The organism is Streptomyces sp. NPDC015532 (assembly GCF_043078065.1).
Taxonomy (GTDB): Bacteria; Actinomycetota; Actinomycetes; order Streptomycetales; family Streptomycetaceae; genus Streptomyces.
Genome location: NZ_JBIBSY010000001.1, coordinates 393341 through 451011, shown reverse-complemented (window position 1 = coordinate 451011; position 57671 = coordinate 393341). Strand labels below are relative to the sequence as shown.

Sequence of the window (57671 nt, the reverse complement as noted above, 5' to 3'; positions counted from 1 at the left end):
AGTACGGCGGGATCGGAGAGTTCGTCCGGCGCCCGCACCACGGGCACGGGTGTCGTGGGCCGTCGGAAGGGAACCCCCGAGCCCGGCTCCGCGCGCGGTCCGGAGGGAACCTCGGTGGAGGCGTTGGCGGCGGCCGGTGCACCGGGGTCCCGGGCAGCGGCTTCGCTTCCGGGACGGGATCGGCGCCCGGGGGCAGGGCCTGGTCCGTGGGCTGGTCGCAGGTCCGATCCAGGTCGCGGGTCAAGTCCAGATCGCGGGTCGGGGATGGGCCTCGGGTCGGGTCCGGGCCGCGGGGCCGGGGCGGGCCGCAGGTCCGATCCGGGTCGCGAGTCGGGGGTGGGCTGCGGATCGGGCCCCGGTCGCGGGGTGGGGGTGGGGGTGGGGGTGGGGGTGGGGTTCGTGATGGGCGTGGGGGGTTGGCGGCCCAGGTTGCTTGTTTCGTCGTGGCGGTGCTGTGCGGTCCCGTGTCCGGACGGGGCGGCCCCCTCGTGATCGGGCAGCACGGCTGTCGGTGGTCCGGCGGGGCCCGGGGTACGCGTGCCCCGCGGGCCGACGAACTCCGCGAGTGCCGCCTCCAGTTCCTCCAGACCGGGCCGTGCGGTCGGGTCCTTCTCCAGCAGGGCGGCCAGGATCTCCCGCAGCCTCCCTGCCCCGGAGGGGAGTTCGGGCTCCTCGTAGAGAACGGCGTGCAGCGTCGCGAGGGTTGTGGAACGGGAGAACGGGGAGCGGCCGCCGAGGGCCGCACAGAGCGTGGCGCCGAGGGACCACACGTCGGAGGGCGGGCCCTGCGGGCGGCCGGAGATCCGCTCGGGCGCCATGTAGTCGGGGGAACCGACCAGCATGCCGGCCATGGTGAGCGCCTCGGCGTCCTGGAGCGCGGCGATGCCGAAGTCGGTGAGGACGACACGGTTCCGTCCGGTGCCCTCGATCAGTACGTTGCCCGGCTTGATGTCACGGTGCAGCACGCCCTGGGCGTGCACCTGTCGCAGCGCCCCGACCAGTTCGAGGCCGACGCGGGCCGCCTCGCGCGGGTCCAGCGGCCCGTCCTCGGCCACCGTCCGTTCGAGGGAGCGGCCGGCGACGAGCTCCATGACGATCCACAGCCGCTCGCCCGCGTCCACGACGTCGTAGACGCGGACGACGCCCGGGTGGTCGGTCCGGGCCGTCGCCCTCGCTTCGCGCAGGGTGCGTTCCCGGCGGGTCCGGGTGTCCTCGGGATCGAGTCCGTCTATGCGCATTTCCTTGACGGCGACCTGCCGGTCGAGCATTTCGTCGGCGGCTCGCCACACCCGCCCCATTCCCCCCTGCCCAATACTCTCGACCAGCCGATAACGTCCGGTCACCAATAATCCCGGAACACCACCCTGGACGTTCGCCGACAATCCCTGCACCCCCTCAACATCCACCACAATCGCCCGTCACAACGGAACCACAATGGTCACACTTCGGGCCGTACCAGCATAGTGCGGAGAAATATTGTGGTACCTCTTCAAGTGACTGCGAATTCAGGCGCAGCCAAGGGGGCGAACATGAGTTCTCGTCGGACGACCACTATTACGGGATCCCTGCTCACGGCGTGCTTCTCGGCCGTGATGATTCTTTCCCACTCCGCCGTGGCGGACGATCGGGGACCGGGGAGCGGCAAGGGGGGAAAGGCGGTGGACGAAGCTCCTGCGGGCGTGAAGGTGACGACGCTGCTGTCGGAGAGGATCTCGGTCGACAACAGCACGCAAAAGACGGCCGTGACCGCCACGGTGAAGAACGAGGGAACCAAGAAGAGCGGCGATATCAGGCTGCTCGTCGTCGGATTCGACGGCCTGAAGGTCAAGGACGTCAAAGGCTGCACCGCCATGGCCGAAAAGAATCTCCCCAAGGGATCGAACAGCGGTTTCCTCTGTTCCACGGGAAATCTCGCGGCGGGTGAATCGAAAACGTACGACGTCGAGGCGACGTTCGATCTGAGCAGGACCGGCAAAATCTGCCTCCCGGTGCAGACGAGCGACGGGAAGAAGACGTACTGGCAGCAGGGCCCGGTCCCGTTCGGTACGACGAATCCGTCCCCGAACGCCCCGGCGACCCCGCTGCTGCTGGGCACCGACAACAAGCCGGTGGCACCGGGCGGCGACCGGCTGCCGCGGACCGGTCCCGGAACCGGGGTCCTGCCGCTCGGCATGGCGGGCGCGGCGCTGATGTCGGCCGGAGCGGCGGGGCTGTGGTGGGCCGGCCGCAGGCCGCGGCGGGAATCCTGACCTTCGGGCGCGGCGCCGCCGGGAGACGCGCGAAGGCCCGCCGGGTGCGGTCGGAGACCGGCCCGGCGGGCCTCGTGCGCGCGCCCGCCACGTCTGGGACGCGAGCGTCGGACGGGCGGTGACGTCATCCGGCGGGCGGGTGACGTCGTGGCCGGTGAGGTCGTCGCCTCACCGGCGTGGGCGTCACTTCTTGTCGAGGAACTTCCACGCGGTGGGCAGGATGCCCATCGCCAGGGCGGCCTTGAGGGCGTCGCCGATCAGGAACGGGGTGAGGCCCGCCGCGACGGCCGCGCTCGCCGACATGCCGGTGGCCAGGGCCAGGTAGGGAACGCCGATCGCGTAGATGATCGCCTCGCCGAGCAGCATCGTGCCCGCCATGCGCAGCACGGAGCGGTCGGCGCCGCGGCGCGCCAGGGCACCCACGACGGTCGACGCGAGCAGCATGCCGAGGATGTAGCCGAAGGACGGTGCCGAGGCGCCGGAGCCGCCCTGCGCGAACCACGGGACGCCGGCCATGCCCACGAGCGCGTACACCGCGAGGGACAGGAAGCCGCGGCGGGCGCCGAGCGCCGTGCCGACGAGCAGCGCGGCGAAGGTCTGGCCGGTCACCGGCACCGGGGAACCCGGGACGGGCAGCGAGATCTGGGCGGCGAGTCCGGTGAGGGCGGCGCCGCCGAGCACGAGGGCGGCGTCACGGACGCGGGAGGCCGGAAGAAGGTCGGCGAGGACCTCGCCGGGTCGGGAGGGCGTGGCGACAGCGGTGCTCATGAGGACTCCGGCGAACAGGGGTTACCCCCTCGGCCCATGGAGAGCCCGGGGGGAGGACAGGTCGGAACACGGCGACGCTATCCCAGGGGCCCACGGGTGATCACCGTCAGCGATCGACAAAGCGCGGATCCGGCGCTTGGTGGGCTCCTTACAAAGAGCACCTCGCACACCTGCCCGAAGGTGATGCTGGTCACTGAGGTGAAGTCGTCCGCGCTACGGGACGGTTCGGGGCCGGGACTGTGGAGACTCACCAAAGGCCGCGGCGTGCGTCGCGTCGTCGGACAGACGGGGTGTCCGGTCCTTGGGCGTCCCTGGCAGGTCCCCCGGCCAACCCCTACCCTTCACCCCATGGTTCCCCAGGCCCTGAACTTCGCGTCGCGTCGCTATGTCGACCTGCGACGCCAGGGCACTGCCACCTGTCGCCGCCCTTCCTGAGGCGGGACGGAGCGGATCCGGCCCCGCCGGGACGAGACCACAGCGGACCACACCAGGCGCACGCCGCACCCGTTGCGGCATGGCGTACGTGACGGCGCTCGGCCGGACCAGCTCCCGAGGAAGAACTCCCATGGCCAGTACGGTGGCACCCCCTTCCCTGCCCTCTCCCTCCCCCGTCCTCGACCGGCGCCGGGCGAGCGCCAGCGTGATCCTGCGGTCGGTGCTGGAGCACGGGCCGGTCGCCCGCAGCACCATCTCCCGGCTGACCGGGCTCTCCCCGGCGTCGGTGACGGACTACTGCGCCCGGTTCACCGAGCGGGGCCTGATCCGGGAGGCCACCGCGCCCCGGCGGTCGGGCGGGGTCGGGCGGCCGCATCTCCCGGTCGACCTGGACCACTCCCGTTTCGTGGTGGGCGGGGTGCACGTGGCCGTGCCGTACACGACCGTCGCGCTGCTCGACCTGCGCGGACAGGTCCTCGCCGAGAAGCGGCTGCGGCACGACCGCACCGAGCCGGGCCTCGTTCTCGCGAACGCCGCCGGCGCGATCACCGCTCTGCTCGCCGGCGTCCCGGGCCGGACCGCCCTCGGCATCGGTGTGGCGGCCGGCGGCTGGGTGGACCCGGACTCGGGCACGATCGTGGAGCACCCGCTGCTCGGCTGGCGCGACGTGGCCGTCCGGGAGGCCATCGAGGCGCGCACGGGGCTGCCGGTCCATGTGGACGGCCACGCGCGGGCGCTCGTCAACGGGGAGCGGCTGTTCGGGCGGGCCAGGGGCAGCCGGAGCGTGCTGCATCTCTTCGTCGGCAACGTGGTGGACGCCGCCTTCGCCACCCACGACCAGGTGCACTACGGACCTCGTTCGCAGGCCGGCGCGATCGCGCATCTGCCCCTGACGGGCGGGTCGGAGCGGTGCGACTGCGGCCGGACGGGGTGCCTCCAGGCCGAGCTGAGCGAACGGACGCTGTGCCGGCGGGCCCGGGAGCGCGGTGTCACGGACGGCTCGAATCCGATGCATGTGGTCGCCGCGGCGGCTTCCGGCGACCCGGTGGCCGTGGACCTGCTGACGGAGCGGTCCCGGATGGTCGGGCGGGCGGCGGGGCTGCTGCTCGACGTGCTGAACCCGGAGACGGTCGTCGTCACCGAGATAGGGGCCGTACACCGGGAGGACTGCCTCGGCGCGCTGCGCGAGGCGGTGGGACCGGAGCGGGCGTCCGCGGTCGTCCCCACCAGCTTTCCCGATTCGGTGCTCGCCGTGGCGGGCGGGTCGGTGGTTCTCGACGTCCTGTACCGCGATCCGCTGGGCCCTCCGGGCCGCTCACCGGGCACTAATTAATTCAGAAAGTCGGAATGTTGACAGGGCTCGTTCCCGGACAGGAGCATCATGGGCATGAGCAGCGCGCGGGTGCAGGTTCCGCTCACCAAGTGCCGTGTGGTCGACCTGATGCGGGTCGCACGCACACGTTGTTGCTGACCCCTTGTCGCTGACCGGTCGCCGCTGACGCGTTGTCACCGGCACCGTGTCACCGATCCTCCGAGACGCCGATCCGCTGACGCGCTGATCCGTCGACCGGCCGGTCCCTTCTCCGGCCGACTCCTTCCGCGACTTCTCCGCCGAAGCGCCCGGGTCCGCCCCGCGGCCTTCCCCCGGGGTCTCCCGGCCGTCGTCACGCGTTCACGCGTCACACCGCCCCGCCAGGGGCCGGCCGTCCGGTTCCCTCCCTCGCGCGGGCCGTCCGGCTGTCGTCGTCCCGGTCACCCGTCTCCTCAGCCACGCCACCGGCGTGTGTCCTTTCGGCGCGCCTGCGTCCCTTCCGGCTTCGCCCTGCCCGGAACTTCGCGCGCTCTCCCGTCACTTGGAATCTCCGGAGTTCTTCCATGCCACCACTGTCCGCACGGTCAACGCGCCCCTCCTCGCCCCTGTCCGCGTCCGGTGTCGACCGGCGCGTGTTCCTGTCCTCCCTCATCGGCGTCGCGGCCGCGGCCGGGCTGAGCGGATGCGCCGGTGCCAGCGCGGCCGGCAGCCGGTCCCAGGGCGACCTGTCGGCGCCCCTGTCCGACAAGGTGCCGCGGGGCACCAAGCTCTCGATCGCCTCGTACCAGGGCGTCCAGGAACTCCAGTTGAAGCTGGCGGGGCTGGGCGGGCTGCCGTTCGCCGTCTCCGACTGGGTGAACATCGGCGCCGGACCCGATGTCATCAACGCCTTCCGCTCCAAGTCCCTCGACGTGGGCAACAACGCGGGCATCCCGCCGATCCAGGCGCACTTCCAGGGGTTCGACGCGAAGATCGTCGCGATCAACATCACCCGCAAGCCCAACTACCTGTTCGCCACCAAGCCCGGCAGCGACATCCGGGACGTGCGCGGGTTCAAGGGGAGGAAGCTCGCCTTCTCCCAGGGCCAGGCGCAGGGTGTCGTGCTGCTGCGCGCCCTGAAGCAGGCCGGCCTCGCCTACGACGACGTGAACCTCGTGCCGCTGACCAGCAACCAGTTCCTCACCGCGCTCCAGGCGGGCCAGGTGGACATCGCCCCGCTCGCCAACAGCCAGGCACCGGCCTATCTCAAGCAGTACGGGTCCAAGGGCGCCCACACCATCGACACCGACGTGGTGGACCTGCTCAACCTGCTCTGGGCGCCGTCGTCGGTGCTGGCCGACCACGCGAAGGCGGCCGCGGTCGCCGCGTACATCCCGCGCTGGGCGAAGGGCCAGGTGTGGGCGTACGAGCACCCCGACGCCTGGAACAAGGAGTTCTACGTCAAGACGCAGAACCTGACGCTCGCGCAGGCCCAGTCGATCACCGAACTCGCCAACAAGCCCTTGTTCCCGCCGAGTTGGGACGAGGCCGTCAAGTGGGAGCAGGAGACCGCCGATCTGCTGGCGGAGGGCGGCTTCGTGAAGGGGTTCAAGGTCGACTCGCTCTTCGACCGGCGCTTCGAGGGCATCGCGGCCAAGGCCGTGACCGCCGAATACCGGAGGTGACGGTCATGACGACCAGGACCACGACCACGACCACGGACCGCAGCTCGGCCGGGGCCCCGCCTTCCTCACCGCCGGCCGGAACCGCCCTTCCCTCACCGTCGGCCGCGGTCACGGACGACACCGTGACCGACGCCGCAACCGGCACCGGCACCGAATCGCCGCCGGCCGCCGCTCCGGCCGTACCGGACAAGACGGAACCGGCCGAGACGGCGCCGGCCGGAACGGACAGGGCCGGAACGGCGCCGGCCGGGACGGAAGCGGCCGGGACGGGCACGCTTGAGGCGGACGCCGTCGACGAGGCCACGAGCGGCGGGCGCCGGTTCCGGCGGGCTCCGCGTGCCCGGCGCCGCGGACTCGCGCCCGGCAAGCGGCTGCCCGCCTCCCGGCTCATCGGCCCGGCACTGTTCCTCGCCCTGTGGGCCGTGGCGTCCGCCGCCGGCCAACTGGATCCCGGCGCGATCCCCGCGCCCTGGACGGTGCTGAAGACCACCGGTCATCTGTGGACCGACGGCACGCTGCCCACCGACGTGCTGACGTCTCTGGAGCGCGCGGGCTACGGGTTCGCGTTCGGCCTGACCGCCGGCGTCCTGCTCGCCCTCGCGTCCGGGCTCAGCCGGGTCGGCGAGGCGCTGATCGACGGGACCGTGCAGCTCAACCGGGCGATCCCCACCCTCGGTCTGATCCCGCTGTTCATCCTCTGGCTGGGCATCGGCGAGACCTTCAAGATCGCGATCATCGCCATCGTCGTCTATATCCCGATCTATCTGAACCTGCATTCCGCCCTGTCGGGCATCGATCACCGGTTCGTGGAACTCGCGGAGGTCCAGGGGCTGTCGAGGCTCCGCTTCGTCCGGGAGATCGTGATCCCCGGCGCGCTGCCCGGCTTCTTCGTGGGGCTGCGGCTCGGGGTGACCGGCTCCTGGCTCTCCCTGGTCGTCCTGGAGCAGATCAACGCCACCAGCGGCCTCGGCTACATGATGTTCCAGGCCCAGAACTACGGCCGGACCGACATCATCCTCGTCGGCCTGCTGATCTACGGCATCTTCGGGCTCGTCTCCGACAGCGCGGTTCGTCTCATCGAACGAAAGGTGCTGTCGTGGCGACGCACACTCAGCAGCTGACTCGCTCCCACACGGTCCGACTGCGCGGGCTCACCAGGTCGTTCGAGGGCCGCACGGTGCTCGACGGAGTCGACCTCGACCTCCCGGCGGGCCAGTTCACCGCCCTGCTGGGCCACAGCGGCTCCGGCAAGAGCACGCTGCTGCGCGCCATCGCCGGCCTCGACCACGGCGTGGCCGGGAGCGGGGAGCTCACCGCCCCGGAGCGGGTGTCCGTCGTCTTCCAGGACTCCCGGCTGCTGCCCTGGCGCCGCGTCCTCGACAACGTCCTGCTGGGCACGGACGGCCGGGAGGCCGCGGAGAAGGGGCGCTCCGCCCTCGCCGAGGTGGGACTCGCGGGGCGCGAGCGGGCCTGGCCCAACGAGCTGTCCGGCGGCGAGGCCCAGCGCGCCGCCCTGGCCCGCTCGCTCGTCCGGGAACCCGAACTGCTGCTGGCCGACGAGCCGTTCGGGGCGCTGGACGCGCTCACCCGGATCCGTATGCATGTGCTGCTGCGCGAACTGTGGGAGCGCCACCGTCCCTCCGTGCTGCTCGTCACGCACGACGTGGACGAGGCGATCGTGCTGGCCGACCGGGTGCTCGTGCTCGACCACGGCCGCATCGGCGTCGACCTGACCATCGACCGCCCCCACCCGCGCTCGTACCGCGACCCGCTGCTCGGCGCCTACCGCGAGCGGCTGCTGAACGCCCTCGGGGTCACCGAGGACGTGACCGGAGCGCCGGCGAAGGGCGCGGCCGGGCAGGACGTGTCCGCGCACCAGAAGGAGAAGCACCTGTGACCAGCCCGCGCCGGCTCCATCTCAACGCCTTCCTGATGAACACCGGCCACCACGAGGCCTCCTGGCGGCTCCCCGAGAGCGACCCGTACGCCCACGTCGAGACGGCCCACTACGTGCGTCTCGCGCGGATCGCCGAACGCGGCACCTTCGACTCCCTCTTCCTCGCCGACGGCCCGGTCCTGTTCAACAGCGTGGGCCAGCGCCCCTCCGGCTCGCTCGAACCCATCACCCTGCTCACCGCGCTGGCCACCGCGACCGAGCACATCGGTCTGATCGCCACCGCCTCCACGTCCTACAACTCCCCCTACAACCTGGCCCGCAGACTCGCCTCCCTCGATCACATCAGCGGCGGCCGGGCGGGCTGGAACATCGTGACCACGGCGGGCGCGGAGGCCGCCCGCAACTTCGGTCTCGACGAGGAGCCCGCGCACGCCACCCGCTACCAGCGGGCCGCCGAGTTCCTGGACGTGGCGCTCAAACTCTGGGACAGCTGGGAGGACGACCTCGTCGTCGCCGACAAGGCGGCGGGAGTCTGGGGCGACCCCGGCAAGATCCATCCCGCGCGTCACCAGGGGACGTACTTCCAGGTGGAGGGCGCCCTCAACGTGCCCCGCACACCGCAGGGTCACCCGCTTCTCGTGCAGGCGGGCTCCTCGGAGGACGGCAAACGGTTCGCGGCCCGGTACGCGGAAGCGGTGTTCACCGCCCAGCAGACCCTCGCGGACGCCCAGGACTTCTACGCGGACCTCAAGTCCCGTACCGAGCGGGCCGGCCGGAACCCGGACCACCTCAAGGTCCTGCCCGGCATCGTCCCGGTCATCGGCTCGACCGAGGCGGAGGCGCGCGCCCACGAACGGGTCCTGGAGGACCACATCGTGTACGAGCACGGGGTGAACCGGCTGGAGCATCTGCTCCACCTGGAGCCGGGGACGCTGCGCCTCGACGCGCGGCTGCCCGCCGACCTGCCGCCGGAGAGCGCGATCGAGGGGGCCAAGAGCCGCTACACCCTCGTCGTGGAACTCGCCCGGCGCGAGCGGCTCACCGTCCGCGAGCTGATCGGCCGGCTCGGCGGCGGGCGGGGCCATCTGACCTTCGCCGGCACACCCGAACAGGTCGCCGACGCGATCGAGGAGTGGTTCCGCGGCGGCGCCGCCGACGGATTCAACATCATGCCCGCCGTGCTGCCGTCCGGCCTCGACCTCTTCGTGGACCACGTGGTGCCGATCCTGCGCGACCGGGGTCTGCTCCGCCGGGAGTACGGCCCCCGGCAGACCCTGCGGGAGCGCTACGGCCTCCCGCGCCCCGCCAACCGGTACGCGACGGCGCCCACGCCCCCCGCACCCGCCCCGGCGATCGCCTCCGCCCTCGCCTGACCCCGCTCACGCCTGCCCGAACCGCCGAACCGCCGAACCGAGAGGACCCGTACCCATGTCCGACATCGAGATCCAGAAGGTCACCGCGCACATCGGTGCCCGTGTTCTGGGCGTCGACATCTCCAAGCCCCTGGACGACATCACCGCCGCCGCCCTGCGCGCCGCCCTCAACGAGCACAAGGCGCTGGTCTTCGACGACGTCGACCTGGACGACGAGGGCCAGCAGGCCTTCGCCCGCCACTTCGGCGACCTCACCACCGCGCACCCCACCGTGCCCGCCGTGGACGGCGCCCCGAACGTGCTGCCCGTCGACAGTGAGCGGGGCCGCGCCAATCACTGGCACACCGACGTGACCTTCGTGCTGAACCCGCCGCAGGCCAGCACCCTGCGCAGCATCACCGTCCCGCCGTACGGCGGTGAGACGCTCATCGCCAACTCCGCGGCCGCGTACCGCGATCTGCCCGAGCCGCTGCGCGCGTTCGCCGACACCCTGTGGGCCGAGCACACCAACGACTACGACTACGCGGTGCCGGACGAGAGCATCGACGAGGAACAGGCCGCGCAGCGCGCCCAGTTCACGTCCATCAAGTTCCGCACCGTGCACCCGGTCGTCCGGGTGCACCCGCTGACCGGTGAACGCGGGCTGTTCATCGGCGGGTTCGCGCAGCGGATCGCCGGACTGTCGGTGGGTGAGTCCCGCAAGATCCTCGACCTGCTCCAGGCGTACGTCACCCGGCCCGAGAACATCCTGCGCTGGCGCTGGTCCCCGAACCAGCTCGTCCTGTTCGACAACCGGATCACCCAGCACTACGCGATCGACAACTACGACGGACTGCCGCGCCGTCTGCACCGGGTGACGGTCGCCGGTGACGTGCCGGTCGGCATCGAGGGCAAGGAGAGCCACTCGATCGCGGGCGACGCCTCGCACTACACGTCGGTGTCCGCGTGACACCGACCCGGCTCATGTGACGGGCGACGACGGCCCCCGCGCGGATCCCTCGCGCGGGGGCCGTCCCGTCAGATCACGCACGGCACGTTGAGCGAGAGCAGCGCGGCCGCCCCGTCCTCCAACCGGAGTTCGGTGACCGCCCCGTTGCGCAGGCCCGGCAGGACACGGCGGTACTCGCCCAGCGGGACGGACAGCGCGGCGCACAGCACGAGGCGCAGCAGGGTGTTGTGGGCGACGACCAGCACGCGTTCGCCGGGGTGGATCCCGGCGATGCGGCGCAGAGCGCGGGTTCCCCTGGCCGCCGCCGCGCGCGGGTCCTCCGCCTCGGGGAACGGGTAGGACACCGGATCGGCGCGGTACGCCTTGGCCCGGACCGGGTTCTCCAGCTCGAACTCGGCGAGCGTGCGGCCCTCCAGCACCCCGAAGTCGCATTCGCGCAGGCCGGGTTCACGCCGGGCGGCCAGCCCGAGGGTGTGGCACGCGGGCTCGGCGGTGGCGACGGCACGGGACATGGTCGAGGTCCAGATCGCGTCGACGGGGTGCGCGGCGGCCCAGCGGCCGAGGGCCTCGGCCTGGGCGCGGCCCTCCTCGGTGAGGTCGACGTCGCTCACTCCGGCGTAGCGGTTCTCCGCGTGCCAGACGGTCTGCCCGTGCCGGGCCAGGAGGAGGGTCGTACTGCGGCTCGTAGTGCTCATGAGCCCGCAGTATCCAGGTCGGGCCGGGCCCCGTGGGTGTGCCACGGGAAGTCCCGGCACCCGGCCGGACACGACGTGTCCGGTCACCGGGCCCGGTCCGCGCCGGACCCCGGACCCCGGGCCTGGGGTGACCCGGGCCCGGCCGGACCCGGGCCCGGTGACCGCGGCGCCTACAGGTTGCTGAAGTCCGGTCCCGCCGTACGGGTGCGCTTGATCTCGTAGAAGCCCGGCACGGAGGCGACCATGAGCGTGCCGTCCCAGAGCTTGGCGGCGTCCTCGCCCTTGGGGGTCGGGGTGACGACCGGGCCGAAGAAGGCGAGCTGCTCGCCGTCGGAGCCGGGGACGGCGATGACCGGGGTACCCACGTCCTGGCCGACCTTGTCGATGCCCTCCTTGTGGGAGGCGCGCAGCTCGGCGTCGAACGTGAAGTCCTCCTGGTCGGCGTAGTCGATCAGGTCGGCGGGCAGCCCCACCTCTTCCAGGGCGCCGGCTATGGCCTCCTTCGTCGGGCCCGTGCCGTCGTTGTGGAAGCGGGTGCCGAGCGCGGTGTACAGCGGGCCGAGGACGTCGTCGCCGTGCTTCTGCCAGGCGGCGGTGACCACCCGGACGGGCTGCCACGCCGTGGTCGCGAGCATCTCGCGGTACTGGTCGGGAAGCTCGTCGAGCTTGGGCTCGTTCAGGACGGCAAGGCTCATGATGTGCCAGCGGACCTCGATGTCGCGGACCTTCTCCACTTCCAGCACCCAGCGGGAGGTCATCCAGGCCCAGGGGCACAGCGGGTCGAACCAGAAGTCGACGGGGGTCTTGCCGGAACTGGTCTGAGCGGTCTGCTCGGGCATGGCTCTCCTCGGAACGTGGTGTTTCCCGTGGCAACACCGGCACGCGCCCATGCCATTCCCGTGTGTCCGTGCGATGCGGACGGGTCCGAGGGATTCCCCTGTGTCTGCGCCGTCACAGCGCCCGCCGTAAGGAGCACATGGCAGGATCGGCCCTGTTCGCACATGTCTATGACGCCATGAGGGAGTGCAGCCGTGCCCGGTGAGAATCTGTCCCGCGACGAGGCCCAGGAGCGGGCGGCACTGCTGTCCGTCGACGGCTACGACGTCTTCCTCGACCTGCGCTCGGCCCTCGGGGAGCCGGAGCCCGGCACGGCGGCCGGCGAGCCCCGCACCTTCCGCTCGGTCACCACGCTCCGCTTCCGCTGCGCCGAGCCGGGCGCGGCGAGCTTCGCGGACCTGATCGCGCCGAGTGTGACGGCCGTCTCGCTCAACGGCCGCGACCTCGACCCGGGAGAGGTCTTCGACGGCGTGCGGATCCGGCTGGAGGACCTCGCCGCGGAGAACGAACTCGTGGTGGACGCCCAGTGCGCCTACTCCCGCACCGGCGAGGGCATGCACCGCTTCGTCGACCCCGAGGACGGCGAGGTGTACCTGTACACGCAGTACGAGCCCGCCGACTCGCGGCGCGTCTTCGCCAACTTCGAGCAGCCCGACCTCAAGGCGCCGTTCCGCTTCGAGGTGCGGGCCCCCGAGGGCTGGACGGTCTGGAGCAACGGTGTCGGCGAACTCTCGGACGGTGTGTGGCGGTTCGCCGAGACGAAGCCGATCTCCACGTACATCACGGCGGTCGTGGCGGGCCCGTACCACTATGTGACGGACTCCTACTCCCGCGTCTTCGACGACGGTACGACGCTGGAGATCCCCCTCGGCGCGATGTGCCGCAAGGGTCTGGCCCCCCACTTCGACGCCGACGACGTGTTCCTGGTGACCAAGCAGGGGCTGGACTTCTTCCACGACCACTTCGACTACCCGTACCCGTTCGGGAAGTACGACCAGGCGTTCGTGCCCGAGTACAACCTCGGCGCGATGGAGAACCCGGGTCTCGTCACCTTCCGCGAGGAGTACATCTTCCGCGGCAAGGTGACGCAGACGTCGTACGAGGCGCGGGCGAACGTCATCCTGCACGAGATGGCGCACATGTGGTTCGGCGACCTCGTCACCATGGTCTGGTGGGACGACCTGTGGCTGAAGGAGTCCTTCGCCGACTTCATGGGCACGTTCGCCAACGTGGGCGCGACCCGTTTCACCGACGCCTGGATCACGTTCGCCAATCGCCGCAAGGCCTGGGCGTACCGCGCTGACCAGCTGCCGTCCACCCACCCGATCACGGCCGACATCCGTGACCTCCAGGACGCCAAGCTGAACTTCGACGGCATCACCTACGCCAAGGGCGCCTCCGTCCTGAAGCAGCTGGTGGCGTACGCCGGACAGGACGCCTTCCTGGAGGGCGCCCGCCGCTACTTCAAGCGGAACGCGTACGGGAACACCCGCCTCGGCGATCTGCTGTCGGCCCTGGAGGAGACGAGCGGACGGGACATGGCCGCCTGGTCCCGGTCCTGGCTCCAGACCGCGGGCGTCAACTCCCTCACCCCGCAGGTGATCCTGAGCCCGGAGGGACGCGTCGCCGAGCTGGCGGTGCTCCAGGAGGCGCCCGAGTCCCACCCCGAACTGCGCCCGCACCGCGTGGCCGTGGGCCTGTACCGCCGCGAGGACGGCGACGGCCCGCTCGTGCGGTACGCGCGCGCCGAGGTGGACGTCGACGGGCCGCGCACGGTCGTCACGGAGCTGGCGGGCGCGGAGGCCCCGGCGCTCGTCCTCGTCAACGACGACGACCTCACGTACTGCAAGATCCGCTTCGACGAGGGTTCGCTGGCCACGCTGCGGGACGCGCTCGGCGAGATCACGGACCCGCTCGCCCGGGCGCTGTGCTGGTCCGCGCTGTGGAACCTCACGCGCGACGCGATCCTGCCCGCCCGGGACTTCATCTCCCTCGTGCTGCGGTTCGCGGGCCGCGAGTCCGACATCGGCGTCCTGCAGATGCTGCACGCCTGGGCGAACTCCGCGCTCGTCAACTACGCGGCGCCCGACTGGCGCGAGCGGGGCGAGGCGCTGCTCGCCGAGGGAGCGCTGACGGAGCTGCGGCTGGCCGAGCCGGGCGGCCAGCACCAGCTCGCCTGGGCCCGCTTCTTCGCCGCCGTCGCGGCGAGCGAGGCCGATCTCCAGCTCCTCCAGGGTCTGCTGGAAGGGACGGCGAAGATCGACGGCCTCGACGTCGACCAGGAGCTGCGCTGGGCGTTCCTGGAGCCGCTGGCCGCGCGGGGCGTGGCCGACGAGTCGGTCCTCGCCGCCGAACTCGCGCGTGACGACACGGCGTCCGGCAAGCGGCACCAGGTCCGCTGTCTGGCCGCCCGTCCCTCCGCGGCGGTCAAGGCCCAGGCCTGGGCGGCCGTCGTGGAGTCCGACGCGCTTTCCAACGCCCTCGTCGAGGCGACCATCTCCGGCTTCGGCCAGCCGTCCCGGCGGGACCTGCTCGCGCCGTACACCGCCAAGTACTTCGCCGCCGTCGACCGCGTCTGGGCGGAGCGCTCCATCCAGATCGGCATGGACGTGGTCAGGGGCCTGTTCCCCGCGCTCCAGGACTCCCCGGAGACCCTGGCGGCGACGGACGACTGGCTCGCGGCGCACGAGGACGCGCCGCCGGCGCTGCGCCGGCTGGTGCTGGAGTCGCGGGACGATCTGGCGCGGGCGCTGCGGGCGCAGGCCCGTGACATCGCCGCCGCGGGCTGATCACCCGCACCACGCGGACCCCACCGCGCGGGGCACCGGCGCCACGGCGTCCGGTGCCCCGCGCGATGGCACGTCCGATGCCGTGCGCGATGGCACGTCCGGTGCCCCGTGCGATGGCACGTCCGGTGCCGTGCGCGGTGGACTGATCCGGCGCCCCGCCCGGTGGGCTGATCCGGCGCCCTGCCCGGTGGCCGATCCCGCGCCCCGCCCATTGGGCCGATCCGGCGCCCTGCCCAGTGGGCTGATCCGGTGCCCCGCCCGGTGGGCCGATCCGGTGCCCCGCCCGGTGGGCTGATCCGATGCTTCGCGTGGTGGGCTGATCCGATGCGCACACTGGTGACGAAATGCATGTATGGAGACCCGTAACCCCTACTGATCCGCGTCCGGACCAGCGCTTTTCGGCAGTCGAACGCCCGTGCCGGAAGGCGCGTTTGTCCCGATTCGCCGACGAGCGGGTAACAGCGGTTAGAAGACGGCTTCCCGGCGGGAAACCCCGGACCATGAGCCACCGCACCCCCAACTCCCCCCGCGCCCTGAGCCACCCCTCCCCCGTACGGCACCGGGTCCTGACCACCGCCCAGTTACGCGACCGCCAGGTGACGGCCGCGGACGCCAACGAGCGGTGCCGGCCCGGCGGTCCCTGGCAGCGGATCCTTCCCGGCGTCTTCCTTCTGCGTCCCGGCCCTCCCACGCCCGAGGAGCGGCTGCACGCGGCGCTGCTCTACACCGCGCGTCCCCCCGCCGCCCGCACGGCGTCCCGCGTCCCCGCGCAGCCGGGCTCCGAGGACCCGCGCGCCCAGGGCCCCTCCCCGGACGCGCTGATCACCGGTCTGGCGGCGCTGGCCCTGCACGGCTTCTCCTGCGTCCCGCCGCTGCCCTCCCTCGGCACGATCGACGTGCTCGTCCCCCGGCTGCGCCGGGTGCGCTCGACCGGCTGCGTCAGCATCGTGCGCACGACCGTGCTGCCGCACCCCACGTTCGTGGCCGGGGTCCCGGTCGCCGCCGTCCCCCGCGCGCTGGCCGACGCGGTCGCGGAGCTGACGGACGCGGAAGCCGTGCGCGAACTGCTGGCGGAGGCGGTGCGCCGCGGCTACTGCGAACCGCGCTCGGTCGTGGAGGAGCTGACGGCGGCCCGGCTGCTCGACCGCCCGCACGTGGTGGACGCCGTGGACGCGCTGGTGGCGGAGGGCAGGGCGGTCGCGGAGAACCGTCTGTACCGGATGGTCTTCGAGCACGGACTGCCCGACCCGGTCTGGAACGTCGACCTGCGGCTGCCCGGAGGCCCCCGCCTCGGCGGTCTCGACGCGTACTGGCCCGGACAGGCGGTGGGGGTCGAGCTGGTCACCCGGACCCCGCTCCAGGACGCGGACGCCCAGGCGTCCGAGCAGGCCCGCAGGCGCGAGCACCTGGAGCGGCTGGGCATCACCGTCGTCCACGTCACCCCGCGGAAACTCAGGGACGCGATGGAGGAGCAGGCCACGGTCGTGCGAACCGCGCTCATGGCCGCGACCGACCGCGATCCGGCCGCGTATGTCGTGGTGCTGCCCCGGTCGTGACGGACAGGGCCGTGCCCGGAGGGGAGGGAGGGGGCCCGCATGCGGCTCGCGCGGACCCCCTTCCGCGTCCCGGTGGCGTTGTCAGTGCCCCGATCTACTGTGGGGCGGGCAGGAGTTCCCCGGCCGGAAGCGCCTGCCCTGACGAGCCGGACCAACGACAGGAGAGTGTGATGACGACCCTGCCCGACCGCCCGAACACAGCGCTGCTGGTGATCGACATGCAGCACGGAGCCGTGGAGGGCGCGCACGATCTCGCGGCGGTGATCGCGAACATCGGCACGCTCGTCGCCAGGGCCCGCGCCGAGGCGGTGCCGGTGATCTGGGTGCAGCACTCCGACGATCAGATGAAGTACGGCAGCGCGTCCTGGCAGTACGTGCCGGAGCTGGTCCGCGAGGACACGGAGCCCGTCGTCCACAAGAACTACGGCGACTCCTTCGAGGCCACCGTCCTGGAGGACCTGCTCGCCGAACGGGCCGTCGGCCATGTTCTGGTCACCGGCGCCCAGACCGACGCCTGTGTCCGCTCCACGCTCCACGGCGCCTTCACCCGTGGGTACGACGTCACGCTGGTCGGCGACGCCCACACCACGGAGGACCTCACCGCGTACGGCGCCCCCGCCCCGGCGGAGGTCGTCGCCCACACCAACCTGTACTGGAGGGAGCAGCGGGCGCCCGGCCGGCGCGGGGACACCGTCGAGACGGCGAAGGTGAGTTTCGCGGCCCGGGCCGCCGGCTAGCGCCTGTCGGACAGGCCCGGGGACGGGCTCCCGAACAGGTCCTGGGACGGGCCGGTCGCGGGCGGCCGCGTCCCGCAGAACTCCGCCTCGACGACGGCTTGGGCGTCGCCCGCCCAGTCGCCGTTGAAGTTGAAGGCGAGGGAATGGCGGCCGTCCGCGGTGGTGAGGGCCACGCTGGACGAGCCGTGGATGCCGCCGTCGTGGCCCCAGACCCGGACGCCGCAGCTCAGCTTCCCCTCCAGGAGGCCGAGGCCGTAGCGCATGCCCGGGACGCCGTCGACGGCGACCGTCGTCCGCATCTCCGTGAGCTGCCTGCGCGGCAGGAGCCTGCCGCGCAGGAGTGCGGTGTAGAAGCGGTTCAGGTCGGAACTGTCGGAGATCATCTCCCCCGCGGAGGAGGCCCAGGAGGGGTTCAGGGCGGTGACGTCGTAGGTCGGTCCCGTCGTGGTCGCGGCCAGTTTGGAGTACGCCCTGCCGCTGGGCGAGGGGAGCGTGACCCGGGTGCCCGGCAGCGAAGTGGCGTGGAGGCCGAGGGGCTTGATGATCCGGTCGCCGATCTGCGAGGCGTAGGAACGGCCGGTGACCTTCTCGATCACCAGGCCGGCCAGGACGTAGTTGGTGTTGGAGTAGTTCCAGGACGTGCCCGGCGCGAAGTCCGGCTTGTGGGACAGGGCGACGGCGACGAGCTGTCCGGGGGGCAGCGTGTCGTAGCGGTGCCGCAGGAATCCGTCCTTGCTGAGATACGTGGCCCCGAAGCCTTCGTCGGCCGTGTAGTTGAAGATCCCGCTGGTGTGGTTGAGGAGTTGGCGGACGGTGATCGCGGTGCCGTCGTTGCCGTTGCCGCGCACCAGGCCGGGCAGCCAGGTGTCCACCGTGTCGTCCAGGGACAGCCGTCCCTCGGCCTCGAGCTGGAGCAGAACGGTGGAGATGAACGTCTTGGTGATGCTGCCCACGCGGTAGCGGTCGGCCGTGGACCGCGGTGCGCCGTTCCTCAGGTCTCCGACGCCCGCGGTGGCCGACCAGGTTCCGTGCCGGTCCACGGACGTCGCCGTCACCCCCGGCACGCCGTCGCGCACGGCCGTTTCCAGGGCCTGCCGTGTCGGCGCGTGGCCGTCCCCGGCGGGCGCCGCCGCCGCGATACCCGCCTGCGTCACCGCGATCCCCGCGGCGATCGCCCCCACCAGTGCCGTACGAACCCTCATGTCTTCCCCGTCTCGCTGTGGGACTCGGTCGGGGGGAGGGACCCGAGGGCACACCGGCGGGTTGCCCGGACAGGGCGGGTTGCTCCGTTTTCAGCCCTTCTTGAGGATCAGCTCGGTGTTGCGGTCGCGTGAGGTGCCCGACAGGTCGGTGCGGGCGCCGGGGGCGTTGAAGGAGAGTTCGCGGTACAGCGCCGCGAGGCCCGTCTGGGTGAGGTCGGAGAAGTCCGTGGCGTGCGGGGCCGCGGACTCGATGAGGGTGGTGAACAGCGAGAGCGTGCCGTCCTTGTTGTCCACCAGTTCGATGACGCGGGCGAGTTGGGGGAAGTCGACGTGGGAGGCGGTGCAGATCTCCCAGAAGGAGCGGTTGCCCGGGGCGGAGTGCGCGATGATCTCGTTCTTGTGGGTGTGGCCGTTCACCCAGGCCAGCGTGTTGCCGAAGCGGGCGAGCAGGGCGACGACCTCGCTGCCGCCGTGCCGCGCCTCGGCGGGGTGGGCCGGGTCGGCGTGGGTGTTGCGCATGGTCTTGCTGGTGTGGTGGCTGAAGACGACGACGTACGAGTCCTGGTTCTCGCGCAGCGTCTTCTCCAGCCAGCGCAGCTGAGCCGTGCCGATGGAGCCCTCGTAGTGACCGCCGGGGTCGGTGGTGTCCAGGCTGACGCCGATCACGTCCTCGGCGATCCGGAACGTGTAGTACTGGGTGCCCGCGGAGAGGTTCGCGGAGGAGTAGCCGTGGCCGATCGGGCCCGGTCCGGTGTACGCCGGGTCGAGGTGCGCCCTGACGTACTCGGCGGGGGTGAACGGGGCACGCTTCTCGTCGGGCGTGACCGAGCGCATCTCGCGAGCGTGCGCCCTGAGCAGGTCGTGGAACGCGGCGCCCTTGGGGCTGCTGCCGTTCTTGATGGTCTTGGCGAGCGTGGTGGCCTCCGCCGGGCCCAGCGACATCAGCTTCTTGCCGCCGACGGCGAACTCGGTGAGGTAGGAGTCGCCGCGTGATCCGTAGCAGCCGAGCGGGAGCGCGTCGTGGTTGCCGACGGTGGAGTACCAGGGCAGCTTCAGGCCGGGGCTGCGCAGTTCGCGGACGGCCGCCTCCAGGAAGCCCTGGATGCGCGGGAAGCCGAGCTGCTTGTCGGCGTCGCGCAGGGCGGCGTCGGGCTGCCAGTAGGTCTTCAGGTTGCTGGCCTGGACGCCCTCGTAGTGCCGCGGGTCACCGCTGTTGGGGGTGATGCGGCCGCCGCTCATGACCTTCAGGAACCACTCCAGCTCCGTCTTGGAGTTGTTGTCGGTGTTGTCCCCGGTGGTCATGACGAAGTGCAGCGGGGTTCCGGTGGCGGGGGCTCCGTGCAGCGAGTTGACCCGCTCGACCAGGGAGACCGCGCCCGCGACGGTCAGCGTCTCCTGCGGGCGCCAGGCGCTCTTGTTCTGGGATCGCAGGTATTCAAGGCGCAGCGGGTGCTGGGCGTCGATCAGGTGCAGGTCGGTGAGCTGCACGAACGCGGCGAGCGCGGTGCGCCGGTCGGCCCGGCCCGTCTTGGCCGCGGCCAGTTCGTCGCGCACGACCCTCTTCCAGCCGGCGCCGTCACCGAGCCGGCGGTATCCGGTGGAGCCGGAACGGGGGGCGGCCACGCCGCTCAGGGTCGTGCCGCGGGTGTAGGGGACGAGCGCGGCCGGTCCCTTCGGGCCGGTTGTGGCCAGTCGGCCCTCGGCGTGGGCGACGGAGTCGGCGACGGGCGCCTGGGCGGCGGTCGCCGCGTGCGCCGGGGTCTGTGGGCGCAGGGCCAGACCGATCCCCGCGGAGAGGGACACCGCTCCGGTGGCGGCCAGCAGGGTGCGGCGGTTGAGGGCGGGTACGGTGGCGACAGAGCGTATGCGCGGCATGGCGCGGTCTCCCCGAGTGCGAACGCGTCGGCAGTGGCCGCGGGGCGCTCGACTGGCGAACTCCCCGCTCGTACTGGATCGTTGGCACTGGGGATGACCTGCGCGTTAACTGGACGGCAACGGGCGACACCGATCACCGTACGTCGATCTCCGCGCACCCTGGGCGTCCATGGAGTCCTGTCCGAACAGCCGGTGGAGGGTCACTCCGTGTTCATCTCGCGGGGTAGGGGAGGTGGATCCGGGGCGCATCCGACTCGTTCGCGGCGACGCCCGCCCGTTCACGGATTCGCCGGCGAGTACGCGGGCGGGGACCAGCGCAGCGGGCTGGCGGCGGACGTCTCGACGGCTTCGGCGAGGGTGAAGCGGACGGTCCGTTCGCCGTCGGGGGTGAACTCCGTGCGGGCCGTACCGGTGAGCTGGAGCACCGTTCCCGAGGTCCAGTCCAGGAAGAGCAGGCCGGCGCGCGGATCGGCCGCGAGGTTGCCGAGGGTCAGGAACATGGAGTTGCCGGGGTAGTCGGGCCAGCTCAGTTCGCCGGGTGACTCGACGCGCACGAAACCGGGGTTGCCGCCGCGGTGGCTCGCGTCGGCGCCGTGTTCGTGGACCGTGGCGAGGAAGAAGGTGTCGGCGGCCCCGACGAACTCCCGCTGGGAGGGGCTGAGTTCGCCGCCCCGCCGGGGAACGCCCGCCGTGCGTCCGGTCACCGTCCCGTACGTCTGCCTCTTCTGGAGGTACTTGGGGCAGTTGGCGAAGACCTGGTCGGCCTCGACGGCGAAGCCGCGCGGGGCCGTCCGGACCCGGCCGTTGAGGCGCATACGGCGACGGGTACGCGGGTCGAGTGCGATGGTGCCGACGGCGGTTCCCGGGGTGGCGAGCGCGGCGGTGAGCGGATCGCCCGCCGCAAGGCCGCCCGCGACCGCGATCCGATGAGGCCCGGTGGCCCGCACGAATCCCGGCTCCCCGGTGAGCAGCGAGGCCCACACCCCGGCGCCGCGGTCCCGTTCCGTCCCGCCCTCGGGGGCCGCCGCGCCGACGACCAGCATGGGCTGGAGTTCGAGGAACGCGGCGACCACCGGGCGGATGCCCTGGCCGACGGACCGGCCCACATGATCGGCAAGGTCCCGGACGCCGACCCGGTCCTGGATCGCCCGCGAGCCGGAGTGATACGTCATGACGCCTCCAGGTGTCAGAAGAAACCGCAGGTAGGCGGGGACGCGTTCGGTGCCGGCGCCTCGCAGTGGGAGGCGGGCGAGCGGTCGAGGTCCTTGACCTTCAGGCCGACGTGGCCGGTGCGCGGCGTCATGACAGTCCCTTTCTGCCGGGGGCCGCCCCAGCGAGAGGCTAACCCTTGTCATCAAGATTAAGGGTTAGATGCGAGAGCGTCAACCAGTGACTTAGTCTTGAGGGGTTAGCCGCGAAGGGAGACCTCATGTCCGCCGGCCCCGACCCCCGCCCCCTCACCGGCGAGCCCGTCTCGCTCGACCTGCTCAACACCCGCTGGATCCACGAAGGCGCGGTGCGGGACCTGCTGGCCGACACCGGGGGCCTCGCGGTGTGGCTGGCGGGCAACGGACTCGACTTCCCGGCCGACGACACCGTCCTGCGGCACACCCTCGAAGCCCGCGACGCCCTGCGCGCCGCGGTCGACACCCCTCACGGGCAGGGCGACAGGCAGGGCTCCCGCTTCCCGGCGCGGGCCGCCGCCCGCGTCGACGCCGTCCTCGCGCACGGACGCGTCCGGCTGACGCTGACCGATCAGGGGCCCGGCGGGACACCGGAGTTCGACGACCCCGCCTGGGGCCCCGCCTGGCTCGCCGCGCGCGACTACCTGGAACTGCTTCAGGCCGCTCCGGACCGCATCCGCCGCTGCGCCCACGAGGCATGCGTCCTGCACTTCTTCGACACCTCGCGGAACGGCACCCGCCGCTGGTGCTCGATGGCGGCCTGCGGTAACCGCGCGAAGGCGTCCCGCCACTACGCGCGCACAAAAGAGAGCTGAATCGACAAAGCGAGACATCCACTCTGACCGGGATATCCGCCTATAGCTCACGATCTCCGACGTGACGCATGGCGGAAGTACGCCATGGCTGTATCCCGCCACGGTCAACTCTCCCCAAACAACTGCCCCTTGAGTAAAGCTGAGCGGTCATCCGGGTTCACATTCCGGACTGATGCGACCGGTGCCGCAAGAACAGCCGGAACCGGCCGTTCCACGCTCGTTCCTTTACCTCCAAGGGATGCAGATGACCTCCGACCCTCAGCGCGCCCCCATATCCGGCGCGAGACGCGTGGCCCGCCTGGCCATGGCAGCGGGCCTGGTGGCCGCGCTCTCCGCGGCCGGGCCGATACCCATGGCCTTCTCCGCGGACGCGGGCGCGCCCACGGCCGACCCCGGCACCAAGTCCGCCGCCGCCAAACTCGGTTCGACCGACGCCGACCTCCTCACCGAGGCCAAGGCCAACGGCGACAAGAACGTCACGATGATGATCGCCACGGCTCCCGGCCAGACCGAGCAGGTCGCCAAGGAGCTGGACGCGGTCAAGGGCGGCTCGGTGGGCCGCAGCTACGACAAGCTCGGCTACGTCCGCGCCACCGTCCCGACGAGCAGGGCGGACGCGGCCATCGCCGCCGCCGCGAAGCTTTCCTCGGTGCACGGGATCGACCTGCGCCAGGAGATCGCGCTGGACGACCCGACCCCGAGCGCCGACACGGCCAAGCACGGCGGCAACAACTCGACGGCCGCCACCTACTCCGGTCCCGGCAAGAAGACCCCCGCCGAGAACCCGTACAACCCGTCCTTCGAGACGGGCGCCGTGGACTTCGTGAAGGACCACCCGAAGGCGGACGGCCGGGGCATCACCATCGGCATCCTGGACTCCGGCGTCGACCTGGGCCACCCCGCCCTGCAGAAGACCACCACCGGCGAGCGCAAGATCGTCGACTGGGTCACCTCGACCGACCCGATCCTCGACAGCGACGGCACCTGGCGTCGGATGACCAACCCGGTCAGCGGTCCGTCGTTCACCTACGGCGGCGTCAGCTGGAAGGCACCCGCGGGCGACTACCAGGTCAACCTGTTCCGTGAGTCCGCGACGGCCGGAGGGGACGCCGCGGGCGACGCCAACCGGGACGGCGACACCACCGACGCCTGGGGCATCCTCTACGATCCGGCCGCCGGTACCGTCCGCGTCGACCTGAACAACAACTTCGACTTCACCGACGACACGCCGATGAAGCCGTACAAGGACGGCTTCCAGGTCGGCTACTTCGGTACCGACAACCCGGCGACGGACGTCGTCGAGCGGCAGCCGTTCGTCGTGCAGATCCGCAAGGACGTGCCCACCGACCCGTACGGCGGCGACTGGGTCGGCAAGAAGGCCGACTTCGTCAACATCGGCGTCATCGAGTCCGAGCACGGCACCCACGTCGCCGGCATCACCTCGGCGAACGGGCTCTTCGGCGGGAAGATGAACGGCGCCGCGCCCGGCGCGAAGATCGTCTCCTCCCGTGCCTGCACCTGGACCGGCGGCTGCACCAACGTGGCGCTCACCGAGGGCATGATCGACCTCGTCGCCAACCGCGGCGTCGACATCGTCAACATGTCCATCGGCGGTCTGCCCGCGCTCAACGACGGCAACAACGCGCGCTCCGAGCTCTACACGCGTCTCATCGACACCTACGGCGTCCAGCTCGTGATCTCCGCGGGTAACTCCGGCCCCGGCGCGAACACCATCGGCGACCCCGGCCTGGCCGACAAGGTCATCTCGGTCGGCGCGACCATCTCCAAGGAGACCTGGGCCGCCAACTACGGCTCCCAAGTGGAGAAGAAGTACGCGATGCTGCCCTTCTCCTCGCGCGGCCCGCGTGAGGACGGCGGCTTCACGCCGACGCTGAGCGCGCCCGGCGCCTCCATCAACTCCACCCAGACCTGGCTGCCGGGCGCCCCGGTCGCCGAGGCGGGCTACACCCTGCCGGCCGGCTACTCGATGCTCCAGGGCACCTCGATGGCGTCCCCGCAGGCCGCGGGCGCCTCGGCGCTGCTGCTGAGCGCGGCGAAGCAGAAGGGCATCAGCCTCACCCCGGCCACCCTGCGCACCGCGCTGACCTCGACCGCCGACCACATCAAGGGTGTTCAGGCGTACGAGGAGGGCGCGGGCCTCATCGACATCGGTGACGCCTGGGACGCGATCAAGGACGGCGCCACCGCCCACACGTACACGGTGAAGGCGCCGGTCGACACCGCGATCGACTACGCGCTGAAGACACCGGGCTTCGGCACCGGCCTGTACGACCGTGAGGGCGGCCTCAAGGCGGGTCAGCGCAAGACGTACGACATCACCATCACGCGTACGTCGGGCTCGGACCGGCCGGTGCGGCACGAGCTGTCCTTCGAGAACAACGCCGGTGGCACCTTCCGGATCCTCGGCAAGGACGACGTGAACCTCCCGCTGAACCAGCCGGTGACCGTCAAGGTCCAGGCGGCGCCGCAGTCGGCCGGGCTCAAGAGCGCGATCCTGGAGGTCGACGACCCGCGCACCGAGGGGGTCGACCAGCAGATCCTGTCGACCGTCGTCGTCTCCGCACCGCTGAAGTACACCTACAGCGCGTCGAGTTCGGTGCAGCGCAACAGCACCACCTCGTACTTCGTGACGGTCCCCGAGGGCGCCACGTCCCTGGAGGTCGCGATCGGCGGGCTGAAGGACAAGAGCCAGACCCGGTTCATCGCGATCCACCCGTACGGCGTTCCGGTCGACAACACCAGCACCCCGTACTGCTACAACAACTACCTCGACGGCAACGGCTGCAAGCCCGACGTGCGTTCGTACGCGGACCCGCAGTCCGGCGTCTGGGAGATCGAGGTCGAGGCGCGCCGCACCTCGCCGCTGCTCGACAACCCGTACAAGCTGGATGTCGCCGTGCTCGGCGCGGCCTTCGACCCGGCCGTCGTGACCGTCCCCGAGGCCAAGGTCGGCACCCCGGCCACCGCCTCCTGGAAGGTGACGAACAACCTCGCCGCGATCGACGGCAGGCTGAAGGGCGGTCCGCTCGGCTCCTCCAAGAACGCGCGGCCGACCATCACCGAGGGCGCCGCGCAGACCACCACGGTCGAGGTGCCCGCGGGCGCCGCGTCGCTCGACGTGGCCATCGGGAACGTGTCCGACAACGCCGCCGACCTCGACCTGACGGTGTACAACGCCGCCGGGGCCGTCGTCGGGCAGTCGGCGGACGGTGACTCGGAGGAGGCCGTCTCCATCGCCTCCCCCGCCGCCGGTACGTACACCATCGAGGTCGCGGGCTACGCGGTCCCGTCGGGCTCGACGGCCTACGACTACCAGGACGTGTTCTTCTCGTCCGCGCTCGGCACGGTCACGGTCGACGACTCCACCCCGGTCAAGCTCGCCACCGGCGCCTCGGCCACGGTGTCCGGCTCGGTCACCGCCGCCGCGGCGGCGCCCGAGGGACGCGAGTTCTTCGGTCAGGTCCAGCTCGTGAACGCGCGCGGCACGGTCGCGGGCCTGGGCAGTGTGAAGATCGAGAAGGTCACGCCGTAGCGGTGTGACGCCCGGCCGCGCGAGCGGCCCGGGAACCCGAGGGGCGGGCGTCCGGAAACGGACGCCCGCCCTTTCGCGTGCCCGCCGCCCCCGGACCGTCCCGCCCCCGTGCCCGGACCGCCCTTCGCGTGCCTCCCGCCGGGCCCGCCGGCCGTTCCCGGGCCACCCGGCCCGGACCGCGGGTCACCGCTCGTCGGTGCCGCACCTCATCGCCCGGGACTCGGGCAGCGCCTTGACGATCCAGGACCGGTCGTGGGCGATCTGCTGCTCCCCCGTGGTCCAGATGTCGGGCGTCGAGGCGTGCCGCTGGATGCCGATCAGGACCTCGTCGCCCCGGTGCAGCCGCGGGTCGACGGCCCGGTCCATCAGGAAGGTGACCTTCTTCGCGCCCGCGGCCGGCTTGTAGTAGTGGTAGACGTCCAGGGTGATCCGGTCCTGTTCGGCACCGGGGACCCCCACCACATCGGTGACCGTGCCCTCCACGATGAGCCGGGAGCAGGCGATGTAGCCGGGGGCGCTGAGCGAGCCCGCGTCGCCGCTGTCCGCCTTGGCGTCGGAGTCGGCCGAATTCGCGGTCACTCCGTCCGGCCCTCCGCCCGTGGCCAGCCAGCCCAGCCCGACCACCATCGTGGCCACCGCGGCCGCCGCGAGCGTGCCGACGGCGGCGGCACGCGAGAGCCGGGAGCGCTTCTTCGGAGCGCCGCCGGGCCGCCCGCCCCCGGACGCCCTCGGCCCCTCGGCCCCTCGGTACGTCCCGGGCCTCCCGGACCTCCCCGCTCTCCCGGACGCCCCGGCCGGCCCGGACGACCGCCCGGCGTCCGCCAGCGCGTCACCGATGATCACCAGCTGCTCCCGGAGCACGTCCACGTCCGCGGCGGCCGACCGGTGCTCGGCCATGAACACGACGTCGTCGCGCGCACCCTCGGGCAGTTCGGCGTCCGTGATCGCGGCCAGCAGCGCGTCCACACCTTCGTATTCGGCCACGTCACACCACCTCGTCCTCGTGCAGGCGGGCGCGCAGCGCGCGGACCGCCGTGTGCAGCCTGCTCTTGACCGTGCCCTCGGGTATGCCGAGCTCGTCGGCGATGTCCCGCACCGGCAGGTCTGCGTAGAACCGCAGGACGAGAACCTGGCGCTGGGGATCGGGCAGCTCGTCCAGTCCCTGGGCGACGGCCAGCGAGAGCACACTGGACTCCTCGTCCGAGGGCTGCGCCGGCTGGCGCAGCGAGGCGAGCCGCTCACCCAGCCGCTCCTGCCGCCGCTTGGCCCGGTGCCAGTCCATCGCCAGGTTCGAGGCGACGACCGCCGCCCAGGCGGACACGTCCCGCGGCGCCTCGTCCCCCTTGGCGGCCCGCTCCAGCAACCGCAGCCGGACCTGCTGTACCCCGTCCGGCAGGTCCGCCTGCGGTACGCCGCCGAGCGCGAGCACCGCCCTCACCCGGCGTTCCTGCGTCGCGTCCAGGGGGTCGTCCACCCCCGGTGCCCGCCGTGTCCTTCTGCGCAGCACAGCCACCCCTCCCCTCCCCGCGTCCCCTCTACGACGCCGGTGCGGACCAAAACGTTCGGCCCGGTTCGAGTCGTACGTCACACCGGGCCCCTGCCGTGACCCCGCCCGAACCGTACGGCTTGCGGTCACCTCGTGTCGCCGGGCGATTTCTTCGTACCCGGACGCCCGGCCGCCGCAGGATCGGGCACCTCGGCGCGTGTCCCGGCGTCCCACGTCGTGAGCGGCTCGGCGAAAGGATTGGACACGCGGGGCCGGGTCAGACGCATGATGGAAGCGCTGGACCACGTAGAACGCACGTCAAGGGAGTCGCCGTGAGGGTCGGAATCGTCGGAGCCACCGGTATGGTCGGCACAGCCATGCGCAAGATCCTCGTCGAGCGGGACTTCCCGGTCGAGGAACTGCGCCTGTTCGCCTCGGCCCGTTCGGCCGGGACGGTCGTCGACGGGGTCACGGTGGAGGACGCTTCCACGGCGGACTACTCGGGCCTGGACATCGTGCTGTTCTCGGCGGGCGGGGGCACCTCCAAGGCCCTGGCCGAGAAGGTCGCCTCCCAGGGCGCAGTCGTGATCGACAACTCCTCCGCCTGGCGCAAGGACCCCGAGGTACCCCTCGTCGTCTCCGAGGTGAATCCGCACGCGATCGCCGACCGCCCCAAGGGCATCATCGCCAACCCGAACTGCACGACGATGGCCGCGATGCCGGTCCTGAAGCCGCTGCACGAGGAGGCGGGCCTTCAGGCGCTGGTCGTCGCCACCTACCAGGCGGTGTCCGGCTCGGGCGTCGCCGGTGTGGCGGAGCTGCACGGCCAGGCCCTCAAGGTCGTCGGCGAGGCCGACCGGCTGACCCACGACGGCGAGGCGGTCGACTTCCCCGAGCCGCAGGTCTACAAGCGCCCCATCGCCTTCAACGTGCTCCCCCTCGCGGGTTCGGTCGTCGACGACGGTCTGAACGAGACCGACGAGGAGCAGAAGCTGCGCAACGAGTCCCGCAGGATCCTGGAGATCCCCGCCCTCAAGGTCTCCGGCACCTGCGTCCGGGTCCCGGTGTTCTCCGGCCACTCCCTCCAGGTGAACGCCCGCTTCGCCCGCCCGCTCTCCGCCGAGCGCGCCACCGAGCTGCTCGCGGGCGCCCCGGGTGTCGTCCTCTCGGACATCCCGACCCCGCTCCAGGCGGCCGGCAAGGACGCCTCGTACGTCGGGCGCATCCGGCCGGACGAGACCGTCGAGCACGGCCTCGCGCTGTTCGTCTCCAGCGACAACCTCCGCAAGGGTGCCGCGCTGAACGCGGTCCAGATCGCGGAGCTGGTGGCGGCCGAGCTCAAGGGCTGACACCGATTCCCCCGCACGCCCGAGGGGGCGGGCACCGACCGACCGGTGCCCGCCCCCTCGGGTTCTCGTGCGACGCGTCGCGTCCGCCGGTCAGGCGGTCGTCGCCCGCGCGTCCGCCGCCTGCGCCTTCAGGGCCCGCTCGACGCCCGAGCGGGACTCCGAGACGAGGCGCCGCAGGGACGCGTTGGGCTCGGCCGAGGCCAGCCAGGCGTCCGTCCTGGCGAGGGTGTCCTCGGAGACGTGGATGCCCGGGTAGAGGCCGGTGGCGATCTGCTGCGCGATCTCGTGCGAGCGGGCGTCCCAGATCTCCTTGACCACGGAGAAGTACTTGTCCGTGTACGGGGCCAGCAGCTCGCGCTGGTCGGCCTGCACGAAGCCGCCGATGACCGCTTCCTGCACGGCGTTCGGGAGCTTGTCGGACTCGACGACCGAGGCCCACGCCTCCGCCTTCGCCTCCTCGGTGGGCCGGGCCGCGCGGGCGGTGGCCGCGTGCCGCTCGCCGGCGGCCGTCCTGTCGCGCTCGTACTCGGCGGCGATCTCCGCCTCGTCGAAGCGTCCGACGGCGGCGAGCCGCTGCACGAACGCCCAGCGCAGCTCGGTGTCGACGGCGAGGCCCTCGATGGTCTCGCGGCCTTCGAGCAGCGCCTCCAGGAGGTCCAGCTGCTCCGGCGTGCGCGCGGTCGCCGCGAAGGCGCGCGCCCAGGCGAGCTGGTGGTCGCCGCCCGCCTCGGCCGCGTGCAGGTGGGCGAGCGTCGCGTCCGTCCAGCGGGTCAGCAGCGCCTCGCGGGCGGTCGGGTCGGCGTACAGCTCGATCGCGAGCTTGACCTGCCGTTGCAGCGACTGCACGACACCGATGTCGGACTCCTTGCCGATGCCGGAGAGCACCAGGGCCAGGTAGTCGCGGGCGGCGAGTTCGGCGTCGCGGGTCATGTCCCAGGCCGAGGCCCAGCACAGGGCGCGCGGCAGGGAGGACGCGAAGTCGCCGAGGTGCTCGGTGACGAAGGCCAGCGAGTCCTCGTCGAGGCGGACCTTGGCGTAGGACAGGTCGTCGTCGTTGAGCAGGATCACGGCGGGGCGGCGCTTGCCGACGAGCTGCGGTACGGCGGTCAGCTCACCGTCCACGTCCAGCTCGACGCGCTCGTCGCGCACCAGCTTGCCGCTGTCGCCGTCGAGCTCGTACAGGCCGACCGCGATGCGGTGCGGGCGCAGCGTCGGCGCGCCCTGGGCGCCGGCGGGCAGTGCGGGGGCCTCCTGGCGGACGGCGAAGGAGGTGATGACCCCGTCGGCGTCGGTCTCGATCTCGGGCCGCAGGACGTTGATCCCGGCGGTCTGGAGCCACTTCTGCGACCAGGTGCCGAGGTCGCGTCCGGAGGTCTCCTCCAGGGCGCCGAGCAGGTCGGACAGGCGCGTGTTCCCGAAGGCGTGGGCCTTGAAGTAGGCCTGGACGCCGCGGAAGAACTCGTCCATGCCGACGTAGGCGACGAGCTGCTTGAGGACGGAGGCGCCCTTGGCGTACGTGATGCCGTCGAAGTTGACGAGCACGTCGTCGAGGTCGCGGATCTCGGCCATGATCGGGTGGGTGGAGGGCAGCTGGTCCTGCCGGTAGGCCCACGTCTTCATGGAGTTGGCGAACGTGGTCCAGGAGTGCGGCCACCGGCTGTCGGGGTGGTAGGCCTGGCAGGCGATGGAGGTGTAGGTGGCGAACGACTCGTTCAGCCACAGGTCGTTCCACCACTCCATGGTCACGAGGTCGCCGAACCACATGTGGGCCAGCTCGTGCAGGATCGTCTCGGCGCGCAGCTCGTAGGCGGCGTCGGTGACCTTGGAGCGGAAGACGTACTGGTCGCGGATGGTGACCGCGCCGGCGTTCTCCATCGCGCCCGCGTTGAACTCGGGCACGAAGAGCTGGTCGTACTTCGTGAACGGGTAGGCGTAGTCGAACTTCTCCTGGAACCAGTCGAAGCCCTGCCGGGTGACCTCGAAGATCGCGTCCGAGTCGAGGAACTCGGCGAGCGAGGGGCGACAGTAGATGCCGAGCGGGACGGTCTGCCCGTCCTTCTCGTACACGCTGTGCACGGAGTGGTACGGGCCGACGATCAGCGCGGTGATGTACGTCGAGATCCGCGGCGTCGGCTCGAAGACCCAGACGTCGTCCTTGGGCTCCGGGGTCGGCGAGTTGGAGATGACCGTCCAGCCGGTGGGCGCCTTCACGGTGAACTGGAAGGTGGCCTTGAGGTCGGGCTGCTCGAAGGACGCGAAGACGCGGCGCGCGTCCGGCACCTCGAACTGGGTGTACAGGTAGGCCTGCTGGTCGACGGGGTCGACGAACCGGTGCAGGCCCTCACCGGTGTTGGTGTACGCGCAGTCGGCGACGACACGCAGGACGTTGCGCCCCTGAAGGAGCCCGGTCAGCGCGATCCGCGAGTCCTTGAAGACCTCGGCGGCGTCGAGCGGGTCGCCGTTGAGGGTGACTTCGTGGACGGCCGGGGCCACCAGGTCGATGAAGGACTCCGCGCCGGTCTCGGCGGAGTCGAAGCGCACCGTGGTCACGGACCGGTAGGTGCCGCCCTCCTGCGCGCCGGAGAGGTCGAGATCGACCTCGTACGAGTCAACGGTGAGCAGCTTCGCGCGCTGCTGCGCCTCTTCGCGGGTCAGGTTTGTGCCAGGCACGCGGTCATCTCCTCGTTATGTGTGGGTTGCGCCATCCTTCCACGGGACCCGCACACAGCGCGATGTCCGTTTACCGCCGGTGCCGGGCCGTCGCGGGTCCGAGCCTGGAGACATGACGACATACACCGCACAGCCCATCGGCGCGGCCGTTCTGGAGGAGCTCCGCGCCACCGACGACGCGGGCCGCCGGCCGGTCCCGCTGACCGACGAGGAGGGCGGATCCCCTCTGCGCTGCTGTCTGCGCCGCAGTGAGCCCGGCGAGCGCGTCTGCCTGGTCTCCTACGCCCCGTTGCGCCGCTGGGCGGCACGGACGGGGGTCGAGCCGGGCGCCTACGACGAGACGGGCCCGGTCTTCCTCCACGCGGACGCGTGCGCGGGCCCGGCCACGGACGCCCTCCCGTTCACGAACTCCCACCGGTCGGTCCGCCGCTACTCGGCCCAGGGGCACATCCTGGGCGGGCGGCTGGTCGAGGCACCGTCCGCGTTCGACGAGAACTTCACGAAGGCGTTCGCCGAGGCGTTCACGGACCCGGAGGTGGCACTGGTCCATGTACGGGCGGTGGAGTACGGCTGCTTCCTGTACGAGGTGCGGCGGGGCTGAGGCCCCGTGAAAGCGCCGAGGGAGTCCGCGCACCCGGGGGCGCGCGAACTCCCTCGGCGGAGAGCGGGTGTGGAGCGAGCGGGACTCAGCCCTGCTTCGGCTGCTTGTGGGACTTGTCCAGGATCATCACGAGCGCGGTGATGCCCGCGAACAGCGCGAGCGGCAGCACGACGTAGAGGCCGAGCGTCTCGATCACGCTCAGGCCGGAGCCGGGGTCGTCGCCGTCGTCACGGGTGACCGCGAGCGCGGGGGACGACATGAGCAGCATCATCAGCGTCGTACCGGCCGCCAGGGCACCGGCGCGCAGAGCGTTCTTCTTGTCCACGGTGCCAACGTAGCGAACAGCCGACCGGACCGCGCGCCCGGGGTGCCGTACGGAGGTCACGGGACACGGCGCGGCGGGTCCGGGGGGCTCCCGGACGCGGCCGCCGGGCCGCTCTCCGCCCGCACCACGTCGATCAGGGCGTGCAGCCGGGGTGAGGCGGCCAGTTCCTCCAGGGTCACCGGGCGGCCCTCGGCGTCGGCGACGGGCAGGCGCCAGTTGGGGTATTCGTCCCAGGTGCCCGGAAGGTTCTGCGGGCGGCGGTCGCCGACGGCGTCCGGGAGCCAGACGCCGATCAGACGGGCCGGGGTGCGCAGCAGGAAGCGGTGCACGGCCTGGATCTCGGCCTCCTCCACCGAGGCGGGGGCCCCGCCGCTCGGGCCGCGCAGCAGCCCGAGCCGGGAGAGCAGCGCCAGCCACTCCCGGACGTCCGCGGAGGCGGCGGCCCGTTCCGCGTCGAGGGTGCCGGTCAACAGGCCGAGCCGGTCGCGGAGTTCGACGTGCTCGCCGGTGAACCGGGCCGCGGTGGGCGGCAGGTCGTGGGTGGTGGCGGTGGCCAGGCAGTCGGCACGCCAGCCGTCGGGCGGCAGGGGCAGTCCGTCCCCGTCCCAGTCGCGTTCGAACCACAGCACCGAGGTGCCGAGCACTCCGCGTTCCTGGAGCGTCTCGCGCACCCCGGGTTCGACCGTGCCGAGGTCCTCGCCGATGACGAGCGCTCCGGCCCGCGAGGCCTCCAGGACGAGGATCGCGAGCATCGCCTCGGCGTCGTAGCGGACGTACGAGCCCTCGGTGGGCGGCTGTCCCTCGGGGATCCACCAGAGCCGGAACAGGCCCATGACGTGGTCGATGCGCAGGGCGCCGGCATGGCGCAGGAGCGCGCGCAGCAGGCGGCGGTAGGGGGCGTATCCGGAGGCGGCGAGCCGGTCGGGCCGCCAGGGCGGCAGGCCCCAGTCCTGGCCGCGCGCGTTGAAGGCGTCCGGGGGCGCGCCGACGGTCATGCCCGCCGCGAAGAACTCCTGCTGGGCCCAGGCGTCGGCCCCGTCGGGGTGGACGCCGACGGCGAGGTCGTGCACGAGTCCGACGGTCATGCCCGCGTCGCGCGCGGAACGCTGGGCGCGCGCGAGCTGGGCCTCGGTGAGCCAGACGAGCCGGCTGTGGAAGTCGACCCGGTCCATCAGTTCGGCCCGGGCCCGGGCGGTCGCGGGCGAGCGGGGGTCGCGCAGGGCCACGGGCCAGTTCCGCCACGCGGAGCCGTGGACCTCGGCGAGCGCGCACCAGGTGGCGTGGTCCTCCAGCGCCTGGCCCTCCTCGGCGAGGAAGTCGGCGTACGCGGCCTGCCGTCCGGGCCCGAGCGGCACGGTGCGCACCACGGTGAGCGCCTCGCGCTTCAGGTCCCATACGGCGTCGCGGTCGATGAGCGCGCCCTTGCGCAGCACGGAGTCGCGCAGCCGTCCGGCGCGCTCCAGCAGCGTGCGCAGCCGGTCCTGGTCCTCGGCGTAGGGGTACTCGGGGAGGTCCTCGACGCGCAGGTGCACCGGGTCGGGGAAGCGGCGGGAGGAGGGCCGGTACGGGGAGGGGTCGGTGGGGTCGCCGGGTACGGCCGCGTGCAGCGGGTTGACCTGGACGAATCCGGCGCCAAGCGCCCGCCCCGCCCAGGCGGTCAGCTCGGCGAGGTCGCCGAGGTCGCCCATGCCCCAGGAGCGGCGGGAGAGCAGGGAGTAGAGCTGGACGAGCAGGCCGTGGGCGCGGCCGGGCGGCGCGGGCAGCCGGGTGGGGGCGACGACGAGGTGGGCGTCGGCGGTGCGGCCGTCGGGGGCGGTGGCGTGCAGGCCGTGTACGCCGGGCGGAAGGTTCTCGGCGGAGGTCCGGGACTCGCCCTGTTCGGTGGTGACGCTCAGGCGGGTGCCGTCCGGCAGCGCGGCCACCTCGGCGGGGACGAGTCCGCCCCAGCACACCAGGGTCGGCGGCAGCAGCCGCCGCGCGGCCTCGGCGTGGTGCAGCGCGAGGGCGGCCCGGACGGCGTCCGGGGTGCTCGCGTCGACGCCGAGCGCCGCCAGGATCGCCACGAGCGCGGTGTCCGGGGCCGCGACCGCGCGGCCGGGGGACGGGCTGTATTCGGGGGCGACACCGTGCAGGTCGGCGAGTTCGGCCAGGGGCGTCCGCGGCGGCGGCTCCGATGCCGTCCGTGGCGGGTCGGCGGGCCCGGTGGGTGCCATCAGACCCCCGACGCGGCGCCGGTCGAGACGGGCTCGCTCGTCAGATGCGCGGCGTCCGCGAGCGGCGGCTCGCTGGTCAGCGGCTCGGCGTCGGGCAGCGGGGGTTCGCTGGTCAGCGGCGCCGCTGAGCAGGCGCCTTCCGAGCTGAGCAGACACAGGTGGGCGCCCTCGGGCTCGGCGGCCGCCCGGCCGGCGCGCGGGCCGGGGAGGGACGGCTCCGCCGCGCGTTCGGACAGGGCCGTGAGGAGCAGGTGTGCCGATGCGGCCACGGGGGCCTCCTTGTTCGAGGTCGGATACGGCGGCCGGGGGCATTCCGGCGGTTCGTGCCGGTAACGGACGCCCCGGGCGGTCACCGCAGCCCTACCCCGTGGGCGCGACGGCAGACGCACACGGGCGGACAACGTGCGTCTGGTCACACTCCGTCGCCGCCCCGCGGGCCTGGGTCACGCCTCCAGGCTGGGGTAATCCCGGCACTTCGGCCACTCTCGTTGACACCCTCACCACCCGAATGGTGGGCTCGACGGCACACCGAAGCCGCAGCCGAGATGGCGGCCACGAGGGGGAACCGTGCGACTCGGGCGTGGAAAAGGAGTGACCGCACTCGCGTTCGCCGTGGTCGCGAGCACGTTCGGTACGGTCCCCGCGGCCGTCGCGGCGACCCACGGTCCGGCGGCCTCCGCGGACGGCCGCGAGAGCGCCGGGAGCCAGGTGCCCGCCGTCTGGCCCCGCCCGCAGTCGCTGCGCGCCAACGGCCCAGCGGTCACGGTCACGGACGAGGTCGTCCTGGTCACCCCGGCGCCGGGCACGTCCGCCGCGCGCCCGGTCTCCCCGGCCGGCCCGTACGCCCCGGGGACGCCCCTGACTCCGTACGCCCCCGGCGTGAGCGTCGACGCGTACACCCCGGACAGCGATCTCGACCCGTACGCCCTCGAAGCGCTGCGCGCGCTGCTGCGCCGGGCCGGCGCCCGCACGATCACGACGGCGCGCGACGGGGACGCGCTCCCGGCACACGCGCTGGTGGTGCGCCTGGGCACGGAACCGGCGGGCACCGGCCGGGCGGGCGCGGGCTCCCTCACCGGCGCGCGTGTCGCGTCGGGCTCCCTGGAGCGCGCGCTCACGGCGCTCGGAGCCGCGCCCCGCGCCGATCTCCCCTCCGGCGGCTACCGGCTGGCCGTCGGCCGTGCCGGGGGCCGGGACACGGTCGCCCTCGCGGGAGTCGGCGAGGACGGCCTGTTCCACGCGGTGCAGACACTGGGCCGGCTTCTCGGCGCCGGCCGCCGCATCGCCGGTGTCGTCGTCCGGGACTGGCCCGGCACCGCCGTGCGGGGCGTCACCGAGGGCTTCTACGGCAGCCCCTGGACCCCTGAACAGCGTCTCGCGCAGCTCGACTTCATGGGCAGGACCAAGCAGAACCGCTATGTGTACGCGCCCGGCGACGACCTCTTCCGGCAGGCGCGCTGGCGTGAGCCGTACCCGGCCGGGGAGCGTGCCCGCTTCCGGGACCTGGCGGAGCGGGCGCGCCGCAATCACGTCACGCTGACCTGGGCGGTGGCCCCGGGGCAGGCGATGTGCTTCTCCTCGGACGCCGACGTGAAGGCCCTGACCCGCAAGCTGGACGCCATGTGGGCGCTCGGGTTCCGGGCCTTCCAGCTCCAGTTCCAGGACGTCAGTTACACCGAGTGGCACTGCGGGGCGGACGCGGACGCGTTCGGCTCCGGCCCCGGGGCGGCGGCGAAGGCACAGGCCCGGGTGGCGAACGCCGTGGCCCGGCAACTCCGCGCCCGCCACCCGGACGTGGCCGCGCTGTCCCTGATGCCCACGGAGTTCTACGAGGACGGCTCGACCGAGTACCGCCAAAAGCTCGCGAGCGCCCTGGACGGACACGTCGAGGTCGCGTGGACGGGCATCGGTGTCGTGCCGAGGACCATCACCGGCGGCGAACTGGCGCGCACCCGCTCGGTGTTCGGCAGTCACCCGCTCGTCACCATGGACAACTACCCCGTCAACGACTACGCGCAGGACCGGATGTTCCTCGGCCCCTACCAGGGGCGCGACCCGGCGGTGGCCACGGGTTCGGCGGCGCTGCTCGCGAACGCGATGCCCCAGGCGGAGGCCTCCCGCATCCCGCTGTTCACGACGGCCGACTACGCGTGGAACCCGCGGGACTACCGGCCCCAGGAGTCCTGGGAGGCCGCGATCGAGGATCTCGCGGGCGCGGACGCCCGGGGCGCGGACGCGCTGCGCGCGCTGGCCGGGAACGAGGCGTCCTCCGTCCTCGGCGGCCAGGAGTCCGCCTATCTGCGCCCGCTCATGGAGGCGTTCTGGCAGGCGCGGACAACCACGGACCGGGCCGCGGGCGAGCGGGCGGCCGAGCCGCTGCGCGCGGCGTTCGCGGTGATGCGCGAGACGCCCGAGCGGCTGGCGGGTCGCCCCGTCGCCACCGAGGCGCAGCCGTGGACCGAGCAGTTGGCGCGCTACGGCGAGGCCGGTGAGACGGCCGTCGCGCTGCTGGAAGCCCAGTCGGACGACGACGCGACGGCGGCGTGGACGGCGTACCGCGCGCTGAACCGGCTGCGCGCCGAGCTCGCGGCGAGCGAGGTGACGGTCGGCACGGGTGTGCTCGACCCGTTCCTGACGCGGGCCCGCACGGCGTACGAGAAGTGGGCGGGCATCGACGACGAGTCCTCCGCCGGCCACGACGCCCCCAAGGGCCACGGAGCCGCGGGGGACGGCGGCGACGGCGGCACGGGGAGCGGTGAGCCGGGAACGGCGGCCTCGGGCGGAGGCGACGGCGGCGCCGCGGACGGCGACGGGACCGCGCCGGGCGACGGCACGACGGGGGACGGCACCGGGCAGGACGGCCGCGTCGTCCCGCTCCCGCGCACCCGCACCCTCACCGACGTGAGCGTGCTCACCGACCCCGGCGTGACGGGCTTCGTCGAGGCGTACGTACCGGGCGAGGGCTGGCGGTATCTGGGCGCCCTCGCCGCCGGGGGCGCGACGGAACTCGGAGCGGCGGAGATCGGTGCGGCGGGCGTGCGCGTGGACGCGCTGCGGGTCGTCGGCCCCGGGCGTTCGCAGGTCCGCCACCTCGTGCCCTGGTTCGCCGACACGCCCGCCGCGGCCCTGGACCTGGCCCGCTCCACGGCGGACGTGGAGATCGGCGGCACCGAGCGGATCACCGCCCGGCTGACGTCCCTCCGCCCCACCGGCGTCAGCGGTGAGCTGACCGCGCGGGCCCCCGAGGGCATCAAGGCCAAGGTCTCCCGGCCCTCGCCGACCCTGGCGCGCGGCGCCGTCGTCGACAGCCTCGTGGAGGTCACCGTCCCGGCGGGAACGCCGTCGGGCACCTACGAGGTGACGGTCGCCTTCGGCTCGCAGACCCGCACGCTGACCGTCCGCGCCTTCCCGCGCACGGCGGGCCCCGACCTCGCCCGCACCGCGGCGGCCTCCTCGTCCGCCGACGAGACTCCCGACTTCCCGGCCTCGGCGGCCAACGACGGCGACCCGGCGACCCGTTGGTCCTCCCCCGTGGACGACGGCGCCTGGTGGCAGGTGCGGTTCGCCGAACCGGCGCGCCTCGGCCGGCTCGTGCTGACCTGGCAGGACGCGCACCCGTCCGCGTACCGCGTCCAGGTCTCCGCCGACGGCCGCGTGTGGCGCACCGCGACGACCGTGAACGACAGCCGCGGCGGCCGGGAGTCCCTCCGCTTCGACGAGAGCGACGTCCGCTACCTGCGCGTCCAGGGGATGCGGCGGGCCACCGCGTACGGGTACTCGCTGTGGTCGGCGGAGGCGTACGCGGTCGCGGCCGGCGGACAGGAATCCGGCACACCGTGAACCGGCGGGACCGAAGCGGTCGATAGACGGGGTGTGAGACTGTTCCGCCCCCGAGGGGGCCACCGGGAGGACGACACGGACGCGGCGCTGCTGCGGGCCGTCTCGGACGGGGACTCCGCGGCGATGGCCGCACTGTACGACCGGCATGCCGGCTGGCTGCACGCACGGCTGACCAGACGCTGCGCCGACCCCGAGATCGTGCGCGAGGTTCTGCAGGACACCTTCGTGACGGTGTGGAGGTCGGCCGGCGGCCACCGGGGCGCGGAGGCGGGCGGCTGGCTGTGGACGATCGCCGCACGGCGTCTGGTGGACGCACGGCGGGTCCAGGAGCGGGCGGCACGCGTGGAGTACGCGGCGCCGGCGCCCGCGCCGTCCGCGGAGGACCGCGTCCTGGCGCGGCTCGAGTACGGCGATCTGGGCACGGCGCTGGACCGCATCTCCCCCGAACTGCGCGAGGTGCTGAGGGCCACGGTCGTCGACGGGCTGACCACGCGCGAGGCCGCCCGTCTGCTCGGCATCCCGGAGGGCACGGTCAAGACCCGCGCCCTGCGCGCCCGCGCCGAACTCCGCAAGGCCCTCGCCCAGCTGAACCCGCCGCAGAGCGCCTGCGCGCGTCCGACCCTGGCTCCGTCCCCGCTGGGAGGCCCGGCATGACCGGTTGGCACGCCCCCGACGACCTCGTCACCCGCTACGCGGACGGTTCCCTCCCGGAGACGGACGCCTGGTCGCTGGAGAAGCATCTGGAACTCTGCGGGCCGTGCGCCGCGCGCGTCTCGCACAGGGTGCGCGCGGGCGCGGCGGGGCCGGTGCTGGCGGAGGTCCGCGACGCGGTCCTGACGGCGGTGCGCGAACAGGCTCCGGCCGCCTCCGCCGCCCGGGTCCGCGGCGGTCCGGCGGCCGAACCCGTACCGGACCGCGCTCCGGCGGCGCCGCCGAGGGCCGCGCGAGCCGTCGGGGGGCGGTTCGCGCGGATCCTGTGGGCCGCCGGACCGGCCGTCCGCGGAACCTGGGCCGGGGCCGTGGTGCTCGTCGCCCTGGCCGCGGTCGCCCTCGCCCACGCGGGCGGATGGGCGGGGGTACGGCCCCTGCTGCTGGCCCTCGCTCCCGTCGTCCCGGTCGCCGGGGTCGCCCTCTCCTACGGGCGGCACGCCGATCCGCTCCACGAGATCGCCGCGGCGGCCCCCTCCGGCGGGCTGCGCCTTCTGCTGACGCGGACGGCCGCCGTCCTGGCGGTCAGTACGCCCCTGCTGACGGTGGCGGGGCTGCTCCTGCCGTCCTCCGGCCCCCGGCTGCCGGCGGGGCCCGCGACGGCCGGCTGGCTGCTGCCGGGGCTTGCCCTGACCCTGGCGTCCCTCGTTCTCTCGGGGTACCTGGGCTGCCGTACCGCCACGGCGGTGGTCGGCGGAGGATGGCTGCTCGCCGTCTCGGGCCCTCTCCTCGCGGCCACCGGAACCAGCCTGACGGCCGGTCTCAGCGAACAGCTCTCCCTCTACTTCACCGGCGCCGCCTCCCAGGGCGGCTGGGCGGCGGCGGCCGTGCTGTGCGCCCTGCTCCTCGCCGCGCGCCGCTCCGCGTACGACCGTCTGGAGACGATGTGAACATCCCCACGACCGGTGTGCCGCCCCTCGGCGCCACCGACCGCCCCGCGACCACCCCGGCCGAGCGCGCCGAGGACGGTCCGCGGGAGGCCGCCGTACGCGTCCTCGGACTGACCGTGCGGCACCGCGGGACCACCGCCCTGGACTCCGTCGACCTGGACTTCGGGCTCGGGGTCCACGGTCTGCTCGGGCCCAACGGCGCGGGCAAGACATCACTCGTCCGCGTCCTCGCGACGGTCGCGGCGCCCGCGGCGGGCCGGGTCGAGCTCCTCGGGAGCGACCTTCGCGGCCACCGGGAGCGCGGCGCGGTCCGCCGCGAACTGGGCTATCTCCCCCAGGACTTCGGGTACTACCCGGGCTTCACGGTGCGGGAGTTCGTCGCCTACGTTGCGTGGCTGAAGGAGCTGCCGCGGGCCGGGACCGACGCCGCGGTCGAACGGGCCGTCGCCCGGGTCGGCCTGGCCGACCGCATCGACGCCAGGATCAAGACCCTGTCCGGCGGCATGGTCCGCCGCGTCGGCATCGCGCAGGCCATCGTGAACGACCCCCGCCTGCTGCTGCTCGACGAGCCCACCGCGGGCCTCGACCCGGAACAGCGCGTCGAGTTCCGCGCGCTGCTGCGCGAACTGGGCCGCACCGCCACCGTGATCGTCTCCACCCACCTGGTCGAGGACGTGGCCGCGGCCTGTACGGAGGTGACGCTGCTCGAAGCCGGCCGGGTCGCCTACCGCGGCACGCCCGCCTCGCTCGCCGCGCTCGGCGCGGACGGCCCCGAGTCCGACGGCAACGCCATCGAACGCGGTTACACGACGGCCCTGCGCGGCCACCGCGCGGCGACGGGGGCCGGGCGATGAGCACCAGCCTCCAGCCGGGCGGAGACCGCCCGGCGCACACCGCCGCCCAGGTCGACGCGGCCTCGCCCACGAACCCCACCGGCGCCGCCCCGCACACCAACCCGGCCGACACCGATCCGGACACGAACCCGACCGGCGCGTCCCCGGACACGAACCCGCGCGGCGCCACCGCGCCCGAGCCCGGCCGGGACGGCGGGCGGATCTCGCGGCCGGGCGGCCGGCCCGCCCGGAAACCCCGTTCCGCGCCGCACCCCCTGCGGGCCGAGTGGCTGCGCGGCTTCGCCCCCTGGGCGGCCACCGGGCTGCTCCTCGCCCTCGCGTGGTTCGCGGTCGCCAAGGCGGATCAGTGGCAGGGCAGCTGGGGTGCGACGACGGAACTGCTGAGCACCGCCGCCGCCCTGATCGGCGTCCCGTTCGCGCTCGCCGCGGGCTCCTGGCAGGGCGGCAGGGAGCGCAGACGCAAGACGGCGGAGCTGCGCTCCTCCACCGCGCGCACGCCGCTCGTCCAGCTCCTGGCGGCCGCCCTGCCGCTCGCCTGCTGGCTGGCCGCTGGCCAGCTCCTGGCGGTCGCGGGCACACTGGCCGCCTGCGCGCCGTACGCGTCGGCCGGCAAACCCCCGTTCACCGTGTACGCGGGGAACGTCCTCACCATCGCCGCCTGCGCGGTCCTCGGTCACGCGGCCGGGCGGGCCGTCCCCTTCCGGCTGACCGCCCCGCTGCTCGCGATCGGCGGATACGTCGTCGTCGGCGCCCTCGGTACCCAGCGGTCCGACATCCGCTACCTCGCGCTCTGCATGGTCCACGTCGTCGGTGACAACGACCTCGCCGTCTGGTGGTACCCGCTGGTGTCGGCCCTGTGGGCGGCGGGGCTCGCCGCCGCCGCGGCCCTGGCCCTCACCGCGCACCGCCGTGCCACCGCGCTGCTGCCGCTCGCGGCCGCTCTCGGCGCCGCCGTCCTGCTCGTCCGGACGGGCGACGGTCTGCTGCGCGACAACCCGCTCTCCCACCGCCAGGTGTGCGACACCTCGACCACCCCGGACATCTGCGTCAACGGCACCTATCCGGGCATGCTGCCGGAGGTGACCCGGGCTCTGTCCGGCCTCACCGGCCGGCTGGAGGGAGTGCCGAACCTGCCGGTCCGCTACGAGGACCTGTGGCGGGACCCCCACCAGGGCGAGGCACAGCTGCCGAACCTCCATCCCATCGGCTGGAACGCCGTCCGCGGCAAGGTGAGGGATTCGGAGCGGTACGCGTGGGAGGCGGCCCACATGCTGGTCCGCCTGGACTGTGCCGAGGAGCCGTCCGCGCAGCGGATCAGGGTCACCGACGAGGCCGTACTGCGCTGGCTGGCCCCGGACCCCCGGTCCGAGGGGATGCGCGAGGACCAGGTGACGAGGGCCCGGCAGGAGGGGGACACGAAGGAGCTCGCGAGCCTCAGGGCGGAGGACACGGCGTACGCGCGCCTCACCGCGATGAGCGCCGGCGAACGCCGCGACTGGCTCGGCCGCTACTTCGCGACGGCCGCCGGCTGCGGCCCGGAGCCGAGCGAGGTCCCGTCCCTGTGAACGCCTCCCGGATCACCCGCGCGGAGCGGTCCGCGGCCGGACACCGGTTCCGCTCCCTCGCCCTGTACTCCCGCTCGCGCGGCCTCCCGACGACCCTCGCGGCCCTGGCCTGTGCCGCGCTGCTCACCGTGTGGATGGCGAGCCGTCCGGACGCCTACCTCGACCCGTACCGCAGGGTGCCGCTGGTCGCGCTCGCCCCGCTGCTGGCCGCGGCGGCGACCGGCGCGAGCCTCCACTCGTACACCCGCGAGCTGGACGACACGGCCGTACGCCGCTGGTGGCCCCGGCGCCTGGCCCACCTGCTGTTCCTCAGCGTCCTCTCGGCGGCGCTGCTGGCGCTCGCCGTGCCCGGACACGCTCAGGAGTTCGGCGCGGCGGCGATGGTCCGCAACACGCTGGGTGCCATCGGCATCACGGCGGGCGGCGCGGTGCTGGTCGGCGCCCGGCTGAGCTGGATGCCGACGACGCTGTACTTCAGCGCCGTGTACCTCTCGGCCTCCTCGCCCCGTGTGAACAAGGCAACAGTCGTGGGCTGGCTCATGCAGCCGGGTCCGCAGCACGGCGCCTGGGCCACCGGTGCCGCACTCTTCGTCATGGGGACGGCACTCTGCGCAGCCCGCGGGGCCCGTCCCGAAGGACCCCGCCTCTGAGACGGGGTCGCACGGGCCGGGCCCCATGGGCCAACGCGAAAGCCCGGATCGTCAGGCTGAGATGCCGTCGATCCGGGCCATGGCGTCGTCCGCGCCGTACGGTTGGAGGTAGGGCATCCAGCGTGGGTCCCTGTGCCCGGTTCCGATGATGCGCCAGGCGAGCCCCGTCGGCGGGGCCGGTTTGTGGCGCAGGCGCCATCCGATCTCGACCAGATGGCGGTCGGCCTTGGTGTGGTTGCAGCGGCGGCAGGACGCCACCACGTTGTCCCAGGCGTGCTGACCCCCGCGTGAGCGCGGGATGACGTGGTCGACGCTGGTTGCGACGCCACCGCAGTACATGCACCGGCCGCCGTCGCGGGCGAACAGGGCTCGCCTGGTCAGCGGGACAGGCCCTCGGTAAGGGACCCGTACGAACCTCTTCAGCCGGACCACGCTGGGTGCGGGGACAGTAACGGTCGCGCTGTGCATGAAGGCGCCGGACTCCTCGAGAGAAATGGCTTTGTTCTCGAGGACGAGGACGAGCGCGCGGTGGAGCGGTACGACGCCGAGCGGCTCGTACGACGCGTTGAGGACCAGGACGTGCGGCACGGATGCCTCCTTGTACGCCGGCGGCGCGTGGCTCGCGCCGGGACGATCTGCAGTCAGTCTCCCCTCATGCCTGGTGATGGCGCCACCATGTCCCGGTAACGGGCTGGGAGTGTTTTCGACCACACCCCCTACATCCCCAGGTGAGCACGGTCTCTCCCCTGAACATGGCAACGATCCACACACGATGCCCCGTTAGTGTGGTGGTTCTGCCCGGACGGCACCCCTTCTGTCCCCGCCGCGGGCAGACCGCTACGCCTGGAGGTACCTGCTGTGTCCCTGCCCGTCCTATCGGCCCTGGCCGCCGGTCCGGCCCCGTCGCCGTCCCCCTCGACGTCGACCGGTTCGGTGACCCCCACGCTTCAGGACGCCCAGGAGAGTGCGACCCACGCGGCGAGCTGGGTCGAGGAGAACTGGTCGACCTGGCTGGCCATAGGCCTGCGCGTCCTGCTGGTGCTGGTGATCGCGGCCATACTGAGAGTGTTCGTGCGCCGGGCGATCACCAAGCTCATCGACCGGATGAGCCGCACCGCCCAGGCCGTCGACGGCACGGCGCTCGGCGGTCTCCTGGTGAACGTGGAACGCCGCCGTCAGCGCTCCCAGGCCATCGGCTCGGTCCTGCGCTCGGTGGCGTCCTTCCTGATCATGGGCACGGCCGCGCTGATGATCCTCGGCACGTTCGAGATCAATCTGGCCCCGCTGCTCGCGTCGGCGGGTGTGGCCGGTGTCGCGATCGGTTTCGGCGCCCGCAACCTGGTCACCGACTTCCTCTCCGGCGTCTTCATGATCCTTGAGGACCAGTACGGCGTCGGCGACGTGATCGACGCGGGCGTCGCCGCCGGCGAGGTCATCGAGGTGGGCCTGCGCGTGACCAAGCTGCGCGGCGACAACGGCGAGATCTGGTACATCCGCAACGGCGAGGTCAAGCGCATCGGGAACCTCTCCCAGGGCTGGGCGACGGCGGGTGTGGACGTCACGGTCCGCGCCTCGGAGGACCTGGACCACGTCCGGTCGGTCATCGGCGAGGTCGCCGAGACCATCAGCAAGGAAGAGCCCTGGAACGAGCGGCTGTGGGGCCCGATCGAGATCCTGGGCCTGGACAGCGTCCTCCTGGATTCCATGGTGGTCCGGGTCTCGGCCAAGACCATGCCCGGCAAGGCCCTCTCCGTGGAACGCGAACTCCGCTGGCGCATCAAGCGCGCCTTCGAGGCCGCGCAGATCCGCATCGTGGGCGGCCCCACCGCGCCCGTGGAGGAGGACGCCCTCGACCCGACGGCCGCGGTGGCGGCCCCGTCGGTCTTCGCCAACGCGGAGTCCGCCCAGTCGGTGGCGACCGCGCCCATCCCGGCCCCGGCTCCGTCGAGCGTGCCGAAGTAGGCAGGCGGCGGCACCCGGAAGGGGGCGGTACCCGGACATCCGGGTACCGCCCCCTTCCGCGTACGCACCTGACCACCGGGAACGTACGCACCCTGTACACCGCCACGTCCGCACCCCGCTGACACACCGACAGGGGATTCCCGCCCTCGGCACTCCGCCGCGCACACCGGGGCGCGACTGATCCACTTCACACGCCCCCCGCATTTCGGCCACATCGTTCAACCGTCTACTGTCGCCCCAACAGCGGGCCCTTGTTCTGGAGCTCAACGCCCAGGGGCCCGCCTCGAATGTGGGGAATCCATGCGCAAGTACGCCATAGGCGCCGCCCTTTCCGGTGCCCTGGCCGTGTCCGCCCTGGCCGTGCCGACCGCGTCGGCCGCCACACCGGACCTCTCCTTCTCCGGCGCGGTGATCAACAACGGCAAGGCGATCACCGTCGGCACCACCGCCATCGTGAACGTCCCCGTCACCTACACCCTGGTCCGCCCCGCCGGCCTCGTCATCGACGGCGAGAACAGCACCGCGGGCATCCTCCTGTACCGCGGATCGTCGCTCGCGAGGCAGGAGAACGAGCTGGGCCCGGACGAGGCCCCGACCTGCACCACGACGGCCACGACCGCCACGACGGTCACGCAGTCCTGCAAGGAGGTCATCGCCGTCGACCCCCAGGAGTACCTCTACGAGGCGGCGGACGCCGGCACCTGGAAGGTGGCCGGCTTCTACGGCAACCTCACCGAGGACAACGACGACTCCGACAACCACATCGGCATGCAGTTCGGCTACGACATGTGGGGCGTCCCCGGCACGGCGCAGGTCAAGCGGGCCGCCAGACTCACCGTCAACGCCACCCCCGAGCCCGCGAAGAAGGGCGCCACGCTCACCGTCAAGGGCGCGCTGACCCGCGCCGACTGGGCGACCGGCAAGTACGCCGGTTACAAGGGACAGCCGGCCGCCCTCCAGTTCAAGGCCAAGGGCGCCACCGCCTACAAGACCGTCAAGACGGTGACCTCCGGCACCGCCGGCGCCCTGAGCACCACGGTCAAGGCCTCGGCCGACGGCACCTACCGCTACACGTTCGCGGGCACGGCCACCACCGGCACCGCCACGGCCGCGGGCGACTACGTCGACGTGAAGTAGCCAAGGCCAGGGCCGCCTCCGGCCCGCACGGAGCCGCCCCCGCAGCAGACGAACCCGTCCGCCGCGAAGGCGGCTCCGCGCGTTTCGGCGACGACTCCGCCACCGGGACGGCGGTTGCTCTTGACGCCCGCGCCTCCTCCGGCCTACTTTCCTCGCACCGGCAATAGGAAACTTTCCTAACAATGATCTTGCGGTGGACTTCCCGCAGGCACCCCTGGGAAGCTGGTCGGTCAGGAAGGGCAGGTGGCGACAGACATGGCAGGATCCGCCGGCACGCCGGGCACCCCGCGCGTCCTGCGCGCGATGAACGACCGCGCCGCCCTCGATCTGCTGCTCACGCACGGACCGCTCTCGCGGACCCGGATCGGGAAGCTCACCGGGCTGTCCAAGCCCACCGCCTCGCAGCTCCTCGCCCGCCTGGAAGCGGCCGGGCTCGTCCTGGCCACGGGCACCAGCGAGGGCCGGCCGGGCCCCAGCGCCCAGCTCTACGAGGTCAATCCGGGCGCCGCCCACGCGGCGGGGCTCGACGTCACCCCCGAGCGCGTCCTCGCCGCCGTCGCCGACGTCACCGGCCGCACGGTCGGCGCGTACGAACTGCCCACCCCTGGCCGCCACCCGTCCCAGCCCGTCGTACGCCAGGTCACCGACGCCCTCGACGGCGCGGTGAAGGCCGCCGGGCTCGCCCGGGACGACGTCCGCCGCCTGGTCATCGGCACCCCCGGCGCCTTCGACCCCAACACCGGCCGGCTGCGCTACGCCTCGCACCTGCCCGGCTGGCACTCCCCCAGCCTCCTCGACGAGCTGGCCGCGGCCCTGCCGATGCCCGTCGAGTACGAGAACGACGTCAACCTCGTCGCGATCGCCGAGCAGCGGCTCGGCGCCGCCCGGGGACACGAGGACTTCGTCCTGCTGTGGAACGAGGGCGGTCTCGGCGCGGCCCTCGTCCTCGGCGGCCGGCTGCACCGCGGCTGGACCGGCGGCGCGGGCGAGGTCGGCTTCCTGCCGGTGCCCGGCGCGCCCCTGGTGCGCCAGGTGACCCGGGCCAACAGCGGCGGCTACCAGGAGCTGGCCGGCTCCCAGGCCATCCCCAAGCTGGCCCGCGAACTCGGCATCCAGGACCTGCCCACGGGCCCGTACACGGAGGTCGCGGCCACCGTCGTCGAACGGGCCGCCGCCGTCGACACGGGCCCCTACCGGCGCCTCCTGGAGATGTACGCGACCGGACTCGCCACCGGTCTGGCCTCCCTCGTGTCCGTACTCGACCCCGAACTCGTCGTCCTCAGCGGCGCCTCGCTCACCGCGGGCGGCGAACCGCTGCGCGCCCTGGTCCAGGCCGAACTGGAGGAGCTGGCCGCGTCCCGGCCGCGCCTCGTCGTCGGCGACGTACACGAACACCCCGTGCTGCGGGGCGCGTTGGAGAGCGCCCTGGCAGCCACCCGCGACGAGGTCTTCGACACCTCCCGCTGAGTCCGCACCACCCCGCACCACCCACCGTCCCGAACCCGCACCCCTCCTGTCCCGCCCCGTCCTTCGCAGGGAGATCTCGCCATGCCCGGAATATCCCGAAAGGCGGCTGTCGCGCTCGCCGCCTCCGCCTCGATAGCCCTCCTCGCCACCGCCTGTACCGGCCAGTCCGACGACGAGGGCTTCGGCGACGACGCGTCCAAGGAACAGACGATCAACTTCTGGCACGGCTGGAGCGCGCCGAACGAGGTCAAGGCCGTGAAGTCGCTGGTCGCGGGCTTCGAGAAGGCGCACCCCAACATCCACGTCAACGTCGTCGGCAACATGACCGACGACAAGATCAACCAGGCGCTGCGCGCGGGCGGCGACAAGGCCCCCGACGTGGTCTCCTCCTTCACCACCAACAACGTGGGCAAGTTCTGCTCGTCGGGCGCCTTCGTCGACCTGAACCCCCTCTTCAAGCAGGCGCGGATCGACCCCGAGACGACCTTCCCGAAGGCGATGAACGAGTACACCCAGTTCGACGGCAACCGCTGCACGGTGCCGCTCCTCGGTGACGCGTACGGGCTCTACTACAACAAGACCGCCTTCGAGAAGGCCGGGATCACCTCTCCCCCGAAGACCTGGTCGGAGTTCGAGAAGGACGCCGAGAAGCTCACGATCACCAAGGGCGACTCCTACTCCCAGCTCGGCTTCATGCCGAACTACCACGGCTGGGAGTCCACCACCGAGCACTACTTCGGGCAGTTCTCGCCGACGTACTTCGACAGCAGCGGCAAGTCGAACATCGCCAAGGACCCCGCTTTCACGGCCGGGTTCACCCTCCAGAAGAAGCTGGTCGACGCACTCGGCGGCTTCAGGAAGCTGGAGACCTACCGCTCCAAGCTCGGTGACGAGTGGGGCCCCAAGCACCCGTTCCACACCGGTCAGGTGGCCATGCAGCTCGACGGCGAGTGGCGGCTCGGCATGGCCGAGGAGGCCAAGCCCGGCTTCGAGATCGGCGTCGCCCCGCTGCCCGTCCCGGACGACCGGGCGGACCAGTACGGCAAGGGCTACATCACCGGCACCATCGCGGGCATCGCGTCCACCAGCAGGAAGCAGGGCGCGGCCTGGGAACTCATCAAGTACATGGCCACGGACACGGACGCGGTGGTCGGCTTCGCCAACGCCATCCACAACGTGCCCTCCACGCTCGCGGCCCTCAAGTCGCCGAAGCTGACGTACGACCCGCGGTTCAAGACGTTCCTGGACATCGCCTCGAACCCGGACTCGACGACGACCCCGCCGTCCGTCAACGGCGGTACCTACCTCGTGACGCTCCAGCAGTTCGGATACGACTACGAGAGCGGCAGGGCCAAGGATCTGAAGGCGGGCCTGGAATCCACCGCCCGGCAGATCGACACCGACATCGCGCAGGCGAAGTAGCCGCACGATGAGCACCGTCGCGCCGGCCTCGAAGCGCCGCAGCCCCGCCCTCGCGGCGAAGCGCAGAAGACAAGCACTGCGGACCCTCGCCTTCATGTCGCCCTGGCTGATCGGCTTCGCGGTCTTCTTCGCCTACCCGCTGATCTCGACCGTCTACTTCTCCTTCATGCACTACGACGGCTTCAGACCGCCGACGTGGAGCGGGACGAAGAACTGGCGTTACGTCTTCGAGAACTACCCGTTGTTCTGGCCCGCGTTGCGCAACACCCTGTGGCTGGTCCTCGTCATGGTCACCCTGCGGGTGGCGTTCGGGCTCGGCGTCGGACTGCTGATCACGAAGATCAGGACGGGCACGGGTGTCTTCCGCACGCTCTTCTACCTGCCCTACCTCGCCCCGCCGGTGGCCGCCACCATGGCCTTCGCCTTCCTCCTCAACCCCGGTACGGGACCGGTCAACTCGATCCTGGAGAAGGCCGGCGTCACGGCGCCCGGCTGGTTCAACGACCCCGCCTGGTCCAAGCCCGCCCTGACCCTGCTGGCCCTGTGGGGCATCGGCGACCTGATGGTCATCTTCATGGCCGCCCTGCTGGACGTACCGAAGGAGCAGTACGAGGCCGCCGAACTGGACGGCGCCTCGGCCTGGCAGCGCTTCCGATACGTCACCCTGCCGAACATCTCGCCCATCGTGATGTTCGCCGTGGTCACCGGGGTCATCCAGACCATGCAGTACTACACACAGCCGCTGATCGCCGGGAAGGTCGCCTCGGGCGTCATCCAGGGCGCCGGCACGCAGTTCGAGCCCGGCTACCCCGACAAGTCGACGCTCACCCTGCCCCAGCTCGTCTACAACCTCGGCTTCCAGCGCTTCGACTACGGCTCCGCCTGTGTGGTCGCGCTCGTGCTGTTCGCCCTGTCCATGGTGTTCACCGCGTTCCTGATGCGGCGCCGGGGCGGTCTCATCCAGGCAGGTGACTGACCGATGACCCAAGTTCTCGACAAGCCGGTGGAGTTGACGGCCCCCGTCTCCCCCGCCGAGCGAACCGCCCGGCGCAGGGCCCTCCTGGAGTGGGTCGCGGTCCACTCCCTCGGCGTCGCGGCCGCCCTCTTCTTCGTCCTGCCCTTCGTGTTCGTGTTCCTGACCTCGCTCATGAGCGACACCCAGGCACTCAGCCGCGACCTGATCCCGCACACCTGGGAATGGGGCAACTACCGGAAGGTCTTCGACACCCCGGGCTTCCTCACCTGGTGGAAGAACACCCTGCTCTACGCCGGCTTCGGCACGGTGCTCACCGTCGTCTCGTCGATCCCGGTCGCCTACGCCCTCGCCAAGTTCCGCTTCCGCGGCCGGAATCTGTCGCTGATGCTGGTCATCTCGATGATGATGCTGCCGCCGCAGGTCGTGATCATCCCCATGTACCTGTTCTGGGCCAAGCAGCTCGACCTGTCCGGCACCCTGTGGCCGCTGATCATCCCGATGGCGTTCGGGGACGCGTTCTCCATCTTCCTGCTGCGCCAGTTCCTGATGACCATCCCGAACGAGTACCTGGACGCCGCCAAGGTCGACGGCTGCGGGGATCTGCGGACCCTGCTCAAGGTCGTCCTGCCGATGGCGAAGCCGGGCATCGCGGCCGTCGCGCTCTTCCAGTTCTTCTACGCCTGGAACGACTACTTCGGCCCCCAGATCTACGCGTCCGAGAACCCGGGCGCCTGGACACTGAGCTACGGCCTGGAGTCGTTCAAGGGCGCGCACCACACCGACTGGAATCTCACCATGGCCGCGACCGTCCTGGTCATGGCCCCCGTGATCCTCGTGTTCTTCTTCGCGCAGAAGGCGTTCGTCGAAGGCGTCACGCTCACCGGAGTGAAGGGTTAACCATGAAACTCACCGTGGTCGGCGGAGGGTCGACCTACACCCCCGAACTCATCGACGGATTCGCCCGGCTCAGGGACACCCTGCCCGTGGAGGAACTGGTCCTCGTCGACCCGGCCGCCGAACGCCTGGAGCTGGTCGGCGGCCTGGCCCGCCGGATCTTCGCCAGACAGGGTCACCCGGGCCGGATCGTCACCACCTCCGACCTGGACGCGGGGGTCGAGGGCGCCGACGCCGTGCTCCTCCAACTGCGCGTCGGCGGCCAGGCGGCCCGCGAACAGGACGAGACCTGGCCGCTGGAGTGCGGCTGCGTCGGGCAGGAGACGACCGGCGCGGGCGGCCTGGCCAAGGCGCTGCGCACGGTCCCGGTGGTGCTGGACATCGCCGAGCGGGTCCGCCGCGCCAACCCGGACGCGTGGATCATCGACTTCACCAACCCGGTGGGCATCGTGACGCGCGCCCTGCTCCAGGCGGGCCACAAGGCGGTCGGCCTGTGCAACGTGGCGATCGGCTTCCAGCGGAAGTTCGCCGGACTGCTGGGCGTCTCCCCCACCGATGTGCATCTCGACCATGTGGGCCTCAACCACCTCACCTGGGAGACCGGTGTCCGCCTGGGCGGCCCCACGGGCGAGAACGTCCTGCCCCGGCTGCTCGCCGAGCACGGCGACACCGTCGCCGCGGACCTGCGTCTGCCCCTCTCCCTGGTGGAGCGCCTCGGCGTGGTCCCCTCGTACTACCTGCGCTACTTCTACGCGCACGACGAGGTCGTCCGGGAACTGCGCACCAAGCCCTCCCGCGCCGCCGAAGTCGCGGAGATGGAGCGGCAACTGCTCACCATGTACGGCGACCCGGCGCTCGACGAGAAGCCGGAGCTGCTGGCCAAGCGGGGCGGCGCGTACTACTCCGAGGCGGCCGTCGACCTCGCCGCCGCGCTGCTCGCCGGGGGCGGCAGCCCCTACCAGGTGGTGAACACGTACAACCGGGGAACGCTGCCGTTCCTGCCCGACGACGCGGTGATCGAGGTGCAGGCCGCCGTCGGCGCGAAGGGACCCGCCCCGCTGCCGGTGCCGGCCGTGGACCCGCTCTACGCCGGTCTCATGGCGAACGTGACCGCGTACGAGGATCTCGCCCTGGACGCCGCCCTGCGCGGCGGGCGCGAGCGGGTCTTCCGGGCGCTGCTCGCCCACCCCCTCGTCGGCCAGTACGACCGTGCCGACGCCCTGACCGACCAGCTGATCGCGCACAACCGGGAGCACCTCGCGTGGGCATGACGTCGACGGAAACCGGTGCCGGGACGGCCGCCGGGTCCGGACCCGCGGGCCTCGTGCTGGCCATCGACGCGGGGAACAGCAAGACCGACGTCGCCGTGGTGGCCGCGGACGGCACGGTGACAGGCACCGCGCGCGGGGGCGGGTTCCGGCCCCCGGCGGTCGGCGTCGAGACGGCGGTGGACGCGGTCGCCGACGCCGTGCGGCGGGCGTTCGCCGAGGCGCGCGTCACCTCGGTCCGCCATGTCTCCGCCTGCCTCGCCAACGCCGATCTGCCGGTGGAGGAGGCGCAGTTGGCGGCCGCGCTGCACGCGCGCGGGTGGGGTACCGGGGTGGAGGTGCGCAACGACACCTTCGCGGTCCTGCGGGCCGGGATCGCCGAACCGCGCGGTGTCGCCGTGGTCTGCGGGGCCGGCATCAACTGTGTCGGCATGCGGCCCGACGGCCGCACCGCCCGCTTCCCCGCCATCGGCCGCATCTCCGGTGACTGGGGCGGCGGCTGGGGCCTGGCGGAGGAAGCCCTGTGGCACGCGGCGCGGGCCGAGGACGGCCGCGGCGGGGAGACGGCCCTGGCCCGCACCCTGCCCGCGCACTTCGGCCTGGACTCCATGTACGCGCTCATCGAGGCGCTGCACCTGGAGCACATCCCGAACGCGCGGCGCCACGAGCTGACCCCGGTCCTGTTCGCCACGGCGGCGGACGGCGACCCGGTGGCCCGCGGACTCGTCGACCGTCTCGCGGACGAGGTCGCCGCGATGGCGACGGTCGCCCTGACCCGCCTCGGACTGCTCGACGAGGAGACCCCGGTCCTCCTCGGCGGCAGCGTCCTCGCCGCCCGCCATCCCCTGCTCGACGACCGGGTCCACGAGGTCCTGGCCGTCCGCGCGCCCAAGGCGGTCCCCCGGGTGGTCACATCCCCGCCGGTCCTGGGCGCGGCGCTCCTGGGCCTGGACCACGTACGGGCCGCGGGCGAGATCCACGCGCGCGTGCGGGCGCACTACGAACGGACCTGAGGAGGTCCGCGGGGCCGACCGTGCCCAGGACCCCGGACCGTCCATGACCTGGCGCGAAGGGGCGGGAACCAAACGGATCCGGAACACGTGTTCATGGGAAGGGGGGTGGCACGGGGGAAGCGTGCTGCGCCGTGATCCGAACAAGATCCAGGCAAGGCCTGTGCGGATGCCGGTACGGGCGGCGATACTTGCCGCCGTGCACGTACGCCGACCGGCCGCGCCCACCGAGACCGCGGTGAGCGTGACCGGGCGGATGACCATGGGGGAGGTCGACAGTGACACACCCGCCGAAGGGCAGCGCGGCGCCACCGGGGCAGGGCACGCCCACGATGCCGGCCGTGCCCGCCCAGTCCGGATCCCTCCCGCCCCCGGGCGGATCCCCCGTGCCCCAGGGCGGGTTCGGCGCCCCGCGAAGCGCTCCCCCGGCTCCCGGCGCGGCACCGCGGCGCACGGCGTGGGCCGAGGGTGTGGACCGGCTGCGCGCCGCGGCGACGACGGAGCCGGGGCTGCTGAGGATCATCGGCGCCGTCCTCGCCCTGCTGGTCGTCGCGTTCGGCGCGGTCACCGCCTGGCAGATGACGGAGCGTTCGGCCGCCGCGGACAACGTGCTGCACAGCAGCCAGCCGCTGAGCGCGAGCGCCGCCGACATCTACCGCTCGCTCGCCGACGCCAACACCACGGCCTCCAGCGGCTTCCTGGCGGGCGGTCAGGAGACCCAGGAGACCCGCGTCCGGTACGAGCGGGACATCAGGACGGCGGCCGCGAAGCTGATCACCGCGGCCAACAGCTCCGAGCCGGGCTCGCCTTCGGCGAAGACCATCTCCCAGCTCAACGAACTGCTGCCCGAGTACAAGGGCCTGATCGAGCGGGCCCGCGCCAACAACCGGCAGGGCTACCCGCTGGGCGGCGCGTATCTGCGGTACGCGAACGAGAAGATGCAGCGCGAGATGCTCCCGAAGGCCGAGCGGCTCTACAACCGGGAGAACCAGCGGCTGAGCGCCGACTACGCCGACGCCAAGCCCTACCCGTGGGCCGCGATCGCCCTCGGACTCGTCGCGCTCGGCGCCCTCGCCTGGGCCCAGCGGCGCAACTACCGCCGCACGAACCGGGTGCTGAACCAGGGCATGGCCGCCGCCACCGCGGCGTCCCTGGGCGTGCTGCTGTGGCTCACCGTCGGGCACACGGTCGCCCGGTCCGGGCTGAACGAGTCCTACGACCACGGGGTCCGTTCCCTGAACGTGCTGCACAGCGCCCAGATCGCGTCCCTGAAGGCCCGCGGCAACGAGAACCTCACCCTGGTCAGCAGGGGCGCCGAGACCAAGACCCTGCCCGACAAGTCGAGCGTCGACCTGTACGACTACGACTTCGACCGGGACATGAAGGCGCTCACGCAGGGCCTCGCCGAGGCGGCGGACCTCGCGGACGACCGGTCGGGAGAGAAGCCCGTACAGGTCGCGACCGCCAGCATGAAGGTCTGGGTGCAGCGTCACGCGGAAGCCCGTGAGGCCGACAACAACGGCGAGTACCAGCTCGCGCTGGACCGGGTCATCGGTTCCGCCGACAAGAAGCCCACGGGTGAGTGCTTCGACGCCGTCGACGAAAACCTGAAGGACGCGCTGACGCACGAGCAGAGCGAGTTCCAGCAGGCGGCGAACAACGGCCTCGGCGCCATGACCGGCCTCCCGGTCGGCGCCGCCGTCCTCGCCGTGCTGGCCGGCGCGGGCGCCGTGCTCGGCATCGGCCGCAGGCTTTCGGAGTACCGGTGAGAGGGGGAGCGGCGATGATCGCACGACGTCTGAGGGCGAGCCTGAAGGGCTGGGGCGGCGTGGGCGCGATGGCGCTCGCCTGTGCGACGGCCCTGATCCTCGCGCTGCTGCTGCCCGACTCCACGCTCGGGGACGGCGGCACGGGTGTCGGCGGACAGGGCGTGGCCCGTGGCACGCAGGCCAAGGCCCCCGAATGCATCGACTCGCAGAACCCGCAGAACCTGAGCCCGGCCCCGTCGAGCGCGGACGGGCCGACGATCGACGCCATCAAGAACCGCAAGGACCGGCGGCTGATCGTCGGCGTCGACCAGAACAGCTACCACTGGGGCTACCGCGACCCGAACAACCCGAAGTCCGGCAGCGACCTGGAGGGCTTCGACATCGACCTGGTCCACGCGATCGCCAAGAACATCCTGGGCGACGAGAACGCGGTCCAGTTCCGGGCGATCCCCACCAGCCAGCGCATCCCCGCGATCCAGAGGGGCAAGGTCGACATGGTGGTGCGCACCATGACGATCAACTGCGAGCGCCTCAAGCAGGTCGCGTTCTCCGCGCCCTACTTCACGACCGGCCAGCAGGTGCTCGCCCCGGTGAGCTCCGACGTCACCGGGTACGACGAGAGCCTCGCCGGCAAGAGGATCTGCTCGGCGTCGAGCTCCACCGCGAACGAACGCCTGACGGCGGACTCGGCCCACGGCGGGCTCGTCTCCTCCGCCATCGTCAGCCCTCCCGTGCCCAACCAGCTCGACTGTCTGGTGCGCCTCCAGCTCGGCGAGGCCGACGCGGTGGTGACGGACGGCGCGCTCGCGGCGAGCCAGGCCGCCCAGGACCCCTCGGTCGAGCTCAAGGGCGGCACCTTCACCAAAGAGTTCTACGGCGTGGCGATGAAGAAGGGTGCGGACGACGACCTGGTGCGCCGGGTCAACCAGGTCCTCGCCGACTACCGCAAGGACGGCTGGCGGCAGTCGTACGACAAATGGCTCGCCCCGACCCTCGGGCCCGACTCCCCCTCGGAGGACCCGCCCGTCGCCCAGTACCGGCAAACGACCTGATACGACTGGAGAGTTGTCCGGCGGCACACACCGAGCCGCCGGGAACCGCACGAGAACGAGAGGTGATCGATGGGCGTCACGGGACCCCCCGGGCCGGTGATGGACCGGGACGAGGCGGACCGTGCGCTGGCGCGCCTCGGCGCGGAGCACGAGGCCATCGAGACCTCGCTCCTCGCCCTTCAGGACCACGCGGGCCGCAGACTCCTGGAAGGCGCCGAACTCACCGGTTCGACCAAGGAGCGCTGGGCGGTCGCGGACGCGTCGATCACGTTGCTGTGGGCGTACTTCGACGCGTACACGGACGCGCTGCACTCCGCGCGCGAGATCCGCTCCCGCAGACGCTGGTCCAGCCGTGAGGATCTGGTCGAACTGACCGAGCTGCTGCGCGGTTCGGGCATCACGGTCGCCGGTTCGGCCACGGCCACGGCGAACGCGCCGACCCTGGCCGGCACGGGCAAGCTCAGTGAGCGGTTCTCGCTGGCCGCCCTGGTGGACCGGATGAACGAGCTGTACGCGGCCTCGCTCGACATGGTCGTGACCGCGGACGCCGTGTGGTCCGCGCTGCCCGCCCGGATAGATTTACTGGCCGCGGAGCTCCAGCGCACCCGCGCGCTCGCGCACTCCGTGGGCGTGCGTCCCGGCGAGCACCCCTCGGGCGACGACCTGGAGCGGATCACCCGGACCCTGACCGCCCTGCGCGAGCGTGTGGTCTCCGACCCGCTCGACTTCTGGGTTCCCGCGCAGGGGAGTTCGGCCCCGGGCGGCGGCCGCCCGGACACCACGGTGTACGACCGGGAGGCGCGCGCCCTGGAGGAGGTGCGCCGGGAGATCGACGCGGTGCTCACCGTGCGGCAGGACGCGGAGGCGCGGCTGGTGAAGCTGCGGGACGTGCTCAGCCGCGCGGACCGGACGCTCGCCGAGGCGCGCAGTGCCCGCGGCGAGGTCCTGGCGAAGATCGCCGCGTCCGAGGTACCGGCCGTCAGCGGTCCCCCGACGGCGTTGCAGGAGCAGCTGGCGACGGCCGCGGAGTACCGCAGGCACGCGCAGTGGCACCGCCTCTCGCCGCTCCTGGAGGCGCTGGAGGAGAAGGCGGAGGACGAACTCCTGCGCGCCCGCGAGTCGTTGACGGCGGTCACCCAGCCGCTGGCGGTCCGCGCGGAGCTGCGCGGCCGTCTCGACGCGTACAAGGCGAAAGTGGCGCGGCACGGCTTCGCCGAGGACCCGTTCCTGGTGGAGCGCTACGACGCGGCCCGGCGCATGCTCTGGAGCGCCCCCTGTGATCTGCGGGTGGCGGAGGAGGCGGTGCTGCGCTATCAGCGGGCGGCGGCCGAGCTGCTGAGCCCGCAGGTGACCGAGCGGGGCGGGCCCGAGGACCGTGCGGACCGGAGGGGGCCCGACGCGTGAGCGTTGAAGGGGATGCGGTGAGCGAGCAGCCGACGAGTGAGCGGAACACGTGCGACCGGCCCGGTTGCGAGGGCTCGTACGAGGACATGGGAGGCGGCGAGCTGTACTGCGACACGTGCGGACTCGCCCCCGCCGTACCGACGCCGGGACCGGACGCGGGCGACCCCCCGGTGGGTGAGCGGAACACGTGCGACCGGCCCGGTTGCGAGGGCTCGTACGAGGACATGGGAGGCGGCGAGCTGTACTGCGACACGTGCGGACTCGCCCCC

46 protein-coding genes (1 of these 46 cut by a window edge) are annotated in these 57671 nt (G+C 72.4%); 32 read left to right on the top strand and 14 right to left on the bottom strand.

Annotated features, from left to right (window positions below):
• On the bottom strand, window positions 1-1298 hold the 5' portion of the coding sequence (locus tag ACF07B_RS01880) for a protein kinase (protein WP_392177407.1). 742 nt of this gene lie to the left of the window's left edge; only the first 1298 of its 2040 coding nucleotides appear in the window; it begins with the start codon at window positions 1296-1298; its stop codon lies off the left edge, out of view.
• Window positions 1299-1529: 231 nt separating this feature from the next.
• Between ACF07B_RS01880 and ACF07B_RS01875 the strand changes: the two genes are divergently transcribed.
• Complete coding sequence (locus ACF07B_RS01875; RefSeq protein ID WP_392177406.1) at window positions 1530-2249, top strand: hypothetical protein; 720 nt, start codon at window positions 1530-1532, stop codon at window positions 2247-2249.
• Between the two features lie 183 nt (window positions 2250-2432).
• On the opposite strand, the gene ACF07B_RS01870 is transcribed toward ACF07B_RS01875, so the two are convergent.
• Window positions 2433-3017, bottom strand: coding sequence for a biotin transporter BioY (locus ACF07B_RS01870; RefSeq protein ID WP_392177405.1), 585 nt, complete (start codon window positions 3015-3017; stop codon window positions 2433-2435).
• Between the two features lie 565 nt (window positions 3018-3582).
• Here ACF07B_RS01870 and ACF07B_RS01865 point away from each other — a divergent pair.
• From ACF07B_RS01865 to ACF07B_RS01840, 6 genes are all read left to right on the top strand, one after another.
• Window positions 3583-4785 carry an ROK family protein gene (locus ACF07B_RS01865; RefSeq protein ID WP_392177404.1) on the top strand — a complete coding sequence of 401 codons (1203 nt, stop codon included), beginning with the start codon at window positions 3583-3585 and terminating at the stop codon, window positions 4783-4785.
• A gap of 542 nt (window positions 4786-5327) precedes the next feature.
• The gene (locus tag ACF07B_RS01860; protein ID WP_392177403.1) at window positions 5328-6428 is read left to right on the top strand and encodes an ABC transporter substrate-binding protein; all 1101 of its coding nucleotides are present in this window, start codon (window positions 5328-5330) and stop codon (window positions 6426-6428) included.
• 5 nt (window positions 6429-6433) lie between these two features.
• Window positions 6434-7549 carry an ABC transporter permease subunit gene (locus ACF07B_RS01855; RefSeq protein ID WP_392177402.1) on the top strand — a complete coding sequence of 372 codons (1116 nt, stop codon included), beginning with the start codon at window positions 6434-6436 and terminating at the stop codon, window positions 7547-7549.
• Window positions 7525-8325 (top strand): ABC transporter ATP-binding protein, encoded by an 801-nt coding sequence (locus ACF07B_RS01850; protein WP_369480957.1) that lies wholly within the window; start codon window positions 7525-7527, stop codon window positions 8323-8325. Before ACF07B_RS01855 ends, ACF07B_RS01850 begins: the two co-directional genes overlap by 25 nt.
• The gene (locus ACF07B_RS01845; protein ID WP_392177401.1) at window positions 8322-9698 is read left to right on the top strand and encodes an LLM class flavin-dependent oxidoreductase; all 1377 of its coding nucleotides are present in this window, start codon (window positions 8322-8324) and stop codon (window positions 9696-9698) included. Before ACF07B_RS01850 ends, ACF07B_RS01845 begins: the two co-directional genes overlap by 4 nt.
• Before the next feature lie 55 nt (window positions 9699-9753).
• On the top strand, window positions 9754-10647 hold the full coding sequence (locus ACF07B_RS01840) for a TauD/TfdA dioxygenase family protein (RefSeq protein WP_392177400.1): 894 nt from the start codon (window positions 9754-9756) through the stop codon (window positions 10645-10647).
• 68 nt (window positions 10648-10715) lie between these two features.
• Here the strand turns inward: ACF07B_RS01840 and ACF07B_RS01835 are convergent, their stop codons facing one another.
• Together ACF07B_RS01835 and ACF07B_RS01830 are read right to left on the bottom strand one after the other, a co-directional pair.
• A complete protein-coding gene (locus tag ACF07B_RS01835) occupies window positions 10716-11342 on the bottom strand; it encodes a histidine phosphatase family protein (RefSeq protein WP_392177399.1) in 627 nt (208 codons plus the stop codon).
• A gap of 170 nt (window positions 11343-11512) precedes the next feature.
• On the bottom strand, window positions 11513-12181 hold the full coding sequence (locus ACF07B_RS01830) for a DsbA family protein (RefSeq protein WP_392177398.1): 669 nt from the start codon (window positions 12179-12181) through the stop codon (window positions 11513-11515).
• A 192-nt stretch (window positions 12182-12373) separates the two neighbouring features.
• On the opposite strand from ACF07B_RS01830, the gene pepN (ACF07B_RS01825) reads away from it, so the two are divergent.
• The 3 genes from pepN (ACF07B_RS01825) (at window position 12374) to ACF07B_RS01815 (ending at window position 17261) form a co-directional block, all read left to right on the top strand.
• Window positions 12374-14968, top strand: a complete 2595-nt coding sequence (gene pepN, locus ACF07B_RS01825) for an aminopeptidase N (protein ID WP_392177397.1) — start codon at window positions 12374-12376, stop codon at window positions 14966-14968.
• Between the two features lie 500 nt (window positions 14969-15468).
• Window positions 15469-16524, top strand: a complete 1056-nt coding sequence (locus ACF07B_RS01820) for a hypothetical protein (protein ID WP_392177396.1) — start codon at window positions 15469-15471, stop codon at window positions 16522-16524.
• A 170-nt stretch (window positions 16525-16694) separates the two neighbouring features.
• The gene (locus ACF07B_RS01815; protein ID WP_392177395.1) at window positions 16695-17261 is read left to right on the top strand and encodes an isochorismatase family protein; all 567 of its coding nucleotides are present in this window, start codon (window positions 16695-16697) and stop codon (window positions 17259-17261) included.
• Here the strand turns inward: ACF07B_RS01815 and ACF07B_RS01810 are convergent.
• From ACF07B_RS01810 to ACF07B_RS01800, 3 genes are all read right to left on the bottom strand, one after another.
• A complete protein-coding gene (locus tag ACF07B_RS01810; RefSeq protein ID WP_392177394.1) occupies window positions 17258-18463 on the bottom strand; it encodes a serine hydrolase domain-containing protein in 1206 nt (401 codons plus the stop codon). The genes ACF07B_RS01815 and ACF07B_RS01810 overlap by 4 nt on opposite strands.
• A 90-nt stretch (window positions 18464-18553) precedes the next feature.
• Window positions 18554-20338: a TIGR03767 family metallophosphoesterase gene (locus ACF07B_RS01805; protein WP_384242210.1), complete on the bottom strand. Its 1785-nt coding sequence runs from the start codon at window positions 20336-20338 to the stop codon at window positions 18554-18556.
• Window positions 20339-20616: 278 nt separating this feature from the next.
• Window positions 20617-21510 carry a pyridoxamine 5'-phosphate oxidase family protein gene (locus tag ACF07B_RS01800; protein WP_392177393.1) on the bottom strand — a complete coding sequence of 298 codons (894 nt, stop codon included), beginning with the start codon at window positions 21508-21510 and terminating at the stop codon, window positions 20617-20619.
• A gap of 257 nt (window positions 21511-21767) precedes the next feature.
• Here ACF07B_RS01800 and ACF07B_RS01795 point away from each other — a divergent pair, with 257 nt between their 5' ends.
• The gene (locus ACF07B_RS01795) at window positions 21768-22337 is read left to right on the top strand and encodes a CGNR zinc finger domain-containing protein (RefSeq protein ID WP_392177392.1); all 570 of its coding nucleotides are present in this window, start codon (window positions 21768-21770) and stop codon (window positions 22335-22337) included.
• Window positions 22338-22581: 244 nt separating this feature from the next.
• Window positions 22582-25890, top strand: coding sequence for a S8 family serine peptidase (locus ACF07B_RS01790; protein ID WP_392177391.1), 3309 nt, complete (start codon window positions 22582-22584; stop codon window positions 25888-25890).
• Window positions 25891-26073: 183 nt separating this feature from the next.
• Here the strand turns inward: ACF07B_RS01790 and ACF07B_RS01785 are convergent, their stop codons facing one another.
• Together ACF07B_RS01785 and ACF07B_RS01780 are read right to left on the bottom strand one after the other, a co-directional pair.
• Complete coding sequence (locus ACF07B_RS01785) at window positions 26074-26874, bottom strand: hypothetical protein (RefSeq protein ID WP_392177390.1); 801 nt, start codon at window positions 26872-26874, stop codon at window positions 26074-26076.
• A 1-nt stretch (window position 26875) separates the two neighbouring features.
• Window positions 26876-27403, bottom strand: coding sequence for a sigma-70 family RNA polymerase sigma factor (locus ACF07B_RS01780; RefSeq protein WP_369480943.1), 528 nt, complete (start codon window positions 27401-27403; stop codon window positions 26876-26878).
• A gap of 305 nt (window positions 27404-27708) precedes the next feature.
• On the opposite strand from ACF07B_RS01780, the gene ACF07B_RS01775 reads away from it, so the two are divergent.
• Window positions 27709-28725, top strand: coding sequence for an aspartate-semialdehyde dehydrogenase (locus ACF07B_RS01775; protein ID WP_369480942.1), 1017 nt, complete (start codon window positions 27709-27711; stop codon window positions 28723-28725).
• 90 nt (window positions 28726-28815) lie between these two features.
• On the opposite strand, the gene pepN (ACF07B_RS01770) is transcribed toward ACF07B_RS01775, so the two are convergent.
• The gene (pepN, locus tag ACF07B_RS01770; protein WP_369480941.1) at window positions 28816-31395 is read right to left on the bottom strand and encodes an aminopeptidase N; all 2580 of its coding nucleotides are present in this window, start codon (window positions 31393-31395) and stop codon (window positions 28816-28818) included.
• Window positions 31396-31507: 112 nt separating this feature from the next.
• Here pepN (ACF07B_RS01770) and ACF07B_RS01765 point away from each other — a divergent pair, with 112 nt between their 5' ends.
• Window positions 31508-31996, top strand: coding sequence for a DUF1203 domain-containing protein (locus ACF07B_RS01765; RefSeq protein WP_392177389.1), 489 nt, complete (start codon window positions 31508-31510; stop codon window positions 31994-31996).
• Window positions 31997-32081: 85 nt separating this feature from the next.
• On the opposite strand, the gene ACF07B_RS01760 is transcribed toward ACF07B_RS01765, so the two are convergent.
• The 3 genes from ACF07B_RS01760 to ACF07B_RS01750 are packed head-to-tail and all read right to left on the bottom strand — an operon-like array spanning window position 32082 to window position 34803.
• Window positions 32082-32321, bottom strand: coding sequence for a hypothetical protein (locus ACF07B_RS01760; protein WP_369480939.1), 240 nt, complete (start codon window positions 32319-32321; stop codon window positions 32082-32084).
• A gap of 56 nt (window positions 32322-32377) precedes the next feature.
• Window positions 32378-34534, bottom strand: coding sequence for a 4-alpha-glucanotransferase (malQ, locus tag ACF07B_RS01755; RefSeq protein ID WP_392177388.1), 2157 nt, complete (start codon window positions 34532-34534; stop codon window positions 32378-32380).
• Window positions 34534-34803 carry a hypothetical protein gene (locus ACF07B_RS01750; RefSeq protein ID WP_369480937.1) on the bottom strand — a complete coding sequence of 90 codons (270 nt, stop codon included), beginning with the start codon at window positions 34801-34803 and terminating at the stop codon, window positions 34534-34536. Before ACF07B_RS01750 ends, malQ begins: the two co-directional genes overlap by 1 nt.
• Window positions 34804-35125: 322 nt before the next feature.
• Here ACF07B_RS01750 and ACF07B_RS01745 point away from each other — a divergent pair, with 322 nt between their 5' ends.
• The 6 genes from ACF07B_RS01745 (at window position 35126) to ACF07B_RS01720 (ending at window position 43041) form a co-directional block, all read left to right on the top strand.
• Entirely contained in the window at window positions 35126-38374 is a 3249-nt protein-coding gene (locus ACF07B_RS01745) for a beta-N-acetylglucosaminidase domain-containing protein (RefSeq protein ID WP_392177387.1), read from the top strand.
• 33 nt (window positions 38375-38407) lie between these two features.
• Window positions 38408-39028 (top strand): RNA polymerase sigma factor, encoded by a 621-nt coding sequence (locus ACF07B_RS01740; protein WP_362390262.1) that lies wholly within the window; start codon window positions 38408-38410, stop codon window positions 39026-39028.
• Complete coding sequence (locus ACF07B_RS01735; protein WP_392177386.1) at window positions 39025-39972, top strand: zf-HC2 domain-containing protein; 948 nt, start codon at window positions 39025-39027, stop codon at window positions 39970-39972. The genes ACF07B_RS01740 and ACF07B_RS01735 overlap by 4 nt, the downstream gene beginning before the upstream one ends.
• 110 nt (window positions 39973-40082) lie before the next feature.
• The gene (locus ACF07B_RS01730) at window positions 40083-40826 is read left to right on the top strand and encodes an ABC transporter ATP-binding protein (protein ID WP_392177943.1); all 744 of its coding nucleotides are present in this window, start codon (window positions 40083-40085) and stop codon (window positions 40824-40826) included.
• Window positions 40823-42391 (top strand): hypothetical protein, encoded by a 1569-nt coding sequence (locus tag ACF07B_RS01725; protein ID WP_392177385.1) that lies wholly within the window; start codon window positions 40823-40825, stop codon window positions 42389-42391. The genes ACF07B_RS01730 and ACF07B_RS01725 overlap by 4 nt, the downstream gene beginning before the upstream one ends.
• The gene (locus tag ACF07B_RS01720) at window positions 42388-43041 is read left to right on the top strand and encodes a hypothetical protein (RefSeq protein ID WP_392177384.1); all 654 of its coding nucleotides are present in this window, start codon (window positions 42388-42390) and stop codon (window positions 43039-43041) included. The genes ACF07B_RS01725 and ACF07B_RS01720 overlap by 4 nt, the downstream gene beginning before the upstream one ends.
• A gap of 51 nt (window positions 43042-43092) precedes the next feature.
• Here ACF07B_RS01720 and ACF07B_RS01715 read toward each other — a convergent pair whose 3' ends face one another.
• Window positions 43093-43629, bottom strand: a complete 537-nt coding sequence (locus ACF07B_RS01715; protein ID WP_362390254.1) for an HNH endonuclease — start codon at window positions 43627-43629, stop codon at window positions 43093-43095.
• A 270-nt stretch (window positions 43630-43899) separates the two neighbouring features.
• Here ACF07B_RS01715 and ACF07B_RS01710 point away from each other — a divergent pair, with 270 nt between their 5' ends.
• The 12 genes from ACF07B_RS01710 to ACF07B_RS01655 all read left to right on the top strand — a co-directional run.
• Window positions 43900-45003 carry a mechanosensitive ion channel family protein gene (locus ACF07B_RS01710; RefSeq protein WP_392177383.1) on the top strand — a complete coding sequence of 368 codons (1104 nt, stop codon included), beginning with the start codon at window positions 43900-43902 and terminating at the stop codon, window positions 45001-45003.
• A gap of 300 nt (window positions 45004-45303) precedes the next feature.
• Window positions 45304-46140, top strand: a complete 837-nt coding sequence (locus ACF07B_RS01705; RefSeq protein ID WP_392177382.1) for a hypothetical protein — start codon at window positions 45304-45306, stop codon at window positions 46138-46140.
• A 255-nt stretch (window positions 46141-46395) separates the two neighbouring features.
• Window positions 46396-47607, top strand: coding sequence for an ROK family transcriptional regulator (locus ACF07B_RS01700; RefSeq protein WP_392177381.1), 1212 nt, complete (start codon window positions 46396-46398; stop codon window positions 47605-47607).
• A gap of 81 nt (window positions 47608-47688) precedes the next feature.
• On the top strand, window positions 47689-49029 hold the full coding sequence (locus tag ACF07B_RS01695) for an ABC transporter substrate-binding protein (protein ID WP_392177380.1): 1341 nt from the start codon (window positions 47689-47691) through the stop codon (window positions 49027-49029).
• Window positions 49030-49036: 7 nt separating this feature from the next.
• Window positions 49037-50005 (top strand): carbohydrate ABC transporter permease, encoded by a 969-nt coding sequence (locus ACF07B_RS01690; protein ID WP_369480930.1) that lies wholly within the window; start codon window positions 49037-49039, stop codon window positions 50003-50005.
• A gap of 3 nt (window positions 50006-50008) precedes the next feature.
• On the top strand, window positions 50009-50902 hold the full coding sequence (locus tag ACF07B_RS01685; protein WP_369480929.1) for a carbohydrate ABC transporter permease: 894 nt from the start codon (window positions 50009-50011) through the stop codon (window positions 50900-50902).
• A gap of 2 nt (window positions 50903-50904) precedes the next feature.
• Window positions 50905-52170, top strand: a complete 1266-nt coding sequence (locus tag ACF07B_RS01680; protein WP_392177379.1) for a 6-phospho-beta-glucosidase — start codon at window positions 50905-50907, stop codon at window positions 52168-52170.
• Window positions 52167-53180 carry an N-acetylglucosamine kinase gene (locus tag ACF07B_RS01675; protein ID WP_392177378.1) on the top strand — a complete coding sequence of 338 codons (1014 nt, stop codon included), beginning with the start codon at window positions 52167-52169 and terminating at the stop codon, window positions 53178-53180. The genes ACF07B_RS01680 and ACF07B_RS01675 overlap by 4 nt, the downstream gene beginning before the upstream one ends.
• A 275-nt stretch (window positions 53181-53455) precedes the next feature.
• Window positions 53456-54946, top strand: coding sequence for a hypothetical protein (locus tag ACF07B_RS01670; RefSeq protein WP_392177377.1), 1491 nt, complete (start codon window positions 53456-53458; stop codon window positions 54944-54946).
• Between the two features lie 14 nt (window positions 54947-54960).
• Complete coding sequence (locus ACF07B_RS01665; protein ID WP_392177376.1) at window positions 54961-55998, top strand: glutamate ABC transporter substrate-binding protein; 1038 nt, start codon at window positions 54961-54963, stop codon at window positions 55996-55998.
• A 69-nt stretch (window positions 55999-56067) separates the two neighbouring features.
• The gene (locus ACF07B_RS01660) at window positions 56068-57402 is read left to right on the top strand and encodes a hypothetical protein (protein ID WP_384235093.1); all 1335 of its coding nucleotides are present in this window, start codon (window positions 56068-56070) and stop codon (window positions 57400-57402) included.
• A gap of 86 nt (window positions 57403-57488) precedes the next feature.
• Window positions 57489-57671 (top strand): hypothetical protein (locus ACF07B_RS01655; RefSeq protein WP_392177942.1); only part of this gene is annotated, 183 nt, incomplete at its 3' end.

What these genes read in the sequence shown, in the direction of transcription:
- ACF07B_RS01875 (WP_392177406.1), top strand. Translation starts at nt 1,530, where the DNA reads ATGAGTTCTCGTCGGACGACCACTATTACGGGATCCCTGCTCACGGCG.
- ACF07B_RS01870 (WP_392177405.1), bottom strand. Translation starts at nt 3,017, where the DNA reads ATGAGCACCGCTGTCGCCACGCCCTCCCGACCCGGCGAGGTCCTCGCC.
- ACF07B_RS01865 (WP_392177404.1), top strand. Translation starts at nt 3,583, where the DNA reads ATGGCCAGTACGGTGGCACCCCCTTCCCTGCCCTCTCCCTCCCCCGTC.
- ACF07B_RS01860 (WP_392177403.1), top strand. Translation starts at nt 5,328, where the DNA reads ATGCCACCACTGTCCGCACGGTCAACGCGCCCCTCCTCGCCCCTGTCC.
- ACF07B_RS01855 (WP_392177402.1), top strand. Translation starts at nt 6,434, where the DNA reads ATGACGACCAGGACCACGACCACGACCACGGACCGCAGCTCGGCCGGG.
- ACF07B_RS01840 (WP_392177400.1), top strand. Translation starts at nt 9,754, where the DNA reads ATGTCCGACATCGAGATCCAGAAGGTCACCGCGCACATCGGTGCCCGT.
- ACF07B_RS01835 (WP_392177399.1), bottom strand. Translation starts at nt 11,342, where the DNA reads ATGAGCACTACGAGCCGCAGTACGACCCTCCTCCTGGCCCGGCACGGG.
- ACF07B_RS01830 (WP_392177398.1), bottom strand. Translation starts at nt 12,181, where the DNA reads ATGCCCGAGCAGACCGCTCAGACCAGTTCCGGCAAGACCCCCGTCGAC.
- ACF07B_RS01820 (WP_392177396.1), top strand. Translation starts at nt 15,469, where the DNA reads ATGAGCCACCGCACCCCCAACTCCCCCCGCGCCCTGAGCCACCCCTCC.
- ACF07B_RS01815 (WP_392177395.1), top strand. Translation starts at nt 16,695, where the DNA reads ATGACGACCCTGCCCGACCGCCCGAACACAGCGCTGCTGGTGATCGAC.
- ACF07B_RS01810 (WP_392177394.1), bottom strand. Translation starts at nt 18,463, where the DNA reads ATGAGGGTTCGTACGGCACTGGTGGGGGCGATCGCCGCGGGGATCGCG.
- ACF07B_RS01805 (WP_384242210.1), bottom strand. Translation starts at nt 20,338, where the DNA reads ATGCCGCGCATACGCTCTGTCGCCACCGTACCCGCCCTCAACCGCCGC.
- ACF07B_RS01800 (WP_392177393.1), bottom strand. Translation starts at nt 21,510, where the DNA reads ATGACGTATCACTCCGGCTCGCGGGCGATCCAGGACCGGGTCGGCGTC.
- ACF07B_RS01795 (WP_392177392.1), top strand. Translation starts at nt 21,768, where the DNA reads ATGTCCGCCGGCCCCGACCCCCGCCCCCTCACCGGCGAGCCCGTCTCG.
- ACF07B_RS01790 (WP_392177391.1), top strand. Translation starts at nt 22,582, where the DNA reads ATGACCTCCGACCCTCAGCGCGCCCCCATATCCGGCGCGAGACGCGTG.
- ACF07B_RS01765 (WP_392177389.1), top strand. Translation starts at nt 31,508, where the DNA reads ATGACGACATACACCGCACAGCCCATCGGCGCGGCCGTTCTGGAGGAG.
- malQ (WP_392177388.1), bottom strand. Translation starts at nt 34,534, where the DNA reads ATGGCACCCACCGGGCCCGCCGACCCGCCACGGACGGCATCGGAGCCG.
- ACF07B_RS01735 (WP_392177386.1), top strand. Translation starts at nt 39,025, where the DNA reads ATGACCGGTTGGCACGCCCCCGACGACCTCGTCACCCGCTACGCGGAC.
- ACF07B_RS01725 (WP_392177385.1), top strand. Translation starts at nt 40,823, where the DNA reads ATGAGCACCAGCCTCCAGCCGGGCGGAGACCGCCCGGCGCACACCGCC.
- ACF07B_RS01705 (WP_392177382.1), top strand. Translation starts at nt 45,304, where the DNA reads ATGCGCAAGTACGCCATAGGCGCCGCCCTTTCCGGTGCCCTGGCCGTG.
- ACF07B_RS01700 (WP_392177381.1), top strand. Translation starts at nt 46,396, where the DNA reads ATGGCAGGATCCGCCGGCACGCCGGGCACCCCGCGCGTCCTGCGCGCG.
- ACF07B_RS01695 (WP_392177380.1), top strand. Translation starts at nt 47,689, where the DNA reads ATGCCCGGAATATCCCGAAAGGCGGCTGTCGCGCTCGCCGCCTCCGCC.
- ACF07B_RS01690 (WP_369480930.1), top strand. Translation starts at nt 49,037, where the DNA reads ATGAGCACCGTCGCGCCGGCCTCGAAGCGCCGCAGCCCCGCCCTCGCG.
- ACF07B_RS01685 (WP_369480929.1), top strand. Translation starts at nt 50,009, where the DNA reads ATGACCCAAGTTCTCGACAAGCCGGTGGAGTTGACGGCCCCCGTCTCC.
- ACF07B_RS01680 (WP_392177379.1), top strand. Translation starts at nt 50,905, where the DNA reads ATGAAACTCACCGTGGTCGGCGGAGGGTCGACCTACACCCCCGAACTC.
- ACF07B_RS01675 (WP_392177378.1), top strand. Translation starts at nt 52,167, where the DNA reads ATGACGTCGACGGAAACCGGTGCCGGGACGGCCGCCGGGTCCGGACCC.
- ACF07B_RS01665 (WP_392177376.1), top strand. Translation starts at nt 54,961, where the DNA reads ATGATCGCACGACGTCTGAGGGCGAGCCTGAAGGGCTGGGGCGGCGTG.
- ACF07B_RS01660 (WP_384235093.1), top strand. Translation starts at nt 56,068, where the DNA reads ATGGGCGTCACGGGACCCCCCGGGCCGGTGATGGACCGGGACGAGGCG.